General features: G+C 62.1%; 53 protein-coding genes and 2 pseudogenes (1 of these 55 running past the window's edge). 4 read left to right on the forward strand and 51 right to left on the reverse strand.

Features of this window, described 5'->3' with window-relative positions; all coding sequences use genetic code 11:
* Both B2A78_RS08925 and B2A78_RS08930 read left to right on the forward strand, forming a co-directional pair.
* A partial coding sequence (locus B2A78_RS08925) for a GTP-binding protein (RefSeq protein ID WP_077729651.1) occupies positions 1–847 on the forward strand: 847 nt, incomplete at its 5' end.
* A 127-nt stretch (positions 848–974) separates the two neighbouring features.
* The gene (locus B2A78_RS08930) at positions 975–1229 is read left to right on the forward strand and encodes a DUF2182 domain-containing protein (protein ID WP_077729652.1); all 255 of its coding nucleotides are present in this window, start codon (positions 975–977) and stop codon (positions 1227–1229) included.
* Positions 1230–1730: 501 nt separating this feature from the next.
* On the opposite strand, the pseudogene B2A78_RS08935 reads toward B2A78_RS08930, so the two are convergent.
* The 10 genes and pseudogenes from B2A78_RS08935 to B2A78_RS08975 form a co-directional block, all read right to left on the reverse strand.
* Positions 1731–2129, reverse strand: a pseudogene (locus tag B2A78_RS08935) (HAD-IC family P-type ATPase); the annotation flags it as partial.
* 69 nt (positions 2130–2198) lie between these two features.
* A complete protein-coding gene (locus B2A78_RS08940; protein WP_077729654.1) occupies positions 2199–2744 on the reverse strand; it encodes a thermonuclease family protein in 546 nt (181 codons plus the stop codon).
* Between the two features lie 173 nt (positions 2745–2917).
* Complete coding sequence (locus B2A78_RS08945; RefSeq protein WP_077729655.1) at positions 2918–3811, reverse strand: cation diffusion facilitator family transporter; 894 nt, start codon at positions 3809–3811, stop codon at positions 2918–2920.
* A gap of 65 nt (positions 3812–3876) precedes the next feature.
* Positions 3877–4227: a DUF3147 family protein gene (locus B2A78_RS08950; protein WP_077729656.1), complete on the reverse strand. Its 351-nt coding sequence runs from the start codon at positions 4225–4227 to the stop codon at positions 3877–3879.
* Between the two features lie 5 nt (positions 4228–4232).
* Positions 4233–6533: a heavy metal translocating P-type ATPase gene (locus tag B2A78_RS26570; protein ID WP_346425839.1), complete on the reverse strand. Its 2301-nt coding sequence runs from the start codon at positions 6531–6533 to the stop codon at positions 4233–4235.
* Positions 6510–9632: pseudogene (locus tag B2A78_RS26575) on the reverse strand (CusA/CzcA family heavy metal efflux RND transporter); the annotation flags it as partial. The pseudogene B2A78_RS26575 and the gene B2A78_RS26570, both read right to left, overlap by 24 nt.
* Positions 9633–9655: 23 nt before the next feature.
* Complete coding sequence (locus tag B2A78_RS08960) at positions 9656–9994, reverse strand: YnfA family protein (protein WP_077729658.1); 339 nt, start codon at positions 9992–9994, stop codon at positions 9656–9658.
* Between the two features lie 150 nt (positions 9995–10144).
* The gene (locus B2A78_RS08965; protein ID WP_156880950.1) at positions 10145–11650 is read right to left on the reverse strand and encodes an efflux RND transporter periplasmic adaptor subunit; all 1506 of its coding nucleotides are present in this window, start codon (positions 11648–11650) and stop codon (positions 10145–10147) included.
* The gene (locus tag B2A78_RS08970; protein ID WP_240502460.1) at positions 11647–13017 is read right to left on the reverse strand and encodes a TolC family protein; all 1371 of its coding nucleotides are present in this window, start codon (positions 13015–13017) and stop codon (positions 11647–11649) included. Before B2A78_RS08970 ends, B2A78_RS08965 begins: the two co-directional genes overlap by 4 nt.
* Positions 13018–13113: 96 nt before the next feature.
* On the reverse strand, positions 13114–13560 hold the full coding sequence (locus B2A78_RS08975) for a hypothetical protein (protein WP_077729659.1): 447 nt from the start codon (positions 13558–13560) through the stop codon (positions 13114–13116).
* Positions 13561–13738: 178 nt separating this feature from the next.
* On the opposite strand from B2A78_RS08975, the gene B2A78_RS08980 reads away from it, so the two are divergent.
* The gene (locus B2A78_RS08980; protein WP_077729660.1) at positions 13739–14086 is read left to right on the forward strand and encodes a DUF3147 family protein; all 348 of its coding nucleotides are present in this window, start codon (positions 13739–13741) and stop codon (positions 14084–14086) included.
* A 44-nt stretch (positions 14087–14130) separates the two neighbouring features.
* On the forward strand, positions 14131–14970 hold the full coding sequence (locus B2A78_RS08985) for a sterol desaturase family protein (protein WP_077729661.1): 840 nt from the start codon (positions 14131–14133) through the stop codon (positions 14968–14970).
* Between the two features lie 194 nt (positions 14971–15164).
* Here the strand turns inward: B2A78_RS08985 and B2A78_RS08990 are convergent, their stop codons facing one another.
* The 41 genes from B2A78_RS08990 to B2A78_RS09185 all read right to left on the reverse strand — a co-directional run.
* Positions 15165–16970, reverse strand: a complete 1806-nt coding sequence (locus tag B2A78_RS08990; RefSeq protein ID WP_240502461.1) for an ABC transporter transmembrane domain-containing protein — start codon at positions 16968–16970, stop codon at positions 15165–15167.
* Positions 16967–17143, reverse strand: coding sequence for a hypothetical protein (locus B2A78_RS26010; RefSeq protein WP_156880949.1), 177 nt, complete (start codon positions 17141–17143; stop codon positions 16967–16969). Before B2A78_RS26010 ends, B2A78_RS08990 begins: the two co-directional genes overlap by 4 nt.
* Before the next feature lie 164 nt (positions 17144–17307).
* Complete coding sequence (locus B2A78_RS08995) at positions 17308–18249, reverse strand: hypothetical protein (RefSeq protein ID WP_077729662.1); 942 nt, start codon at positions 18247–18249, stop codon at positions 17308–17310.
* A gap of 101 nt (positions 18250–18350) precedes the next feature.
* Positions 18351–19433: a glycosyltransferase gene (locus B2A78_RS09000; RefSeq protein ID WP_077729801.1), complete on the reverse strand. Its 1083-nt coding sequence runs from the start codon at positions 19431–19433 to the stop codon at positions 18351–18353.
* Positions 19434–19494: 61 nt separating this feature from the next.
* Positions 19495–19731, reverse strand: coding sequence for a DUF2934 domain-containing protein (locus B2A78_RS09005; protein WP_077729663.1), 237 nt, complete (start codon positions 19729–19731; stop codon positions 19495–19497).
* 337 nt (positions 19732–20068) lie between these two features.
* Complete coding sequence (locus B2A78_RS09010; protein WP_077729802.1) at positions 20069–21418, reverse strand: HD domain-containing phosphohydrolase; 1350 nt, start codon at positions 21416–21418, stop codon at positions 20069–20071.
* Positions 21419–21607: 189 nt separating this feature from the next.
* On the reverse strand, positions 21608–21808 hold the full coding sequence (locus B2A78_RS25610) for a hypothetical protein (RefSeq protein ID WP_143735115.1): 201 nt from the start codon (positions 21806–21808) through the stop codon (positions 21608–21610).
* Between the two features lie 203 nt (positions 21809–22011).
* Positions 22012–22287 (reverse strand): DUF5676 family membrane protein, encoded by a 276-nt coding sequence (locus B2A78_RS09020; RefSeq protein ID WP_077729665.1) that lies wholly within the window; start codon positions 22285–22287, stop codon positions 22012–22014.
* Entirely contained in the window at positions 22284–22544 is a 261-nt protein-coding gene (locus B2A78_RS09025) for a YHS domain-containing protein (RefSeq protein WP_077729666.1), read from the reverse strand. The genes B2A78_RS09020 and B2A78_RS09025 overlap by 4 nt, the downstream gene beginning before the upstream one ends.
* A gap of 44 nt (positions 22545–22588) precedes the next feature.
* On the reverse strand, positions 22589–23254 hold the full coding sequence (locus B2A78_RS09030) for a V-type ATP synthase subunit D (protein ID WP_077729667.1): 666 nt from the start codon (positions 23252–23254) through the stop codon (positions 22589–22591).
* Positions 23251–24651, reverse strand: a complete 1401-nt coding sequence (locus tag B2A78_RS09035; RefSeq protein ID WP_077729668.1) for a V-type ATP synthase subunit B — start codon at positions 24649–24651, stop codon at positions 23251–23253. The genes B2A78_RS09030 and B2A78_RS09035 overlap by 4 nt, the downstream gene beginning before the upstream one ends.
* Positions 24648–26474 carry a V-type ATP synthase subunit A gene (locus tag B2A78_RS09040; protein WP_077729669.1) on the reverse strand — a complete coding sequence of 609 codons (1827 nt, stop codon included), beginning with the start codon at positions 26472–26474 and terminating at the stop codon, positions 24648–24650. The genes B2A78_RS09035 and B2A78_RS09040 overlap by 4 nt, the downstream gene beginning before the upstream one ends.
* Positions 26467–27135 (reverse strand): V-type ATP synthase subunit E family protein, encoded by a 669-nt coding sequence (locus B2A78_RS09045; RefSeq protein ID WP_077729670.1) that lies wholly within the window; start codon positions 27133–27135, stop codon positions 26467–26469. Before B2A78_RS09045 ends, B2A78_RS09040 begins: the two co-directional genes overlap by 8 nt.
* Positions 27132–27494 (reverse strand): V-type ATP synthase subunit F, encoded by a 363-nt coding sequence (locus tag B2A78_RS09050; RefSeq protein ID WP_077729671.1) that lies wholly within the window; start codon positions 27492–27494, stop codon positions 27132–27134. The genes B2A78_RS09045 and B2A78_RS09050 overlap by 4 nt, the downstream gene beginning before the upstream one ends.
* 5 nt (positions 27495–27499) lie before the next feature.
* Entirely contained in the window at positions 27500–27946 is a 447-nt protein-coding gene (locus B2A78_RS09055; RefSeq protein WP_077729672.1) for an ATP synthase subunit C, read from the reverse strand.
* Positions 27947–27960: 14 nt separating this feature from the next.
* Positions 27961–29862 (reverse strand): V-type ATPase 116kDa subunit family protein, encoded by a 1902-nt coding sequence (locus tag B2A78_RS09060; protein ID WP_077729673.1) that lies wholly within the window; start codon positions 29860–29862, stop codon positions 27961–27963.
* The gene (locus tag B2A78_RS09065) at positions 29855–30886 is read right to left on the reverse strand and encodes a V-type ATPase subunit (protein ID WP_077729674.1); all 1032 of its coding nucleotides are present in this window, start codon (positions 30884–30886) and stop codon (positions 29855–29857) included. The genes B2A78_RS09060 and B2A78_RS09065 overlap by 8 nt, the downstream gene beginning before the upstream one ends.
* Positions 30887–30889: 3 nt before the next feature.
* Positions 30890–31210, reverse strand: a complete 321-nt coding sequence (locus B2A78_RS09070; RefSeq protein WP_077729675.1) for an ATPase — start codon at positions 31208–31210, stop codon at positions 30890–30892.
* Positions 31211–31288: 78 nt separating this feature from the next.
* Positions 31289–31543: a DUF2934 domain-containing protein gene (locus B2A78_RS09075; RefSeq protein WP_077729676.1), complete on the reverse strand. Its 255-nt coding sequence runs from the start codon at positions 31541–31543 to the stop codon at positions 31289–31291.
* Between the two features lie 111 nt (positions 31544–31654).
* On the reverse strand, positions 31655–32050 hold the full coding sequence (locus B2A78_RS09080; protein ID WP_205780716.1) for a MerR family transcriptional regulator: 396 nt from the start codon (positions 32048–32050) through the stop codon (positions 31655–31657).
* An 89-nt stretch (positions 32051–32139) separates the two neighbouring features.
* Positions 32140–33834 (reverse strand): alpha-glucan family phosphorylase, encoded by a 1695-nt coding sequence (gene glgP, locus B2A78_RS09085; protein WP_077729677.1) that lies wholly within the window; start codon positions 33832–33834, stop codon positions 32140–32142.
* 66 nt (positions 33835–33900) lie between these two features.
* Positions 33901–34170, reverse strand: coding sequence for a hypothetical protein (locus B2A78_RS09090; protein ID WP_077729678.1), 270 nt, complete (start codon positions 34168–34170; stop codon positions 33901–33903).
* A 247-nt stretch (positions 34171–34417) separates the two neighbouring features.
* Positions 34418–37627, reverse strand: a complete 3210-nt coding sequence (locus tag B2A78_RS09095; RefSeq protein WP_077729679.1) for an efflux RND transporter permease subunit — start codon at positions 37625–37627, stop codon at positions 34418–34420.
* 57 nt (positions 37628–37684) lie between these two features.
* Positions 37685–38995 (reverse strand): efflux RND transporter periplasmic adaptor subunit, encoded by a 1311-nt coding sequence (locus tag B2A78_RS09100; RefSeq protein ID WP_240502462.1) that lies wholly within the window; start codon positions 38993–38995, stop codon positions 37685–37687.
* Positions 38992–40224, reverse strand: coding sequence for a TolC family protein (locus B2A78_RS09105; RefSeq protein ID WP_077729680.1), 1233 nt, complete (start codon positions 40222–40224; stop codon positions 38992–38994). Before B2A78_RS09105 ends, B2A78_RS09100 begins: the two co-directional genes overlap by 4 nt.
* 2 nt (positions 40225–40226) lie before the next feature.
* Complete coding sequence (locus B2A78_RS09110) at positions 40227–40907, reverse strand: isoprenylcysteine carboxylmethyltransferase family protein (RefSeq protein WP_077729681.1); 681 nt, start codon at positions 40905–40907, stop codon at positions 40227–40229.
* Complete coding sequence (locus B2A78_RS09115; protein ID WP_346425840.1) at positions 40904–41071, reverse strand: DUF2933 domain-containing protein; 168 nt, start codon at positions 41069–41071, stop codon at positions 40904–40906. The genes B2A78_RS09110 and B2A78_RS09115 overlap by 4 nt, the downstream gene beginning before the upstream one ends.
* A 206-nt stretch (positions 41072–41277) precedes the next feature.
* A complete protein-coding gene (flgB, locus tag B2A78_RS09120) occupies positions 41278–41742 on the reverse strand; it encodes a flagellar basal body rod protein FlgB (RefSeq protein WP_240502463.1) in 465 nt (154 codons plus the stop codon).
* Positions 41743–41858: 116 nt separating this feature from the next.
* On the reverse strand, positions 41859–42167 hold the full coding sequence (locus tag B2A78_RS09125) for a hypothetical protein (RefSeq protein ID WP_077729683.1): 309 nt from the start codon (positions 42165–42167) through the stop codon (positions 41859–41861).
* 493 nt (positions 42168–42660) lie between these two features.
* Positions 42661–44073, reverse strand: coding sequence for a sigma-54 dependent transcriptional regulator (locus B2A78_RS09130; RefSeq protein WP_077729684.1), 1413 nt, complete (start codon positions 44071–44073; stop codon positions 42661–42663).
* Positions 44074–44077: 4 nt separating this feature from the next.
* On the reverse strand, positions 44078–45622 hold the full coding sequence (locus B2A78_RS09135) for an ATP-binding protein (protein ID WP_077729685.1): 1545 nt from the start codon (positions 45620–45622) through the stop codon (positions 44078–44080).
* A gap of 109 nt (positions 45623–45731) precedes the next feature.
* On the reverse strand, positions 45732–46091 hold the full coding sequence (locus tag B2A78_RS09140) for a hypothetical protein (RefSeq protein WP_077729686.1): 360 nt from the start codon (positions 46089–46091) through the stop codon (positions 45732–45734).
* A 113-nt stretch (positions 46092–46204) separates the two neighbouring features.
* Entirely contained in the window at positions 46205–49378 is a 3174-nt protein-coding gene (locus B2A78_RS09145; RefSeq protein WP_077729687.1) for an efflux RND transporter permease subunit, read from the reverse strand.
* A 1-nt stretch (position 49379) separates the two neighbouring features.
* Entirely contained in the window at positions 49380–50846 is a 1467-nt protein-coding gene (locus B2A78_RS09150; RefSeq protein WP_077729688.1) for an efflux RND transporter periplasmic adaptor subunit, read from the reverse strand.
* Positions 50839–52191: a TolC family protein gene (locus tag B2A78_RS09155; protein ID WP_077729689.1), complete on the reverse strand. Its 1353-nt coding sequence runs from the start codon at positions 52189–52191 to the stop codon at positions 50839–50841. The genes B2A78_RS09150 and B2A78_RS09155 overlap by 8 nt, the downstream gene beginning before the upstream one ends.
* A gap of 138 nt (positions 52192–52329) precedes the next feature.
* Complete coding sequence (locus B2A78_RS09160; RefSeq protein WP_077729690.1) at positions 52330–52749, reverse strand: hypothetical protein; 420 nt, start codon at positions 52747–52749, stop codon at positions 52330–52332.
* 54 nt (positions 52750–52803) lie between these two features.
* On the reverse strand, positions 52804–53178 hold the full coding sequence (locus B2A78_RS09165; RefSeq protein WP_143735116.1) for a hypothetical protein: 375 nt from the start codon (positions 53176–53178) through the stop codon (positions 52804–52806).
* 234 nt (positions 53179–53412) lie between these two features.
* Positions 53413–53829, reverse strand: a complete 417-nt coding sequence (locus tag B2A78_RS09170; RefSeq protein WP_143735117.1) for a hypothetical protein — start codon at positions 53827–53829, stop codon at positions 53413–53415.
* A 22-nt stretch (positions 53830–53851) separates the two neighbouring features.
* Positions 53852–54622 (reverse strand): YHS domain-containing protein, encoded by a 771-nt coding sequence (locus tag B2A78_RS09175; RefSeq protein ID WP_077729693.1) that lies wholly within the window; start codon positions 54620–54622, stop codon positions 53852–53854.
* Positions 54623–54672: 50 nt separating this feature from the next.
* A complete protein-coding gene (locus B2A78_RS09180) occupies positions 54673–56769 on the reverse strand; it encodes a copper-translocating P-type ATPase (protein ID WP_205780724.1) in 2097 nt (698 codons plus the stop codon).
* A 465-nt stretch (positions 56770–57234) separates the two neighbouring features.
* Positions 57235–57671, reverse strand: the 3' portion of a protein-coding gene (locus B2A78_RS09185) for a DUF411 domain-containing protein (RefSeq protein ID WP_077729694.1). 19 nt of this gene lie beyond the right edge of the window; 437 of the gene's 456 nt are visible here — the last part of the coding sequence; its start codon lies off the right edge, out of view — the gene reads right to left on this strand; the stop codon is at positions 57235–57237.

The following is a 57671-nucleotide window of genomic DNA, read 5'->3' on the forward strand; positions in this document are numbered from 1 at the left end:
GGATCAGCAGCTGATCGAGCGGCAGGATATCCCATTGATGACCCTGTCCGGCGGCTGCCTGTGCTGGCAGGTGCGGGAGGCTTTGGCGCCGGTACTGAAAAAACTGTGGATGGCGTGGAGCCGGGTCGGCTCGTTCGATCGGGTCATTATCGAGGCCAGCGGCGTCGCCAACCCGGAGCCCATACTGTATACCCTGCTGCGGGATCGCTGGCTGGCCTCCCGCTACCGGCTGCACGCCGTCGTGGCCACGCTGGCGATACCCCACGCCCTGGAGCAACTGGACCGGTTTCCCGAGGCTCGCGCCCAAGTGGCTTGGGCGGATACCGTGGTGCTCACCCATGCCGATATGGCCGGCGCGGAGGACAAATTACGCCTTGAGGCCCGGTTGCACGAACTCGCTCCGGCCACGCCCAGATTTTCTTCGTCATTACGAGGTGAGCTCGATGTCGAGGCCCTGTTGCGGACCCGTACCCGCGGCACCGACGGTCGGCCGCTGCCAAAGGGCACCGACCTGCCTGACCACGGTTTTCGCAGTCTTTCTTTATACCTGGACGATCCGCTGCCCTGGTTGCAGTTGCAAACCATGCTTGAAGGATTGCTCGCTCGCCATCGCGAACACCTGGTGAGAATCAAGGGTGTCGTCTATTTGCCCGATCGAATCGAGCCGGTCGCCGTACACGCCGCATCGGGGCAGCTTTTTCCGCTGGTGCCCTTACCGGTTCGTCCGACCGATGACCAGCGTGGCCGGTTGGTGTTCATCACCGCCGGCCCACTCGATCCCTTGGCCGAGGAACTGATGGCCGCCATCCACGGTAGCGCTATTCAGGGCTTGGTCCGCCTCCATTGATTGAGAGGCCTTGTTTCAGAACATGACCAACCATAGCCTCTCTTCGGATTCCCCTGCGGCAGTCTCTTCAAGCAAGCGCCGCCAGTATGCGTTCCAGATCTAGGTTCAATTCTCAGCCCCATTCGCTCTGCGATTAACTCGGCGACTGCCGACGCTTATCGGCGGGTTGCGTTTGAGGCTGCACCACGGCTTCTATTGCATCGGCTGTTGCAGGGCCGAGATGCTGGTGATGTTTGCCGTGGGCGTAATGAACCTGCTCTGGATGGGACTGATCACCCTGGCGATCGTGGCGGAGCGCTATGTGCCCGGACCGGAAGGCAGCGTTCGAAAGCTGGTGGGCATTGGGCTGATGGCTTGGGGCTGTAACCAATGGATAAGATGATCTCGAAGACTGACCTACGGTAATCGTCGGACGATTACCGTCTTGATGGAATCGAACCCATCGGGCCGCAAGTGACGCACGTCGTTCCAACTGGAGGTCCAAGTGGTCGAGCCGCGTATCATCCGTTCGGAACGTTGCCCGAAGTGTTGGCGACGGAGTTGGGTACCAGCGGCTTCGGATTGGTAATTTCGACGCGCTGAGCATGGATCATCGCCTTCAAGGCAGCCAGACCTAGCAACTGAATCTCCAGTCAAACAAATTGCCCACTGCAAAACCCAATGAGGCTGTAGGGATAGGAAGAAGAAGCGAGAAATCTCAACGAGCGCACGAAGTGCATAGGATGCCTCGACTGAATGTGTGAAATGGTACTCTCGGATCCGTGAATCTCCTCTTGGAGAGCCGGTTGCGAGCCGACTGACGGCAGAAACCATTTCTCCATGAAGCGCGATACCTTCAACAAAGCATTCCATTAATCCAAGCTTGCCCAAGCGCATGACTCTCTCATCTGAGTAATCGCAATCCATTGAAGATCACCAAGAGCGAGGCGCCCATGTCCGCGGCGATGGCGGACCAGAGGGAAGCGCTGCCGAGGAAGGTCAGAACAACAAAAACGCCTTTGACGGTCAGCGAGAATGCGATGTTTTGACGGATGACGGCCAGGGTGCGCCGGGAGTGGTGGATCAGCCAAGGCAGCCTCGACAGATCGTCGGACATCAGGGCGATGTCGGCGGTCTCGATGGCGGCATCGCTCCCCGCCGCGCCCATGGCAATCCCCAAGGTAGCCCGCGCCATCGCCGGGGCATCGTTCACGCCATCGCCCACCATGGCCACCTGGCCGTATTCGGCAACCAGGGTTTCCATGGCTGCCACCTTGTCCGCCGGCAGCAGCTCGGCACGAATCCGTCACGCCCATTTCCTGGGCGATGCGCTGATTTCAGGTGTTGCAATCGTCGGTCGTTAACTTATGGCCTAAAAATGATGATCGTCACCCTCATGGTCGTCGCGACATGTGGCGGTATGGGGATGATCGTTGCAGTCGTCCCATGGTGGCGGTGTGGGGCTGGGGGCATGGGTGCAATGGGAAAAGGGTTCGCCCCAAAACCCGGCACAGCGGCTTTGCGCGTTATTTTGAGCGCCGACCAAGTCGGGATCGGTCGCGTTAGGCTGCATCCATGCCCATCCTTGATCGAGTTGGTAAATCGCCGCATCGGCATAAAATCCTCCCCTCAATTGACAGGCCACCCGGCCGTCACTGAAACCAGGGCCGGGATTGTCGATGGAGACATGGACGCGGCGGTTTCGGCAGAGTTTGGCCAGCTTGGCGCGCGATTTTCCGAACCCACGTTGGTGCTTCTGCGGCGCCTCTATTCCCGTCAGATGAATTCTGACTTTTTGATGGCCGTGCCGAACGGTCAGACGATCACCGGATTGGATCGAGATCACCTTGCCGGTATCGGAAAGGGCAGCCACGGGCAGGGCAAGCGTCAGAGCAACGAAAAGTCGAATCGGTTTCATCGCTGTTCTTCATCGGTCAGGACAAGGTAAAAAGTATGGAGGTTCGTGTGAACCGTGGCAGCCTTTTCCAGGCCAACAATTACCGTCCTAAGTTATTGTGGCGGTGGTGAGGGGGTGGGCCACCTAACGCTAACCCAATGTTCTCCCTACAGAGCTTGCCTCTCCAAATCCCTTCACAGTGGCACCTCAGCGGTCTTTCGACTGGTCTGTTCCACCTGAATGGTCGAGTGGTCGAGCTTGAACTTCTCCCTGAGGGCCGTTGTCACCCGTTCTATCACCACCGCCGAGAATTCCGGAGGCGCGTGGTCCGCCAGTACTACATGGGCGCTGAGCGCGTCGATGCCCGAGGTGATCGTCCAGACGTGCAGATCGTGGACAGAGGCGACCCCCTCGATATCGAGCATCGTCTGCTCGACCTCTACCAGGTTGATATGCGCTGGCGTGGCTTCGAGCAGAATGTTCACGGCCTGCGTCATCAGTTTCCAGGTGCGCGGCAGAATGAACAGGCCGATCAAGACGCTAAAGATGGGGTCGGCATAGTACCAGCCGGTAGCCCACATGATCCCGCCGGCCACGAGAACGCCGACTGAACTGAGTAGGTCGCTGACGACCTCGAGGAAAGCGCCCCGCAGGTTCAAGCTCTCCTTCGCGCCCCGGCGCAAGAGCCAGATGCCGATCAGGTTCACGACCAAGCCGACTACCGCTACGGCCAGCATGGGCAAACTGGATACCTCGGGAGGCTCCTGAAAACGGCGGTAGGCTTCATACAAGATGTAGAAGGAGATTAGGAACAGGACTGCGGCGTTGGTTAGCGCCGCTAGAATTTCGACCCGGTAGTAGCCGTAGGTCTTGGTCGGCGATGCCGGCTTTGCAGACATCCAGGCGGCGAAAAGGGCCAGCCCCAGCCCGCCCACGTCGGTGAGCATATGAGTCGCGTCCGCGAGCAGCGCAAGGCTGTTCGTCCAGAGCCCGGCCACGACTTCCACGAAGAAGTAGGTAAAGGTCAGACCGAAGGTGGTCCACAGCAAACGGCGATTCCGGGCTGTGACCGATACCAATGTACTCATTGCTAGTAGCTCCTACACCACATGTCACTCCAGCTCCCCCCACGTCTAAGCATCGGGAAGAGTTGCTAAAGACGCATCCCCGCGTAGCCGAGCACCAGATAGTACAAGGCGTAAAAGCTCACGGTCGCTGCCCCCGCCAGGCTCAGCGCCGCGAGGAAAGGCAAGCCGATGCGCAGAAACCAAGCGAACAGTGGGAAGAAGGCCAGCGACGGGATCACTGCCCAAAAAATTCCCATTGCCAGCCCAGCGACCGATCGAACATCGCGGGTGTTCACCCAAAACCAGGTCAAGGCCAATAGCGAAGTGAGCGGCAATGCCGCGAGGATGGCGCCCAGCCATACCGAGCGCTTGGCCGTTTCCGAAACCGCCACGACCACCACGGCGGTCAAGAGCGTCTTGATGATCAGACGGAGCATCGCGGCTATCTCCTGAGCAGCCGCAACCCATTGAAGATCACCAAGAGCGAGGCGCCCATATCGGCGGCGATGGCGGACCAGAGAGAAGCCGATCCCAAGAAAGTCAGAACCACGAACGCCGCCTTGACCAGCAGCGAGAAGCCGATGTTCTGACGGATGACGGCGAGCGTGCGCCGGGAGTGGCGGATCAGCCAGGGCAGCTTCGACAGATCGTCGGACATCAGGGCGATGTCGGCGGTCTCGATGGCGGCGTCGCTCCCCGCCGCGCCCATGGCAATCCCCAAGGTAGCCCGCGCCATCGCCGGGGCGTCGTTGACACCATCGCCCACCATGGCTACATGGCCGTAGCAAGTGACCAGTCTTTCCATGGCGGCCACCTTGTCCGCCGGCAGCAGTTCGGCGCGAACCTCGTCCACGCCCGTTTGCCGCGCGATCCGTTGCGCTGTCGCTTGGTTATCGCCGGTGAGCATGACGAGGTGCTCGATGCCCGCTTTGCGCAGTCTCCGGACGGTTTCGGCGGATTCCGAACGCACGGCATCGGCCAGGGCGATGAGGCCGCATACGTGGGTTTCGTTGCCCACCACGACCACCGTCCGGCCGGCTTGCGACAGGTTCTCCAACTGCCGGTGGATTTCCTCGGTTTCCTGGCCGCGTTCCTCCAAGTAGCGGTGGGAGCCGATCCAATAAGTCTTTCCGTTGAATTGCCCGGTGGCTCCCTTGCCCTGGAGGATTTGCACCTCCTCGGCCGACCGAACTGGTACCATCCGTTCCTCCGCGTAAGCCACGATGGCCCGGGCCAGGGGGTGATCGCTGCGCGCTTCCAAGGCTGCGACCCGTTCCAACAGCTCCGTATCATCGTGACCGCTCAAGGGAACCACGTGCACGACTTTCATGCGGCCTTCGGTCAATGTGCCGGTCTTGTCGAAGGCGACCGCCTTCAGGCGCGCCGGCGCTTCGATATACAGTCCGCCCTTGACCAGTACGCCGTTTCGGGCCGAAGCGGCCAGCGCCGCCACGATGCTAACCGGCGTCGAGATCACCAGGGCGCAGGGACAGGCAATCACGAGCAGGACCAGGGCGCGGTAGAGCCATTCCGCCCAGGCGCCGGAAAACACCAGGGGCGGAATGGCCAGTACCAGAACAGCCAGTGTCATGACGGCCGGTGTGTAGATGCGGGCAAAGCGGTCCACCCACTGTTCGGAAGGTGAACGCCGGCTTTGCGCGGCGGCGACCAGGCGGATGATATGGGCCAGGGTGGTGTCGCCGGCGGGCTTGGTGCACTCGATTTCCAGCGCGCCGTTGCCGTTGACGGTGCCGGCGAACACCTCGCTTCCGGGTTCCTTCGGGACCGGCACGCTCTCCCCGGTGATGGGGGCCTGGTTGACCTCGCTCGTGCCCCGGGTCACGCGCCCGTCCAGGGGAATGCGCTCGCCCGGCTTGACCACGAACCAGGCGCCTACAGGCACCTGTTCCGGCGGCCGTTCCTCTTCCCGTCCATCCGCCCGTTTCACCCGGGCAGTCGGCGGCGTCAGATCCATCAGGGCGGCGATGGCCCGGCGGGCGCGCCCGAGACTCCAGGATTCCAAAAGCAGCGAAACGGCGAACAAGAAGGACACCGTCGCCGCCTCGAACCACTCCCCGATCCCCACCGCGCCGATGACCGCAATGGTCATCAATAGGTTCATATCGGGGCGCAGGCGCCGCAGGGCGAACCAGGCCTTGGGCAAAACGTAAAGGACTCCGGTCAGGATGCCGAGGCCATAAAGCAGCTTGGCCGCGAACGGCACCTCGTGGTGGATGCCGGCGCCTTCGGCACCGAAAGCGGCGCTCAAGCCGCCCGCCGCGAACACCTGCAACAGCAATCCCGCCAGCATGAACACTCCGCTGGCGGCGGTCAGCGCGGCTCTTCCGTGCCGCTGCCAGAGCCCCGCTTCGCCCGCGGTCCGCTGACCCGCCTGCCAAGGCTCGGCGCGCATGCCCGTCCGGGCGATAGCCTGAACGATGGCGGCATCGTCGACTTGAGCGCCGGAGACGGTCATCGAAGAGTCCATCAGGTTGAAGGCGAGGTTTTCCTCACCGCCCACCAAGGGACCGATTTCCCGTTTCAAAACAGCGATCTCTTCGGCGCAATCCATGCCGGTGATCCGGAAGCGCCGACCCGAGGTGAAATCCCCGGCTTCGGGTGGCCGTGGAGCTTCCGGCCGGGGCGGCGCCTCGGCACAACAGGCATCGTGCGGTTCCCCGCTTGCGGGCGGCCCCGCGGCATCCGGCGCGCCGCCATCTTCTTCCTTGCGCGTCTTGAACATCCGGTATAGCACCGGCAGGACCAACAGCGTCAGGACGGTCGAAGAGAGAATCCCGCCGATCACCACCGTGGCCAAGGGCCGCTGCACCTCGGCGCCGGTGCCGGTGGCGAGCGCCATGGGCACGAACCCCAAGGAGGCGACCAGGGCGGTCATCAACACGGGCCGCAGGCGGATCAGGGCGCCCTGCCGGACGGCTGCATCCAGGGACGTGCCCTCGCTGCGCAGCTTGTTGATGAAGGTGATCATCACGAGGCCATTCAGCACCGCCACGCCCGACAGGGCGATGAAGCCCACGGCGGCGGAAATGGAGAGCGGAATACCTCTGAGCCACAGGCTCAGCACCCCGCCGGTCAGGGCGAAAGGCACGCCGGTGAAGACCAGCAGGCCGTCCTTGACGTTGCCGAAGGTGGAATAGAGCAGCATGAAGATCAGGAGCAGCGCGACCGGGACGACGATCTCGAGGCGTTTGGCCGCCTCGATCAGCTGCTCGAACTGCCCGCCCCAGGTGGTCCAGTAGCCGGGTGGGATTTTCACCTGTTCCCCGATTTTCGCCTGAGCCTCCCGGACGAAGGAGCCGAGGTCGCGGCCGCGCACATTGGCCGTCACCACCACCCGGCGCTTGCCGTTTTCCCGGCTGATCTGGTTAGGACCCGGAGCGACTTCGAAATCGGCGACCGTCCCGAGCGGCACGAAATGGGAGCCGGCGGCTTGAGCGCCGGGCAGAGGGATAGGGACTCGTTTCAAAGCCTCCATGTCCTCCCGAAGGTTTTCCGGCAGGCGCACCAGAAGATCGAAGCGCCGGTCCCCCTCGAAAATCTGGCCGGATTCCTCGCCGCCCATCGCCGCCCGGATCACGCCCTGCACGTCGGCGGCGTTCAGTCCGAAGCGGGCCAGGGTCGCGCGGTCGAGACGTACGGTCAGAACCGGGAGCCCCGTGACCTGTTCCACCCGCACGTCCGAAGCGCCCGGTATCTTTTCCAGCACTGCGCCGATCTTTTCGCCGGTTTCGAGCAGCACGTCCATGTCATCGCCGAACACCTTGACCGCCACGTCGGCGCGCACCCCGGAGATCAGCTCGTTGAAGCGCATCTTGATGGGCTGGGTGAACTCGTAGTTGTTGCCGGGAATCGCCTTGACCGCCCGTTCGAGTGCTTCGACCAGATCGTTTTTGGAGCGGCCGGGATCGGGCCATTCGGCGCGGTCTTTCAGCATCACGAAGTTGTCGGCCACGCTGGGCGGCATGGGGTCGGTGGCGATCTCCGCGGTGCCGATCTTGGCAAACACCCGTTCCACCTCGGGGAATTCCTTGATTCTCTTTTCCAGCACATGCTGCATTTCGACGGCCTGGGACAGGCTGGTGCCGGGGATGCGGAGCGCATGCAGGGCGATATCGCCCTCGTCCAGGCTCGGCACGAATTCCGTGCCCATGCGCGTGGTCAGGAGCAGGCTCAGGGCGACCACGAGCCCTGCGGCGGTGGCCACCACGGCGCCATTGCCGAGGGCGGTCTCCAGGAGAGGCCGGTAAGCCCGGTGAGCCCAGCTCATGATGGGATTTTCCTTTTCGGAGACCCGGCCGCCGATGAACAAAGCCACGGCTGCCGGCACGAAGGTGATGGACAGCACCATGGCACCGAGGAGCGCTGCGACCACGGTAAAGGCCATGGGATGGAACATCTTTCCCTCGACCCCGGTGAGGGTGAAGATGGGCAGGTACACCACCATGATGATCATCTGCCCGAACAGCAAGGCCCGGCGCGTTTCCTGCGAGGCGTCGAAGACCACGCTAAGCCGTTCGGACAGGGTCAGTGCACGCTGCAGCCGGTGCTGCTCCAGCGCCAGGCGGCGAATGCAGTTTTCCACGATCACCACGGCGCCGTCGACGATGATGCCGAAATCCAGGGCTCCGAGGCTCATCAGGTTGGCGCTCACCTTCTGGCTCACCATGCCGGTGATGGTGAACAGCATGGACAGGGGAATCACCAGGGCGGTGATGAAGGCGGCGCGGAGATTGCCGAGGAACAGAAACAGGATGGCGATGACCAGGGCCGCGCCTTCCGTGAGGTTGTTCCGCACCGTGGCGATGGTCTTGTCCACCAGCACGGTGCGGTCATAGACCGGTATCGCCTGGACGCCTTCCGGAAGACTCCGGTTGATCTCAGCGAGCTTTTCGTCGGCCGCCCTGGACACGGTGCGGCTGTTTTCGCCCATGAGCATGAATACCGTGCCCAGCACCACCTCCCGACCGTTCTGGGTCGCCGCGCCGGTCCGCAGCTCCTTGCCGATCAGTACCTCGGCCACGTCCTTGACGTAGATGGGCACGCCCTTGAAATTCCCGACGATGATGTGGCGGATCTCGTCCAGGTTCGCCACCTGCCCCGGAGAGCGGATCAGGTATTGCTCGCCGCGATGCTCGATGTAGCCGGCGCCCACGTTGGCGTTGTTCTTGGCCAAGGCGTCGAGCACGTCCCGGAAGGACAGCCCGTAGGCCATGAGCTTGTTGGGGTCGGGGGTGACATGGTACTGCTTGACGTAGCCGCCGATGGTGTTGACTTCCGTGACGCCGGGGACGGTGCGCAGCTGCGGCCGTACCACCCAGTCCTCCAGGGTGCGGAGGTCCGTATCGGTGTACGGCGTCCCGTCGGGTTTGCGGGCGCCGGACTCGGCCTCCACCGTCCACATGAAGATTTCGCCAAGGCCGGTGGCGATGGGCCCCATGGTGGGTTCGAGGCCGGGCGGGAGCCGGCCCTTGGCCTCCTGGATGCGCTGGCTCACCAGCTGCCGGGCGAAATAAATGTCGGTGCCGTCCTTGAAGATCACGGTGACCTGGGAGAGCCCGTAGCGGGACAGCGAACGGGTCTGCTCCAGGCCGGGCAGTCCCGCCATGACGGTCTCGATGGGAAAGGTGACGCGCTGCTCCGCCTCGAGCGGCGAATAACCCGGTGCCTCGGTATTGATCTGCACCTGGACGTTGGTGATGTCAGGCACGGCGTCGATGGGCAGCCGCTGGAAGTTGTACACCCCGAGCAGGGCCATGGCGCCGGTGGCGATGAGGACCAACCAGCGCTGGTGGATGGAAAGTTGCAGGATGCGTTCGAACATATTCGATCTCTAAATGGAGTGCTTTAAGCGCTTCGGGGGGCGTACATGATGACGGCGACGCCGGCGATGCACAGGGCAGCACCGACGAGATCCCAGCGGTCCGGCGGCTTACCGTCGATCCACCAGCCCCACAGCACCGACATCCACACGAACACACCGCCATAGGCGGCGTACACGCGGCCGAAGTGGGCCGGCTGAAAAGTGGGAACGATCCCATAGCCGATCAGCAGCAAGGCGCCGATCGAGCCGACCCACCAGGGTCGGCCATCCCGAAACCAGAGCCAAACCAGATAACCCCCGCCGATCTCCAGGAGGCCGGCCAGGACGAAGTAGAGCACCGACAGGACCCACACGCTGTTCATATGGATAACCGTGTTAAAAAAGCCACATTACGCTCACTCTCCCTCCCTCATCCCTACCCGGCTTCGCCCCCCTCGCTTCGCTCTCCCCAAAGGGAGAAGGGAACTATTGAGCCCCTCTCCCTCTGGGAGAGGGGTTGGGGTGAGGGGATTTCAATGCTCATGCGTCGCCCCGGCCTTGCCCAGCTCCGCCTTGAGCACGAAGCTGTTCCCCGCCGCATACCGCTCGCCCGCCGAAAGCCCTTTGATCACTTCCACGAAGTCGCGGTCGCGGCGGCCCAGTTCCAGCGGGCGCACCTCGAACTGGTCGCCGTATCGGGCGAACACCACCTGGAAATCCCGCCAGGTTTGTAGCGCCACCGCCGCCACCGCCACCGGCACGGTCGTTTCCTCCTGCACCACTTCCACGGTCACGAACAGGCCGGCGCGCCAGCGTCCTTCGGGATTGGGAAGGTGCACGTGGGCCGGGGCGGCGCGGGTCTGCTCGCCCACCAAGGGCCCGAGGTAGGCGACCGGTGCCTCCGCCTCCAAGTCCAGCGCCGGGGCTTTCAACCGGACCTTCTGGCCCAGGCGGACCCGATTCAGGTCCTTGGCGGGCACGCTGAATTCCCCCCAGACGGTGGAGAGATCGGCGATGACGAAAACCGTCGTGTCCGCCTGGACGGCCTCACCCGTCACCGTGTGTTTCTCGATCACCTGGCCGTCCAGCGGCGCACGCAGCTCATAGCGTGCAAACGAGGCGCCGCCTCCGCTACCGATATGGTCGATTTCCGTCCGATCGATACCCAGGACGGCCAACTGCTGCCGTGCGGTGGTGAGGGCGATTTCGGCTTCCGCGAACTGGGTACGGGCGGCGAGATAATCCTGCTGCGCGGAGATCTTCTCGCGCCACAGGCGCTCTTCCCGCTCGAACAGGGATCGGGCCAGCGCCAGGCGCTTGACCGCCGTGGCATACTGGCTTTTCAGATCCGCCAGATCCCTGCTCTCCAGCACAGCGATCACTTCGCCCCGGCGCACGCCGTCGCCCAGTTCCTTGCGCACCTCCACCGCGACCGCGGCGACTCTCGGCACCACATGGGCGAGGCGGTTCTGGTCGAACAGGATTTCGCCGGGCAGCTCCAGAACCGTCTCGATGGTCGCGGGACCCGCGGTTTTTACCTCGATACCGGCGCTTTGGAGCGATTCCGGTGCGAGCGCCACCCGGCCCTCCACCTGGGAATAGGCGAAGTCATAAGTCTTGCCGGCGTATTCGGCGTTGGCCTTCACATCGAAGGAATGGGGCTCCTCGACGATCTCATCGCCGAGCAGATAGTCCGCTTCCTTGTGGAAGCGAATGCGATCAATGCGGTTGCCCAGCCGGTGAAGTTCGAACGTGAGCGCGACCGCTTCGGGTGGCAGGGGCTTGTCGTTCTCATAGACGTACACGCGGAATCGGGGCGGCACGCCCTTTTCGTAAATCGTGATCTCCAGGGCAAAACCGTCCCGGGAAAGCAGCCGGCCACCGTGGGGGCCGCGGACGATTTCGTTTTCGTGCGCTTCGCCCGCACCGTGTTCGTCCTCTTTAGGACCCTTGGGCGGCTCCGAGGTCAGGATCAGACCGGCCAGCACCAGTCCGATCAGCAGCAGGGCGGCGATGAGCGATGATTGCTTGATGTTCATTGGGGCTCCTTGGAAACGGGTACGAAGGCGAGCCGTTCGCCGATCAGCCGCTCCAACTCGGCGACGGCCTGGTGATAGGCAGTGAGCACGCGCAGGTATTGCGCCCTGGCGGCGAACAGCGTGCGCTGGGTGTCCAGGACATCCAGCAGGGCGAATTTGCCGAGGCGATAACCTTTTTGTACCGCGTCGAAGGCGCTCTCGGCGCCGGGCAGAATGGCGGTTTTGTACGCCTCCGCTTCCGCATAGGCGGCGGCGAGCGCCTGATAGGCGATGTTCAAGGCCGTGCCGACCCGCACCTCGGCGGCGCGGCGTTCCTCGATCGCCTTGGTGTGGCGATGCTCCGCCTCCAGAATGCCGCCCTGATTGCGGTTGAAAACGGGCAGCGGCAGGGAGACGCCGGCAACCAGGGCGTAGTCGTCGGGCATGAGGTATTTGCTCACCCCCAGGATCGCGGTCACGTCCGGAACGGCCCTGGCCTTTTCTAGATCGACCAGGGCCTGTCGCTGCGTAAGCTCCGTCGCCCAGCGGGCCAATTCCGGGTTCCGGTGAATCCTTTCCTGCAATTGCTCCAGGGTGGGGATGGGCGAGACGGTTTCGAGCTCCCCCAATACGCGGGTAAAACGCGGGGTGACGCTGCTCCAGAGAGCCGCCAAGCGCCTCCGGGCAGCCTCCATTTCCCGTCCCGCCCGCGTCAGGTCGGTGCGGACGGTAGCGAGAGCGACCTTCGCGCGGGTTTCCTCCACCGGCGATACCTTTCCGGCTTCGACCTGGTTCTCGACCGCCGTGGCCACGTGTTCCGCGATTTCCGCCGTCTGCCGAGCCAGGTCGAGGCGCGCTTGGGCGCCCAGCACTTCGCTGAAGGCCTGGGCGACCCGGGTCACTACTGCAATGCGTTGTGTCTCGTAATCCCAGCCGGCGAGATCCTGGGTCAGCTGGGCCGCCTCGATGCGGGCGGCGCGCTTGCCGCCCAGTTCGATCAACTGGCTGAGTTCCAGGGTCACCACGTCGCCGTCGAACCCTCGGATCGATCGGTTGCCGAAGTTCTGCGCCAAGGCATTGAGCGTGGGGTTGGGCCGAAGTCCAGCCTGCAGCACCGCCGCCTCGCGGGCGCGGATTTCCTGCGAGAAGGCGGCGAGTTCGGGGTTTTTGAGCAGCGCCGCGATGAGCGCCTGCATCAGGGTGATGTCCCCGGCGGGCTCTTCCGCCGAGGCTGTTTGGTCTGCGGCGGGTTCGTACGGTGCCTTGCTGGCCGCAGCGATTTTTTCGGCCGCTCTGGGCACCGCCGTTTCGGCGCCCTGGGTCGAACTGTCGAATAGCAAGAGGCCGGTCAGCGCGACGGCTACCGGTACGGTGAATTTTGTGAACACGGAAGATTCTCCCAAGCGGGTGGAGTACCCTGCCGTGCGGCACGCGCACGACAAGGTCCGGCGCCCTCAGACGGGGCGCCATACCGCTTGGGTGATCTAATTCAGAAGAACAACGGTGCGCCGGGCGAGGAGCCTGGAATCGGTGATCGGCGGATCGGGGAAACGAAGCCGCCGCGGCACCAGCCGGGCATAGGGAATGAGGAGGAAAGTGAGGAAGACCAGGGGCAGGAGCCCGAGATCGAGCGAGGGTTTTGATGCCTCGGCCAGGGGAACATGGGCGCCGTGGTCATCGTCCACCACGGGAATGTCCCTGCAGGGAGAATCCCCGTCCGCGAAGTAGGCGCCGGTCTCGGCCTTGGTCGGGGAGCGTTGATCCGCATCGGTTCCATGATCATGGCCGGCAGGCTCCACCGCCACGTGACCATCGGCCCCGAAACACAGCACGAAAGCCGACACATCGCGATGGCCAAAGCCAAAATGACCGAGCACCGCAAGCATCAGCACAACAGAGAGCCAGATTTTGGAGCGCCGTAGCGTATTCATTGCTCAGTTACTATATCCTATCGCCGCCAAGCGCGTAAATGGTAGCGCGGCTAAACGAATGAAAAAGCTGGTTCAAACTCGGGGACAGGCAGGGTAATTTATGGACTTTTTCAGAGTAATCGTCCCGGATAGGCCGTCAAACTTTGTCGGACCGAATCCCAATCGCCAAAGAGTTAAGATGGCCTATTACCTCCTCAAGGTTTGCCTGTCGGCGCTCCTGATCGTCATCGTGTCGGAAACCGCGAAGAGCAGTTCGATGCTCGGTGCCGTACTCGCCTCGCTGCCGGTGATATCCATCATCGCCTTCATCTGGTTGTATTTGGAGACGCATGACCTGAGCAAGATTGCCGCGCTGTCCGTGGATATCTTCTGGCTGGTGATTCCTTCCCTGACGTTGTTCTTGCTGTTGCCCCTGTTTATCCGTTGGGGCTTCGGGTTCTGGCTCAGCCTGGGCGCATCGATGGCGGGTGCCACCGTTTGTTACGGCGTGATGGTGCTTGGGCTGCGGTATTTCCAAACCGGATGATTATGGGTCGATCTATTCCTGTCGCTGTGGGGTGATCAAGCACCATGGAGCTTTCCCTTGAATTCGAATCCGTGATCCGACTGGGATTTTTCCTCGGCGTGTTCGGCCTCATGGCTTTGTGGGAGACCCTCTGGCCGCGCCGGCCGCGCTTCGTCCGCCGCTGGATCCGTTGGCCCAATAATCTCGCCATCGTCGGACTCAACAACCTGTTGCTGAGAGTGGCATTCCCGACAACCGCGGTCGGCTTGGCCATGGCAGGTACCGAGAAAGGTTGGGGATTGTTGAACAATTTCGACCTGCCCGACTGGGCCGCAGTCGTTCTCTCGGTGATAGTGCTTGATCTCGCGATCTATCTTCAGCATGTGATGCTTCATGCAGTTCCCGTATTCTGGCGCATACATCGCATGCACCACGCCGACCTCGATTTTGATGTGACCACCGGATCACGGTTTCATCCGATCGAGATTTTTCTGTCGATGGCGTTCAAATTCATGATTATTGTTACGCTCGGCGCATCCGCGCTGTCGGTCTTTATCTTCGAGATCCTGTTGAATGCGACATCGATGTTCAACCATAGCAACGTCTGCATCCATGCCCGCATCGATCGGATCTTGCGCCGGGTAATCGTTACGCCCGACATGCATCGGGTGCACCACTCGATCCTGCCGCGAGAAACCAACAGTAACTTCGGCTTCAATGTCCCCTGGTGGGACCGGCTGTTTGGCACATACCTCGATCAGCCTGCTGATGGGCACGAGCACATGACGATCGGGATCGAGCAGTTTCGGACCTCACGGGAGCTTTGGCTTGACCGGATGCTGATACAGCCGTTTCGAAGCAAGGTCGGCCATTACCCGATCGGTCGTCGGGGTACGGCGGGATAATTAAAAGGACCCTATCGCGTTTATTCCTCCTCGTGCTCCGATCCGGGGACCAATGGACGAATCACGAACGCCCTAGCCCATTCGGCAGCACATTGATGAGCATGCGTCTGGGGTTATAGCCCAGTCGGAGTGGGTCAGCTTCTCCGATGGCGCCTTTGATCTGATTGCTGCCACCGCCAAGGTGGACGCTCTCTTTACCCCCGTCCCGCTTGGACCGTCTTCCATTGCCATCCGCCGTCGCCCGCGAGTTCGAGAACGGCATCGTAGTAGTCAAGCGGTTCGTCGGCCTCCCCGATGTTGAGGTACGTGATCGAGTTTTCGGCGAGCATGTCCAGGATTTGATGGACTTGCCTCGGGCTGAGGGCGGTGCCGGCCCGGTCCAGGAAGACGAAGCGGGGAGCCGCGAGGAGAATATGGGCAAAGGCGAGCCGTTGCTGCTCGCCGAGCGACAGGATGTTGTTCCAGTCCTGCTCTACGTCCAGTCCGCCGGCCCGCGCCAACACCGGATCGAGCTCCAGGGCGCGCAGCGTGGCGAGCATCCGGTCCTCCGGGATCGAGGACTCCTGACCGGCGGGCAGGAGCACTTCGCGCAGCGTCCCCGGAGGCAGGTAGGGCCGTTCGGGGAGAAACAGAATCCGTCCGTGGCAGGGCCGGATGAGGCGTCCCTCCCCGGCCTCCCAGGTGCCGGCGGTCGCTCGGAACAGGGCAACCTTCGCTTCTTCGTTCGACCCCAGGATCAGGAGCCGCGTCCCGCACGGCACCGAGGCCGACAGCTCTTTCAGCAGGATATGGCCGTCCGTGGGCGACAGCAGCGTCAGCCGCTCGTACGTGAGGCCACATTCCTCCTCGCACTCGCAGACCTCGATCGCCGACGCCGGAACCGGCCGCGCCGCGCAGAGCGGACATTCGGCCGTGCGGCGATGATGCTCGCACACCTCGCTGGCCAGCACCGGCGCCGACTCGGCCTGTTCGATGGCCTCCGCAAGCGAACCGAGCCGCGCGACCACGGCGGTGTACGAGGAAATGGACTGGAACTGGGTGACGATCAGCGAAAAGGCGCCCACCAGCTGCGCGAAGGCCATGGCCGACTGTGTGATGACCCCGAACTCGATTTCGCCGCGGATGAAGAGCGGGGCCACGACCAAGGCGGGAATGATCTGGACCAGGTAGTTGTAACCCGTGGTGAAAAACCCCAGGTTGCGGTTCACCGCGATGATCCGCTGAAAATTGGTCGCCCACTCCGCGATCCGCCGCGAGAGCCTGGTTTCCAGCCGTCCCTCGCGGCGCGCCAGCGCCACCGATTCGGCGTTCTCCCGCACATGGATGAGGTCGGCCCGGAAGTCGGCCTCCCGGTCGAGTTGATTGATGTTCAGTCCGATGAGCGGACGCCCCAAGACGATCGTCAGGTAGGAGCCCGCCGCGGCGTACAGCACGGCGACGCCGAACAGCAGCGGACTGATCGACCACATCACGCCCGCAAAGGCCAGGATCGTGAAACTGCCGTTGAGGAACATGAGCACGAACGAGAGCGTGGTGGCCGTAAACGCCCGCACGTCGTCGGCGATGCGCTGGTCGGGGTTCGCGATCTCCCCGTTGGCGATCAGCCGGTCGCTCAAGCGGTAGTAGACGGGCGGTTCGAGATAGCGGCCGACGGCCCGTCGGGTCAGCCACTCCCGCCAGGTCAGGCCGAGGGTTTCCTCGCTAAACCGATAGAAGACCGCCACTACCGTCGAGGCGGCGAACACGCCGACGTAGAGGATAGCCTGCCCGACAAAGCCGGACAGGTTGCGGTTTTCGATAGCGGTCATGAAGTCGCGGCCGACGTAGCTGTTGACGACGTTCAAGCCGTTGATCGCGAACAACAGGGCGATGAGCAGCGTGAACCGCCACCGGGCTTTCCCGCCGGCCTCGGAAGCCGCAAAGTTCTTGACCATCCGGACGAATCGAGCCCAGGTCCGCCCGTCGAGCGAAATCGATTGAGTAGTCATGCTGATATTCATAAGGATTTGCCCATTTTCGCCGGCTGGCGAACTCTCCTGTTTATCGTTTGGCCCACCGGCATCAATAATGCCAGCAGAAAGAAATCGAGGCCGCCGGAGAATCCGGGGATATCGGGGTGAACAGCTTCACCGAGAATGAGCACCAACGCCATTACCAGCAATAGCATCATCATCGGGTATCGCCTCGCCAAGTCCTGGTGCGTCTGGCTTCAGGCTCCGCGATCGGCCCGGAGTCCGTTCCGAAAAGTCCTGCTCCCCACCTCGGGCGACATCGTTGGAGTGGGACTATGCCCTTATGGCCGCCTAATTGCGAACGGGGGTTACAAAGCCGCTCGATTTACATCGCCTGTCCGTCGTTAGCCGTGCTGTTGGGCTGGAGAGACTGGACCGGTGTGTGAGGATGCTGCCCCAGCACCGCCTGGCGCTGGTCCTCGGTGAGGAGGCTGGCGGCCTCTCCGACGGCTCGAACGAAGGCGATACGCTGCTCGGCCCGCAGGCGCTCGATCTCGCGAATCTTGTCCTCGATCCGGGCGATTTCCGGCTGCTCGGCCGAGGTCAGCGCCCAAAGCTCCTGTTCGGCGTCGGCGATCCTGCGTTGCCTTCCGACCTTCTCCAGCAGGGTCCTTTCCCTGAGACGGCTCAGTTTGGCGCGTTGATCCGGCCTCAAGGCGAGGCGCTCGGCGTGGTCGAGGAAGAAATCCGTCGCTCCGACGTGGTAAAGGTGGGAGGTGCCAGCCAGTCCAGCCAAAGCGGATTCTCCCAATAACCCGCCGCTGAGACCTATAGATCCCATGACCCCGCCGGCAACTTCTGGCGTCATCGTGGTCCCCGTCGCAGAGGGACCTCTTACGGGCAGAGTCGTTGAATCTCCGGTAGCGGGAAACATCTGACTCTGCGTCCAGCGATCATCGTGCCGCTCTCTGACCCGCTCCATCGCGAACCGGTATTCCCCCGTGTCGGACCGCCCCATGAAATAACGCCGCTCGATCGCTTGCTCGGCTGTTTCCGTCTCGGTCTCCATGGCACTGGAGCCTTCATTGGCGCTCTTCCTGGGTTCGCTTTCGTGCGTCTGGCCAAGGGCTGCCTCAAATCGGCCAATACGCGCTTGGAGTTCGGCGATCTGATCGCGAAGCTCCCGAACGATCGAGGCGGCGTCCTGGGAAGCCTCTTGGCGATCGGTACTTTCCGCTGCAGCCTCGATCACCGGAGTGAAAAAAAGGCCATCCAGGATGAAAACCAGGATCAGTAACCGGATCGAATCAGTCGATATTCGCCTCATTGTCTTCTCCCGCTTCATTTGTTCAGCATCCCCGCAAACGGCGAGCAGCGAGCACTGTCGCCCATGGCGTTCAGGCGAATGATGAGGATGCGTGGCATCGTTCAAAAGCCTCGCTCGGCCACCAGTCGGTTGTACAGTTCGACATAGGCCTTGACCACCGCTTCCCGGCTGAACTGACGCAGCAAAAGCTCATGACCAGATTCGCCCAGTGCGCGCCGGTCATTTGACGGTATTGCGAGGGCGTCCCGAATACGATCGGCCAAGGCGATGGCATCGCCGCAGGGGGCCGGCAGACCGGTCCGCTCATCCTCAATGAGCTCCAGCGCGCCGTGGGTCGCCGTGCTGACGACCGGCAGCCGGTAGCTCCAAGCCTCCAGAATGACGTTGCCTAGGGGCTCGTGACGGGAGGGGCAGACGAACAGGTCGGCGAGGGCATAAAAAGCGTCCGGCTGCTGCCAGCCAACCCAGCGCACGCGCCCTTCGAGACCGAGAGCACAGCTCAGCTTCCGGAGCGGATCGGCCAAAGGCCCGTCACCCGCGATCAACAAGATCAGCGGCCGCCCATCGTGGTCGGTGGGTAGCTTCGCGAGCGCGTTCAGCAGATCGTCGAAACCTTTCTTCTCGATGAGGCGGCCCAAGGCGAACAGGACGAAGGCATCCGAAGGAATCTGGTAAGTCGTGCGAAGCATAGGCAGCCGCTCTGCGGACAACGGGGACGGCTCGGGCACGAAGTTGCCGATCTGGAACACCCGTTCGGCTGGCAGGCCCGACTGGACCAGATAATCGCAAATGCCCCGGGTGTTGCCTATCCACGCATGGGCGTGGCGGTAATAGCCGTCAATCTTGTAGAAGCCGCCCAAGCGGGCGATATGAACGGCCCGCATCGTTGTGGGAAGGCGGGTCAAGCGCGTGGCCCTTCCCATGTAGGTTTGCACAATGCAGGGCTGATGTTGGGCGACGAGCCGGCGGATGCGTAGGGCCGACCAGGCATCCCATTGATTGGCGAGCGGCAGATGCACCTGCTCAATCCCTTCCGCCTCCAGGGCTTTGACCACCGGGCTGCCTCGCCGATTGACCGCGACTACCCGGTGCCCCGCTCCGGAGAGAGCTCTCAGCAAACGGACGTAGAACTGATCGGCCCCGCCGAACTGCCGACTGCCGAGGATGTGCAGCGAAGGAACCAACTCAATCACCTGGCCACAAAACACACGCCCTTGGTAAAGGCTCTCGGCCAGCAGTCATGGCTCAGCCGCCCGAAATGCTTTCGTCATCTTGCTTGGAACTGGTTCCCAAGATCTCTTGCTCGGCTTCCAGCCAGTCCTCCGTTTCGCCGCCCGGCGCAAAGCCTCGCTGCTCGGCCTTGAAATAAGCCGCTTCTGCGATCTTGTCACGAAGGATATCCGTATCTGCGGGCTGTTCCGCCGTGACTTCGGTCTTGACCGGGGTCAATTCTTCGGTTGTTTCTTGCTTTGCTTTAGCCATGGTGTTCCTCCTCGTTTGCCTAAATCTTCTGTTGTGAAATCAAAGCCCGATTCAGGAGCGCGGTCTCGAACCGCGCCATCCAGCTAGAAAGCAACCGTTATGCCACACCAAATCATGGCCAGAACCGGCAAGAATTCCGGGCAAACCCGGAATTCAAGTGTGATTGAATTGGTTACGGTTAGAGGGCAAAGTTACAGTCCGGAAGAGAGTTCCTGTCATGGCTTCATCGGAACTGCGCGTCGATTGACTCGATCACTGCCGACTCCGTTCCCGCCCATAACCGATCCACGCATTCACCGGCGCCGAGACGATCTTTGAAAAGACGCCAACGCCGTTCTCAAGAACCAGCCAAAAAGTAGCGTGCGATGAGCGGCTGCAGCTTGGCTTCCATCTGACGCTCATCCAGGCGAGAGATTTCTTCATGCAGTCGCGGGGCGATATTCGTGAACAGGGCCACCAGATGCGGATCGAAACGGCTGCCGCTGTCCCTTTCGAGCACGCCGATCACCTCATTCACGCGCCACGGATCTTTGTAGGGGCGTTTCGACGTCAGGGCATCGAACACATCGACGATGGCGAAGATGCGCGCGTTGAGCGGGATCTCCTTGCCCTTCAATCCCCGCAGGTAGCCGCTGCCGTCGTATCGTTCGTGGTGGAACTCGACGACGTCCTGTGCGCCCTGGAGCCAGCTCGATTTGCTCAGGACGTCCACGCCCAGCCGCACGTGGGTTTTCATGACCTCGAACTCTTCCGGCGTCAGTTGGCCGGGTTTGAGCAGGATCGGATCGCGGATGCCGATTTTGCCGACATCGTGCAGGAAGGCCCCGGCGATCAGGTCGCGCATTTCCTTCCTGGAAAGCCCGAGCGCCTCCCCGAGCCGAAGCGTATAGAACGTCACCCGATAGTTGTGAACGTTGGTGTCGGAATCGCGTTCGGCAATGGCGCAGCCCAGCACGTCCAGGAGTTCCAGGTTGCCCTTGAAGAGGTCGGCGGAGAGCCGGATGAGCCCGCGATGGAGGGTCAGGATGATCGGGTACATCAGGGCCGTCGTGAATGTGATGCTCACCGTCACGAACGCGAGCGTGCGGAACAGGTCCTGCTTGATTCCGGTGAGGGTCGCTTGATCGACCTGATAGATGCCCTCGAAATACCCCACCAGGTTCCCCGGCGCATCCTTCAGGGGAACGAGGGTCACCAGCACCAACTCTCCGCCGACGAAATGGAGTTCATGGGAGAATTCCCCCTTCCGCGGAAATTTGTGCCGGTACCGGTGGATCGCCTGTTCGGTCGACTCCTTTCCGCTGCGGACGGCTTCGAGTTTCAGCTGCTTGGTCCGGTCGTACAGCTCGACCACGAGAAAGTGCTGATCGACCAACTGTTGCGCAAGCCGCATCAAGTGCTCGTACGCTTCGGCGTCGATTCGGTCGAGCTTGTGGGCGGACTCTCCGCTGAAGGTCGCCGACTCCGTCAGCGCGAGACTATGCACGAACGTCCGGACGCGACTGAATTCGAGAAACAGGACGATGCCGGTGATGGTCGTGCTGAGCAACAGCCAGCCCAGAAACAACCGGAGCAGGATTCTTTTGTGGATAACGGCGCTAGCGGCCCGGGTTGCTCGGGAATGGTCGTCCTCGGCGCGCTGTGGCGAGGCTTCTTGGCTTGGAGCTGATTTATATCTGCGGTGCATCGGGGTTAATGCGAACGGACGGAATTTGCTTACCTGTCGTTGTTGCACTTCTCGCGCCATCCCGCCGGAAGTTTTCTTGTCCTCCTTCCCAAGTCGAGGTGCCGCAGAGGTAGCAAAAGTCAAGGCGCACCGGCAAGAGATCCGTCCTAACCGCAGCCGCCGCTTTGTCGCCGTTCGTGGGATTCCGCTTTACCTCAATCCAGCGGCGATTTGGCGATGTAGTCTTGCCAGTTCCTCATTCTCTTTGGCGATCGCCTCATAGGCTGACGCGAGCGACTTGCAATGGCTCACCAAACTGTCCTGTGCCTCCGGAATCGGACCGAAAGAATAAGGGTACGTATCGTAGGCTTCAGCCATTTCACGCATGTCTTTCGCCTTTTCTGCAAACACCCAGGCCTCTTGTTCATAGTGAGCAGCGATCGCCTCGTGGTCTGCTTGGGTACTGGCACTCGCTATCAGTCTCTCGGCTGTAACACGGTGGACCTGGTTCGTCGTACAACCGAGGGGTAACAGAGCGAGAGCCAGCACAAGCCAAGAAACGATCGTTGTCCACCCAGTCGCCGGTTTGTTCATACTTACGAAACCATCAACCGCTAGCGGCGGCGGTGACCTTGACCTCGACCGGCGAAAACATTGTAGAGCGGCGTCCAGATCAGAGCGAAATACCACCCATACCCGTAACTTTCGGCGAGTCCGAGCCAAAAACTCTTCCAGCTGAGCCATTCGAATCCGGGCAGCAGCTTCAGCCAGATCTGGTACATGGCATGCTGGGGAAACAGCAGGTCGAACGCCACACATATCGTAAACGTGAGCGCCAGAAACAGACTGCTGGCGTGGCCCATCGCCACCAGCGAAATCCCGTGCCTCATGGTTCGCCTCCCTTTTCCTCCTCGGTGAGAAAGCGTTTCGGATGGGCATCGAACTGGTCCAGACAGACGCGCGCGCAGAAGCGGTATTCGCGTCCCCGGTACATCTTGGCATAGCCCTGATCCGGATCGACCTCCATCCCGCAGACCGGGTCGATCCACGTCGTTTGCCCGCCGTGAACCAGGCGTGCCCCGAAGCCAAAGCGCATGATCAGGTAGAACACCGCTGCGGACAGCAAAAGCCAGAAAAGTCCTTCCATCACCATCTCCTGAAGTAGGCTCAATACGGCATAAGAAGAGCTGGCTACACCTTCCCTGGCGAGAGGACCGTGCTGGCGTCTTCCCCTGGGGCGCCGGCGGTCTTCTCGCTGAGCCGCTTGATTTGGAACAGGGTGTTGCGCTCTTCTTCCTCCAGCACCGATTCGATGTAGCGCAGCGTCTCGCGATAGCGGGGGATGACGTTGTACTTGAGGGCGTTGACCCGCTTCTGGGTCTTGCGTTGCGCTTCGAGCAACCGCCACAGGGCGGTTTCCGCCTCGCCCAGGCGCGCCAGCAGGACCGCGGCTTGCGCGAGGTGGGTCCGGGTTTCGTCGAAGCTGGGATCGGTCCACATCAACCCCACGGGTTGCAAGGGCAGCGGCTCGGCGGTGACGGCCGGATATTCCACCCCGAGGCTGCTGCGCGGCAGGATGTGGACCCGCAGCGCGGGCTTGAGCCCGAGCGCCGCCTGACGCAGCATGGGACTGCTCATGCGCATCTGGGTCACGGCGAGCCAGCGATAGGCCTGGGCCAGGGCGGAGCGGATCTCGCTGCGCAGCGTGCGGTACCGGCTCAGGCGTTCGGAAACCAGCCGCGTGAGGAGTTCCCGTTTGCGCTCCAGGAGATCGTAGCCCCGCTCCAGAAACGCGACCCTGGTTTTCAGCGAGAGCAGTGCGCTCTTGGTCGGGGGGACCTTGAGGAGTGGCTTCATGGCGCTTCGTCCACGGCAGACGGCCCACGGTGAAATCTGGCCAGGTCCGCCTCGGTCACCCGGGACAAGGCTTCCGGCGGCAACCGGGACAGCAACTCCCAGGCGAGACTCAGGGTCTCCAGAATAGCGCGGTCTTCCTCCTCTCCCTGATTCACGAACCGTCGCTCGAAGGCCTCGGCAAAGGCCAATGACCTCCGATCGTGTTCGGTCAGCTCCTCGGCCCCGATGATCGAGGCGAGGTTGCGCACATTGAGCGCTCGCGCATAGGAGGCGTAGAGCTGGCTCGCCACACGCGGGTGGTCCTCCCGCGTATAGTCCTTGCCGATGCCGTCCTTCATCAGGCGCGACAAGGACGGGGGGATGGTCACCGGCGGATAAATGCCCTGGTTGTGCAACTCCCGGCTCAGCACGATCTGTCCCTCCGTGATATAGCCGGTGAGGTCGGGTATCGGATGGGTGATGTCGTCGGAGGGCATGCTCACCACGGGTACCATGGTGATGGACCCGCGCCGCCCCTTGATGCGGCCGGCGCGCTCGTAGATCTCCGCGAGATCCGAATAGAGATAACCGGGATAACCCTTGCGCGCGGGGACATCGCCCTTGGCGGTCGCCACCTCGCGCAGGGCCTCGGCGTAATGGGTCATATCGGAGAGGATGACCAGGACGTGGTGATCGAGGTCGAAGGCCAGGTATTCGGCCACAGTCAGGGCGGTGCGCGGCAGGATCAGGCGCTCGATCGGCGGGTCGTCGGCCAGGTTGATGAACATCACCACATTCTGCAGCACACCGCTTGTCTCGAAGCTCTCCCGGAAGAAGCGGGCATCGTCGTGGGAGATTCCCAGGGCCGCGAACACCACCGCGAAGCGGCTCTGCTCTTCCGCGGGAAGCTTGGCCTGGCGCACGATCTGGGCGATGAGCCGGTTATGCGGGAGCCCGGAACCCGAGAAGATGGGCAGTTTCTGCCCGCGCACCAGGGAATTGAGGCCGTCGATGGTGGAAATCCCGGTTTGAATGAATTCCCGCGGATAGGCGCGAACGGCCGGGTTGACCGGCGCCCCGCTGACGTTGCGTTGGAGCGCCGCGATCACCGGCGGGCGGCCGTCGCGCGGTTGGCCGATGCCGTTGAATATCCTGCCCAGGAGGGCGGGCGAGAGCATCACCTCGAAGGGCCGGTCCAGGAACCGCACCCAGGTCCGCTCCGGATCGAGGCCTTCCGTGCCTTCGAAGACCTGGATGAGGACCACCTCATGGGAGGTCCGGATCACCTGCCCGTCGCGCCGGCGGTTGCGCTGATCGCGCACCTGCACCCGGTCGCCCAAAGCCACCCCCGGGACCCCCCGCATGAACAGCAGCCCGCCCCGGGCGGCGGAGACCGAGCGGTACTCCTTTTCCCTCATTCCCTTTTCCCCCGCCTGAATGAGCCCCCCGGTGCGGCGCGTGGGGTCGGTTCGCCCTCACCCCTCCCGTAGTCCCGATAGAAAGGCTCGAAGGCTGCGCGGATCTCCTGGACGAAATCCCGCAACGAGGGAACCTGGTCGCTGCCGTAGGTCCCCTTCAGGCGTTGCGCCCTGCCGAGGAGGGGCAGGCCGAGCAATTGCTGCACCGGCACCCCGAGCGCGATCAGCTTTCTCCCCTGATCGTGGATTTCGAGGATCAGGTCGAGCAGGACGAACTGCTTCTCCGGGGAGGAGAAGCTGTCGACGGGGTCCAGCGCGCTTTGTTGCAACACGCCCTCCCGGATCAGGCTCGCACTCTCGAGCACCCAGCGTTGCTCGGGCGAGAGCGCTTCGGGACCCACCAGATTGACGATATGAGCCAGCTCGTCGGCTTCGGTCAGCAGACCCAGCGCCGCGGCGCGCCGCTCCGCCCAGGCCGGGTCGACGTGTTCGGCCCACCAGGAGGCCGCCGCGCCGACGTAGGCGGAGAAACTATCGGCCCAGCCCACCGCCGGGTAGTGGCGCGCGTCCGCCAATTCCTTGGACAGGGCCCAGAACGTCTGAATGATATCTTTGGTATGGCTGGTCACCGGCTCGGAAAAATCGCCACCGGGCGGCGAAACGGCCCCGATCAGGGTGATCGATCCCGTCGTCCCCGCCAGGGTCTCGACCCGGCCGGCGCGCTCATAGAAGGCCGCAAGCCGCGAAGCAAGATAGGCGGGATAGCCCTCTTCCACGGGCATCTGTCCCAGACGGCCGGCGACTTCGCGCAAAGCCTCGGCCCACCGGCTCGTGGAGTCGGCCACGACCACGACATCATAGCCTTGGTCGCGGAAATACTCGGCCAAGGTGACCCCGACATAGATGGAGGCCTCGCGCGCCACGACCGGCATGTTGGAGGTGTTGGCCACGAGCAGCGTGCGCTCCATCAGGGAGCGGCCACTGTAGGGGTCGGTCAGCTTGGGGAAACTTTCCAGGATATCCACGAGTTCGTTGCCACGTTCGCCGCAACCCACATAGATGACGACATGGACGTTGGACCAGCGGGCGATCTGCTGCTGCACCACGGTCTTGCCGACGCCGAAGGGACCGGGTACCGCGGCTTTGCCGCCCTTCAGCAAGGGAAAAAAGGTATCGAGGACGCGCTGTCCGGTCAGCAAAGGCTCACCGGCCGGGTCGCGCCGGCGATAGGGGCGGGGCATGCGCACCGGCCAGCGGTGGTACAGCTTGAGCTCGCGCGGCGTCCCCGCGCGGTCCCGAACCCGTGCAATCACCTGCTCCAGGGTATAGTCGCCGGCGCCCGCCAGGTCGATCAGTTCTCCCTCCACATCCGGAGGTACCAGGATGCGGTGGCTGAAGGTCGGATTCTCCTGCACCGTACCCAGTACGGTACCCGCGGCCAAGTTCATACCGGGGTTGAGGTCGGGGGACGGGACGAAGCTCCAAGCCTGGTCGCGGTCGAGCGGCGGGAGGCTCAGGCCGCGGGCGATGTAATCGCCCCCCTGTTCCACGAGGCCCCGCAACGGCCGTTGCACGCCGTCGAAGATCTGGCCGAGCAGGCCGGGGCCGAGTTCCACGGCCAAGGGATGCCCGAGGGCTTCGACCTTCTCTCCGGGGCGCAGCGATTCCGTGGATTCGTAGACCTGGACTACGGCCCGGTCCCCCTCGCGGCCTATGACCTCTCCGACCAGACCCAGCGCGCCGATCCTGATCTGCTCGCCGTTCATCACGCCGGACAGGCGCACGGTGACGATCGGGCCATTGATATCGAGCGTCTCACCCATGGGGCAGCGCTCCTGGCGGGATCACGGTGGCGAAGAGATGCTCCATGATCACCCGGTAGAGTTCCTCCTGCAGACGCTCCAGGCGCCCTTCGAAGGTGTTGTCGACCCGGATGCGTTCATCGGCGCTTCGCACCAGGGCGCCGCCCAGGCACTCGCGAGGGGTTGAGGACAGTATCAGGCGTTTTCCGGGAACCCACTCCTGCCGCCATTCCTCCCAGTGCGGGCGCAGCCGCTCCTGATCCCGCGCATTCACCTCGATCACCAGTTCCTCGCGCTCGATGGCCTCGACCGCTCGGCGCAGGAGCCGTCGGAGTACGGGTAGATAGCTGGGTTCATCCTCGGCGAGCTGCCTGAGCCGCTCCTTCACCTGCTCCACGGCCGACTGGACCAGAGCCCACTGGAACCGGGCGAGCTCCTCCTGGAGCTTGATTTCGCCAGCCTGTACCCGCTGCCGGAAGAGACGCTCGGCCAGTGCCTTGGCATTCTGCGTCTCCCGCTCCTCGCGCAGACGGAGCTGCTCGTGCGCCTCTTCGATCATGTGCTCCCGGGTGCGCCGACCTTCGGCCACATACGCCTTCGCCAGCGTTTTCGCCCGGTCCAGGAGGGTGGCCTCCAGCGCATCGACTCGACTGCGGTCGTTGATTTGACTGCGATCGTTCATGGCCCTTCCTCGAGCACCGAGGGCCCCAGGACCCGCCGCACCAAGTCGTCCACCGCAGCCTGATGGTCCTCCGGCGCCTGTAACGAGGGGATCTCCACCACCACGATGCGTCCCCCCTCGGCGCGCACCTGCGTGAGCAGGGCGGTGCCGCTCCGGGCGAGCGCCTGTTCCAGTACGATCAAGGCTTTTTCCTGCGTCCTCACGAGGTCCTTCAGCACCGCTTCCAAGATGTCCGGGGTGGCATCGGCATGGGTTTCGAAGCCGATCAGCGCAAAGCCTTCGAGCAGAGCTGTGCTGCCCAGGGCGATCAGCCGGGTCTCTTCGAGACCACCGTCTTCACGGGTTTTTTCCGTCGCCATGAGGATCAGCCGATCTTCCCGAGCATCAGGATGGTGACCACCAGGCCATAGATGGCGATGCCCTCGGCCAACCCAAGATAGATGAGACTGCGCCCGAAGGCCTCCGGTTTGTCGGCGATGACCGCCAAGGCCGCCGCCCCGACCGGACCGACGGCGATGCCGGCGCCGATGGTCGCCACGGCGGTGGGGATCCCGGCACCGATCATGGCAAGCCCCATGCCCACCGAGATCTCACGGACCCCCGCCTCGGGAGGTGCGGCCATCACCCCTTGGACGGCCAGAAACACGAGCCCGACCTCGGCGAGGGCAAAGGTGAGGAGATTGATCCCCAGCACCCCTTTCAGCCGGTGCGGCGATAAGCGCACGGGCGGTTTCGGGCCGAGTTCCAGGAGGACACCGAGTCCGATGATGCCGAAGAGGCTCAAGGTCATCAATCCAACCAGCCAATACATAGTCTTCTCCTCACTCAGTCAATGTGTCGTGATGCCCCGGCACCGACGTTCTCGAACAGGATCAGGGGGCGGAATTCCCGGCCGTCGCCTCGAAAGAACCGCGAAAAACCCTCATAGTACTCGAGCCGCAACGCCTGGATGATGACGATCGAACCCTCCAGCACCAGACTGAAGATATTACCGAGCACGATCGTGATCCAATGCCCGGCGTGGCCCATCATTTGAGCCAGGGTCAGGACGGCGATGGCCAGGGCCACATGGTTCAGGCTGAAGGCGGCTACGCGCAGGAAGGACAGGGTCCCCGAGAGATAGGCCATGACTGTCTCGAATCCCTCGATGAAGACCACCAGGAGCCGCTCGCCGAGGGGGACCCGGTTTTCGTGCCACTGATAGGCGAGGACGATCGCGAAGGGCAGCGCGATCGCCAGGATTTCCGTGGCACCCAAATGCGCTCCGGTCAGTCCTCGATAGCCCCCGTAGAGCAGTCCCCCATAGAACAGCAGGCCGGCCAATCCCCGGCCATCGCACAAGGCTTCGATGACACGCCCCTCGCTGAGGCGGTTGTACGCGGCGAGCACCGTAGCGAGCAGAATGAAGGCGACGCCCCAGTAGCCGGCGACCTCCAACATCAATCCGGGGTTGGACAGGGGGGCGATCCACAGCGAGGGAATGACGTCTTCGAAACCGAAGAGGCTGCCGTATAGGAAGCCGAATCCGCACGAGGAGAGGCCCACGGCGGTCACGAAGGGGCCATAGCCCCTGAGCCTCTCGCGCAGGAGCAGGCCCGCTGCCGCAATGATGCCGCCATGCCCAACATCGCCATACATCATCCCGAACATGGCGATGTAGGTGAAGGCGAATAGCACGGTCGGGTCGAATTCTCCGTAGCGCGGCACGCCGTAATTTTTCACTAGGGCGGCGAAGGGATGCAGCAGGCGGTGATGACGCAGGCAGGAGGGGACGGACTCCCCGCGCTGGGGATCGCGCACGGTCACCACCAGTGGATCCTCGATCCTCGCTCGCAAGGCTTGCTCGAGCCTCGGCAGCTCGCGCTTGGGGACCCAGCCGCTCATCACGGCGAGACCGCCGCGGCTGCGCAGGGCCTCCCCCAGTTGCGCATAGGGCCACGCCAGGGCGAGCGTCTGAGCCGCCGCCACGAGCGGGCGTTGGTTTTCCCGTTCGCACGCCCGGATCGTTTCCCGCACGGCCTGCATGGCCTGGGTGATTTCCTGCCGTCGCTTCAGGAATTCCCGGCGCACCTTGTCCGGGTAATCCTTGAATTCCTCGGGGATCTGCTGCGGGCGCCAGCCGGCCTCCCGCAGCAGGTCGGCAATCGACGCCTCGCCACCCGCGGGCCCTGCGATCACCACATGGGCGCTGCCATCGCTCTCGAGAAAACGGCGGAGCACATAGTTTGCGAGCCCGAGCGCCTCCTGGAGGCGCCGAACGTTCGCCAGCGGTACCGTTCCCAGACGAATATCCAGAAGGCCTTCCGGCCTCTGCAAACGCCCGAGATCGATGTCCAGAGCGAGAAAATTGACCAGCGTCATCATGAGCTGATCGAGATGTTTTCGTTCCTCCGTGAGCCGCCGCAGCTCCTCGAACGATCCGGAATACCGGGCCCAGAGTTCACCCAGCCAGCGATCGAGCTGCGCGAGTTCCGTCTCGGGGACCACACGGGGCGGAGCCGCGGGGATCGTGAGGGGCGTCTCGCAATGGCTGAGGATTTTGTTGAGACGGACCTGGGCCCGCTTGACAAGATCCCGGTAGGTTTCGGCAGGAAGCTCCGGCAACATCCCCTCTGCGATGCGTTCGGGTTCGAACACGCCGAATTCGGCCAGCACCAGTGTGGCAGCGGGCATCGCCTCGAGGACCGTATGCAGCGTGAGGCGTTGCATGGGCAAAGGTTTAAACATATCTTGCTTCGACCCCGCTCACATGACGAATCAGACTGGGCTCAATGCCCAACCGCTTACCTTTCAGCACGGCGCGGATCCGACGCAATTCCCGGTCACGCAACAGCAGGTAGGCAAAGCCCCGGGCCAGGTCGAAGGCCCCGTGTTTGAGCATCGTCTCGGCCAGCTGCCAAGTCCAATGCCGCAGGATATCGGTCACTTCGGGGATCGTCGAGACGTTTGCCAATAACCGGGTGAACGGGGCCGGGAGCCTTGCGATGATCTCCTCGACGCTCGTAAGTTCTGCCAATTCCAGCAGCCGTCGGCTGCTCAAGCGGTAGCTCGCTGGGATCAGCAGGTAATACGCCTCGGCGGGGGGCAAGTGATAAGCGAAACGGTACCGCAGTAGCCAGACCAGGTTGATGCGGTCGATCAGGCTGCCCACCAGAATCTGCAAGTTGCGGCCATCCGTGCTCTTGATGGCCTGTGCCCGCTGGCTAAGCCCGGCGTAATAGCGCCGATCCAGCGCCGCATCCAGGGCAAAGAGATCCCGACGTTCCTCGAATATCCGGCGTGCCTGACGGGCCATATCGGCGTAGTACGGCGTTCTCTCGAGACGGCGCAACAGTTCGGGAATATCCTCGGCATTGAGCAGTTCATCGAGGGGGAGGGTGGCATACGGACCGATATCAGTCAGCTGTTCCCGCAGGGCGGAGACCGGCTCTCCCGCGAGCTTGCCGCGGATGATGGCCTTGAGGTTGCTCACTTCGAAGCGGTGGGCCCAATAGATAAAGAAATCGCGGGCAGGACCTGTGAGCGCGCGCACGAGCGCCACCAGATCGGCCAGGAACAGGGTGATCAAAGCACTTTCCAATCCAACGGGGTCGCGGGCCGCCTCGGCGTCCAATCCCGCCCTCCCGAGCACCTCGCGTTCCTGCTCTTCCAGAGCGTCGATAAGCGCGGCGAGGCGCTCGCGGGGCAGGAGGCGCCCGGCCAGGAGGGCAACCCGCGCGTTAAAAAAGGCATAGCGTGCAACGGCCCTCACGACTCATTCCCGCGATGGATCGAGCACTAGGGCCACGGCGGCAGCCACCGTTTCCTGCAGGCGCTGCTCCGCCAGAGTCCGGATCTGCGCGTGTTGCTCTTCATAACGCCGTTCGAGCTCCGCCAAGGCTTGCGCCGCCTGCGCTTCGGCTTTCTCGAGAAAGGATGCTCGAAGCGCGGGCAGGCTCGCGGCATACCGCTCTTCCATGGTACGGGCCTCCGCCCGGGCCTCCTGCACCAGGCGGTCCCGGTCGGCCTCCGCCTCCTTGATCAGGACCTCCGCCCGGCTTTCGGCTTCCAAAAGACGCTTCAGCACATCTTCCATCGGTACGTCCTCAAAAGGTCCATGGTTCGCCCCTTGACCTACGCTCTAAGAGAACTCGCGAATCTCCTCTCTAGCCTTCTAGCCTTCCTCCTTGGAAGGGTGGGCCTGTTCGTACTCCCGTTCCGTCTCCAGCCAGTCGCTCTCCTCATAGCCAGGTTCGAATCCGCGGGCACGGGCCTTGTGGTAAGCGGCCTCGGCAATCCATTGGTGACGGGCAGCGGATGCATCGCTCTCCTTCTCTTTTTCCGGAACCTCGCCGGGTTTCGCCTGGCCCTTTTCTACCGGGGGCTGCCCCGTTTGTTCAGTGATCGGTTTTTCATCTTTCTTCGCCATGTCTTGCTCCTCGATTAGTTTGTTTGAACGCCGTGAGTTTATTGCCTTGCCAATCAGGATCTTGCCCCGGCTTTTTTCTCCGTTGATAACAAATCCGGGTTTTCAATCGATTCAATCAGGCGGCAGACGGTATCGCCATCGGGAACACCGTCCGGCATCGTCGCCCACCGGGGCCAATGCCTGTTCCATGCGGCTCTGCAGTTCCAACACCTCTTCCAGCCGCTTTCTGTTTTCGGCGATATGCCGCTGAATAAGATCACGAACCAAAGGACATGGCGACTTTCCTCTCCCGGCTTCCTCGAAAATTTGGGCAATTTCCTGAAGCGCATAGCCTAAGTACCTGGCTCGGCGAATAAAATCCACCCTTTTGACGTCCTTTTCGCCGTACAGCTTGTATCCAGTGGTCGGGTGACGAGCCGGTCGAAGCAGACCGATCTGCGTGTAATACCGGATGGTATCGGCGCTGACACGGCACCGCTGGGCTAGACGCTTAACCTGAAGGAGCATCGCTATGCCAAGCCCAAACTAGCACCTGTGTGTAACACATAGGTCAAGCCTCTTTCCATTTAACCATCTTGAACCCTAGTCATCCTTCTTCATCGGATGTACGCCTCCGCCGCATAACGGCGCATCATCCGATGGCTGTTGAAAAAAGAGGCGTTCTTACTGATCGCGCCCTTCATCACGGCGATCCAGCCCGAGCGACTCTGGTGATAGAGAGGCAGCACGACCTGTTCCAGCTTGTCATAGAGCGCCTGTGCATCGCCGCCATTGGCCGCTTCGGCTTTATCGCCAATCGCCCAGCCGGTGATCCCCTCGATGCAGCCTTCGATCCACCAGCCGTCCAGCACGCTGAGGCTGGGTACCCCATTGAAGGCGGCCTTCATGCCGCTGGTCCCGGAAGCTTCCTGCGGCCGCAACGGCGTATTCACCCAGACATCAACGCCCGACACCATCTGGAGCGCCACATCCATGTCATAGTTGGGCACAAAGGCTAAAGGGATCGCGGCGGACAATTCCCAGACATGCCTGTGCAGCAATTCGATCAGCTGCTTGCCGGCCGCGTCGCGGGGGTGGGACTTGCCGGCGAGAACGATCTGAAGGGGCCATTGCCGGGCGATCGCTTTCAGGCGCACCAGGTCGGAAAACAGCAGATCGGGCCGTTTGTACGCGGTCATGCGCCGGGCGAAGCCGAGGATCGGCAGGTCGCCTTTCAGTTCGATTCCGCAGCGGGTTCTGACGGTTTCGATCAGCGCCGCCTTGGCCTGCTCATGGGCTTCCCAGATGGCGGCGTCGGCGATGCAGCACTCGGCGCGCACCAAGAGCTCGGGCTCGTGGCACCAGCCTGGTAGGTGTCGGTTATAGAGGGTGACGAAGCTCTTGGCCGTCCAGGTGTAAGGATGCACGCCATTGGTCACCGCATGCACTCGATAGCCGGGGAACATCTGCCGCGAGATCTCGGCATGGCGCTTGGCGACGCCGTTGACATACTCGCTCAAGTTGAGCGCCAGCCGGGTCATGTTGAGCTGCGCCTCGCCCGCCAGGCGTTTGAGTGTCGTCAGATCTACGAAATCCCCCAAGATCCGCTGCACCAGGTCATAGCCGAATTTGTCATGGCCGGCCTCGACCGGAGTGTGTGTGGTGAAAACGCAAAGATCCCGGACCCGCGGAATATCATAGAGGGATTCGCCCGGGCGGATGTCCTCTTCGGTATAGGCATAGCGGCGCAAGAGCTCCAGCGCCAGCAGGGCGGAATGCCCCTCGTTCATGTGGTACTCGCGGATTTCGAAGCCCAAGGCCTGGAGTATGCGGATGCCGCCGATACCCAGCACGATTTCCTGTTTCAGCCGGTAGGCGTCGTCGCCGCCGTACAGGTGATGGGTGATCTGCCGATCGCCGGGATCGTTCTCGTCCAGGTCGGTGTCCAGCAGCAGGATCGGCTGCCGGCCATTCATGTGGCCTTTGAGGACATAGAGCCAGCAGCCGATCCAGACCGTGCGGCCTTCGATGGTCACCGCCACCTTGGCGCCCAAGGAAGTGGCCCACTCTTGGGGCTGCCAGGAATCGGGGTGCTCGACCTGGCGGCCTCGCGCATCGATTTCCTGGCGGAAGTACCCTTCGCGGCTGACCAGGGTGACGGCGACCAGCGGGATTTCGAGATCCGCCGCGGAGCGCAAGGTGTCGCCGGCAAGAATCCCGAGCCCTCCGCTGTAGGTGCGGATATCGCTGTGCAGTGCGATTTCCATCGAAAAATAAGCGATGCGCGGTCCGTGAAGGAATTCGTCAAGCATGGGTCTTATTCCTCTTTCCTTTGAGCGCCAAGATATGCGAGTGCACCCGCATTCCAGGCGTTAACGTCAGAGACCTTGAAAAGCCAGCAGAAAAAGCATTCCTGCATCGCCTAGCCAATTGCTTTCGGCTTGCAGAGACTGCCATCGCGTCCGGCCACATTCACTGAAGAGAAAGGATGCTCGAAGCGCGGGCAGGCTCGCGGCAAACCGCTCTTCCATGGTACGGGCCTCCGCCCGAGCCTCCTGCACCAGGCGATCCCGCTCGGCGTCCGCCTCCTTGATCAGGACCTCCGCCCGGCTTTCGGCTTCTAACAGGCGCTTCAGCACATCTTCCATCGGTAAATCGTCCTATTGCTCTTACAACTCTGACCCTAATATTCGGGGCCCTGCCATCCCGGGGGTCCCTGTCCGATGCATCGATAGGATTTACATGGAAACCGGGGTCGTCCTTGGAAATGACTTGTGGCGCAAGCGCTCAAAGCCAAACTGCCAATCAGCAGTAAAGATATCGTGGTCGCGGGCTTTACAACTCGAGTGAATTTGAAGCCGGCAAAGGTAAATACTTGACGCATGAATAAGGGTGTCATCGCGCCTCACGAGATTCCCTGTCCTCTTCTCGCGGAGAGGCGGCCAGCGGGATTTCGGTTTCCGGGAGGGCCGGCTCCGGAGCGACCGTTTCCCGGGCTTTGAGCCCTCGTCCTTTCCAGATCTCGTAGATCGCCGGAATCACGAGGAGCGTCAGGATGGCCGAGGTGAGCATGCCGCCGATCATGGGGGCGGCGATGCGTTTCATCACGTCAGCACCCGTCCCATGGCTCCACATGATCGGGAAGAGCCCCGCCATGATGGCCACCACGGTCATCATCTTGGGCCGGACCCGTTGCACGCTTCCCTCGATAATCGCCTCCTCCAAGTCTCCTCGGGTCTGCATCCGGCCTTGAGCCACGCGCCTGTGATAGGCCTCATCGAGATAGACGATCATGACGACACCGGTCTCGGCCGCAACGCCCCCCAGGGCGATGATGCCGACCCACACTGCGACGCTGAGGTTGTAACCGAGGAGGTATAGGTACCAGAACCCGCCGATCAGGGCGAAGGGGACCGACAGCATGACGATCAAGGACTCCGTCACCGAGTGAAAGTTGAAATAGAGCAGCAGGAAGATCAGGAAGACCGTCAGCGGCAGCACCACCCGCAGCCGTTCCGCGGCGCGCTGCATGTACTCGTACTGCCCGGACCAGGTCATGATGTAGCCCGGAGGCAGCTTCACCTGCTTGGTGACGGCGGCCTTGGCCTCCTCGACGAACCCACCGAGATCGCGGTCGCCGACGTCGACGTAGATATAGCCGGTCAGCATGCCGGCCTCGCTGCGGATGGTGGCGGGGCCGCGGGTCCGCACGATCTCGGCGAGTTGTGACATGGGGATTAGGCTACCTTCCGGGGTCCGTATCAGGACCCGGTTCAGCCTACTCTCATCATCTCTCAACTCGGTCGCATAGCGCATGTTGATGGTGTAGCGTTCCCGGCCTTCGATGGTGGTGGTGATCACCTTGCCGCCGATGGCGGATTCGATGACGTCCTGTACATCTTCGATAGTGAGGCCATAGCGGGCGATCTCCGGGCGCTTGATGCGGAAGTCGAGAAAATATCCCCCGCTTACCCGCTCGGCGTAAACGTTGCGCGCCCCTGGCACCATCTTCACCACGCCTTCGACCTCTTTCCCTACCTGTTCGATCACCCCCAGATCGGGGCCGGAGATCTTGATCCCCACGGGCGTCCGGATACCGGTGGTCAGCATGTCTGTCCGGGCCTTGATGGGCATGGTCCAGGCATTGGTGACCCCGGGCAATTGCAGCCGCTCGTTCATCTCGTCGATCAGCTTTTCCCAGGTCAGGCCAGGCCGCCACTGGTCCTCTGGCTTGAGTGTCACCACCGTCTCGAACATCTCGAGCCCGGCCGGATCGGTGGCCGTTTCCGCCTTGCCCGCCTTGCCGAAGACGTGCTCCACCTCCGGGAACTGCTTCAGCATCCGGTCTTGTATCTGCAACAAGCGGGTCGACTCCGTGACGGACTGGCCCGGAAACCCCAAAGGCATATAGAGGATCGTGCCCTCGTTGAGGGGCGGCATGAATTCCGAGCCGAGCTTTTCGTAGACCGGCACCGATAGCGCCAGCGCTACTACGGCGATGAGGACCGTGACCCACCGGAAGCGCAGCACCCACTTCACGATAGGTTCGTAGCCCGCGACCAGGAGCCGGTTCAGCGGATTTTTTTCGGCCGGCGTGATCCGCCCCTTGATGAGCAGGATCATCAAGAGGGGCACCAGCGTGATCGAGAGGAAGGCGGCGAAGAACATCGAGAAGGTCTTGGTGTAGGCGAGCGGCTTGAAGAGCCGCCCTTCCTGCGCCTCCAGCGTAAACACCGGGAGGAACGAGACCGTGATGATGAGGAGCGAAAAGAAGAGGGGCCGGCCGACTTCCTTGGCCGCCTCGATGAGCACCCGCGCCCGCGTTTCGGGGTTGTGATCCGGGGCTTCTTCGAGTCGTTTATGGGCGTTCTCGATCATGACGATGGCCGCGTCCACCATCGCCCCCACGGCGATGGCGATGCCGCCGAGCGACATGATGTTCGAGCTGAGCCCCAGGTAATACATGGACAAAAACGAGAGCAGAATGGCGATCGGCAGGGTCAGAATCGCCACCAGGGCAGAACGGAAGTGAAAGAGGAAGGCGACACAGACCACGCTCACCACGATCGTCACTTCGATCAGTTTTTCTTTCAAGGTGGCGATCGAGCGGAGAATCAGCTCCGAGCGGTCGTAGACGGGGACGATCTCAACCCCTTCCGGGAGTGACGTTCTGATCTCGGCGATCTTGGCCTCGATCCGCTCAATCACTTTCAGGGCATTTTCACCGAAGCGCATCACGACGATGCCGCTGACCACGTCCCCCTCGCCATCCAGGTCCGAGATGCCGCGCCGCATCTCGGGCCCGAGGGCCACATGGGCGATGTCCCTCATCAGGATGGGGGTGCCCTGCTCGTTGGTGCCGACGGCGATCTGTTCGATGTCGCCGATCGAGCGGACATAACCGCGGCCCCGCACCAGGAATTCCGCGCCGGCGAACTCGACCACCCGACCCCCCACCTCGTTGTTGCTCTGCCGGATCCGCTCCATGATGTCGCGGATCGACAGCTTGTAGGCCAGAAGCTTCGTGGGATCGAGGTGCACCTGGTACTGCTTTTGGAAACCGCCGAGGCCGGCCACGTCGGACACCCCGGGGACCGCCTTGAGCCAATAGCGCACGTACCAATCCTGCAATGTTCTGAGCTCGTCCAGGCTGCGCTTGCCGGTGCGATCCACCAGGGCATATTCGTACACCCATCCGACCCCGGTCGCATCCGGACCCAGTTCGGGCACCACGCCCGCGGGCAGGCGCTTGACTGCACCTGCCAGGTATTCCAGAACCCGCGACCGCGCCCAGTAGATGTCGGTGCCTTCTTGAAACAGAATGTAAACGAAGGAATAGCCGAAAAACGAGTAACCTCTCACCACCGTAACCCGGGGCGCCGAGAGCATCTGCGTCACGAGGGGGTAGGTCACCTGGTCCTCGATCAGTGTCGGGTTGCGTCCCTCCCATTCGGTATACACGATCACCTGGACGTCGGAGAGGTCCGGGATGGCGTCGAGGGGCGTACGCAGGAGAGCCCACAGCCCCCAGGCGCCGAAAAAAACGACCCCGAGGAACACGATAAAGCGGTTCTTCGCACTGTATTCGATGATCTTCTCGATCATAGGACCGATGCCTCGCTTCGCCTTGGGGCCTTGCGGTAATCCATCCTGCGCCGCTTCCTACATACCCGGCATATTCATGCCCGGTTTGCCTTGCTCAGGTTTTTGCTCGGGAGCCGAAGGCGTAGGCGCAGGACTTTTCTTATCCATCTCCATGCCGGGCATCCCCATCATCCCCAGCGCGGATCGGAGCTGGCTCTCCGAATCGATCAGAAAGGCGGCCGACGCGACCACCCGCTCCCCGGGCGCCAGGCCCTTCTGTATCTCATAGTAACCCTCGGCGGTGACTCCGATCTGAACATCACGGGGCTCCAGGCGCCCCTGGCCTCGGTCGACAAACAGAATATTCCGCGTCCCGGTGGCGAGGACTGCGCCTTGCGGGACCACGAGACGGTTCCCTAACGGGATTCGCACCTCGACATTGGCGTACATCTCGGGCTTGAGCTTTTCGCCGGGGTTGTCCAGTTCGAACCGCACCTTCGCGGTACGGGTCTTGGGATCCAGGGTGGGATAGATGAACGTCACCCGCGCCGTGAGCACGGTCGCCGGATCATAGGAAAGTGTGACCTTGGCCTCCTGCCCGAGGCGGATGGACGGGAGTTCATATTCGTAGATGTCCCCCAGGATCCAGATGTGCGACAGATCGGCGATGATATAGAGCTCCGTGCCGGGCTCTACATACGCACCTGCCAGCGCCTCCCGCTTGATGACCGTGCCGGTGATGGGGGAATGGATCGGCAGCGTCCGGAGCACCTGTCCGGTCCGCTCCAGGTCGCGGATATGATCTTCGGTAATGTCCCACAGCTGAAAACGACGCTTGACATCCTCGAGAAGCTCCACGGCGCCTTGCGCGACCTCGGGATAGGAGCTGCCGCCGAGTTCCTTTTTCGCCTGCAGGGCGAGCAGGTATTCCCGTTGCGTGGCCACGAGGTCCGGACTGTAAATGGTAAAGAGGATCTGACCTTTTTTGACGTGATCCCCTGTGGCGCTGACCAGAAGTTGATCGATCCAGCCGCTGAACTTGATGTTGACCCGCGCCTGCCTGCGTTCGTCGATCACGACCAGGCCCACGGTCCGGATCACCTTGTCTAACGGGCGACGCGTCGCTTCTTCGAATTTCACGCCGATCTCCTGCAATCGCTGTGGGCTGATGGTCACCATGTCAGTGCCACTAGGGACCGCCATGGGCGGCGCGGTCTCTTTTTGTTCTGGAGCCGCCTCGTGGCCGCCATGGTCTGCCGGCGGCTGGGTGGCGGGTGCGGGTGCCTCGGGCGGGGATGGCTGTTCGTTCCCGCATCCAACGAACAGCAAGGAAGTGATCAGCCCCACCGCCCACAACCTTCTGAATCGCCAATCTTGCCGTTTTGTCATGGCCTTTCCCCGATGATCTCCTCGAGCCGGGCCAGCGCCTTTTCGTGTTCGGTCATCTCGCCGTGCAGTTCGATCTCGTTGTCCTGCAAGGTGAGCAGGCTGTTCAGCAGGGTCAGAAAATCCACCTTGCCGACCGCGTAGCTCGCCTGTGCCGAAGCCAACGTCAAGCGCGCCTGCGGAATGAGGGCCTCCGTGAGCAGTCTGACCAGTTCCTCTGCTCGCGTGAGCCGAGCCAGATTGTCCTGCACGCGGAAGAAGAGTTCCTGCTTGGTGGCCCAGAGGTCCTGAAATGCGGCCTCCCGCCCCGCCACGGCTTCCTTCACGCCGTAGCGCTGCTTGGTGGCGTAATAGAGCGGCACTTTGACGCTGAGCCCCACCTGATAGCCGTCCAGCCTGAGCGACTCGTTGCGCACGCCGGCGGCGCTCAGCTCGAAGTCGGGATAATATTCGCGCTTGGCCAAGGCGATGGCCTTGTCACCCCGTTCCACACCTTTGACCTGCGCCCGCAGCAGCGGTGCCGCCTGCTCGACCAGCGCCTGGATTTCCGTCGGGCCGTGTTCAAGCGGCGTGACCTTTATCTCTTCCGGGATGCCCAAGGGATCGGCGGGTGGCCGCCGGAGGATCCGGTTGATCTCCGCCCGCAACGATCGGCCTTGCTGCTCGAAAACGGCGATACGCTGCAACAGCCGCGAAATTTCGGCCTGCGCACGGAACACGTCCTGTTGGGCGCCTTGACCGACCGTATAGCGGGCCCTGGCGGTTTTCTCGAAGTTGACCAGCAGCACCCGGTTTTTTTCGATGACTTCTAGGGACTCGTGCACCAGGTGCAGGTCGAAGTAAGCCTCCTTCAGACGCGCAATCACAGTCAGTCGAACCGCCTGGTATTCCTGTTCCGCGCGCTCGGCCTCCTTGGAGGCGACCTCGCCCCGGAGTCCAAGTTTTCCCGGAAAAGGAATCTCCTGACTCAAGCCATACATCCCTTCGCGATCGATGACTTCCCGATAGCTCAGGTTCACTCTGGGATCCGGCAAGGTCTGGACCTGCGGGATCACCGCCGTGGCCGCTTCGAAGCGTTGTTGCGCGGCCTGAATGTCCGGGTTGTTGGTCAGGGCTTCGCCGACGAGCCGGTTCAGATTCAAGCGTTGTCCCTCGCTCTGCGGCTCCTGGGCGACGGCAACGGCCATCAACGCGAATTCCAGGATGACGATCCAAACGCTTCGCCGCGGCATGGCTAGCTCTGCTTGCGGCGGCGGCGGATCAAGGCTTCATCCCGCTTCGAAGCCGGACCGAATCGCGGAATGAAAGCGGGCGTTTTTTCACGATACCGTTCATAAACCTCACCGAACTCCTCCGAGATCTCCCGCTCTTCACGCTTGGCCAGGCGCGCGTACATATAGACCAGGATCGGGAACATGATGAGCGTCGGCAGCGTCGGCCACTGCAGCAAGAATCCGGTCATGATCAGGATGAAGGCCGAATACTGGGGATGGCGCAGGCGGGCATAGGGTCCCGTGACGGCGAGTGTGTGACTGCGCTGCGCCTCGTACAGCACTCGCCAGGCGGAGGACAGCAGCCAGAATCCGCCGACGATGAAGACCATGCTCAGAATGTGCAAGGGATCGAAGTGCGGATCTCCCTTGAAACCGAGCAGGGTGTGCCAAAGGTGTCCGGTTTCGTGGGAAAACAAATCGAGGCCCGGATAGCGCTGCGTCAGCCAGCCGGATAAAAGATAAATAGTGAGCGGAAAGCCGTACATCTCCGTGAACAGGGCGACAACGAACGCGGCGAAGGCACCGAACGAGCGCCAGTCGCGGGACGTATGGGGCTTGAAAAAACTGAAGGCGAACAGGATGAACACCAGGGAATTGATGATGACCAGTCCCCACAGACCGTAGGCGGATTCGTGACTCACGGATGATTCTCCTTCTCGTCGGGAGTGCCTGCACCGTGACCGGACCGATGTCCACCGTGCATGAAGAGGTGCATCAGCGGGCAGGCCAGCAGCAGAAGATAGGGAAGAGCCCCCAAGAAATGGGCCCGATGTTCTGTCCAGAGAAAGAACAGCACGATGCCCAGGAAAGCCCAGAATACGAGGTTGTAACGCCACCTCGAAGGGGCTTTCGCAAACCGGTCCGATTCATGCGCCATGATTTTATTGCTCCTTTTCCTTTAAGCGCTTGCTGGAAATTACCGAGCGAGCCGATGTGACAAGATTTGAGCTACAACCAGGTAGACGAAAATCTCAACTAGGCGGCGAGTCGCTCATACTCACGGATGGATCATTATTCATGCCTCGATAGGTATTCACTTTTTGTAAGCCTTTCCGAGGGAGCCACGACTACTTGAGCTCCGAAAACAGCTTCTGTATGTCTTTGTAGTGGTCGAAAGCCATTTGCAGAGTAAATTGGTAATGGACAGCGTTTTCTGCGAACTGAATCTTTTCGACATCCGACTCTACCGTATTCCCATCGAGACTGGGCTGCTGCGGAAATCGATACTGAGTTCGGGCGGTTTGCAATGGGTTCCTGTCTGGCGCCCCGGGGCAAATGCTGGAGAGAGGTCGTATTGAGCGCGAGAGTGCCATTCTGCGTCCCCGCTAACGCTTTATCCAGCGTATTCTTGAAGTCGAAGTCGACCGCCTTATAGTTGGGAGTATCGGCATTCGCGATATTCGACGCCAGTAATTCCTGGCGATAGGCACGAAGACTTAATGCTACTTCATTGAAGTCAAGCTTGTCCTTCATCATGGAACTCCACGCAGGCCCTGTATTCCGAGGCGGTTAAGGACGGCGGTATCGGCGCCGTTTGCGCTGTGTTGGCAAATCTCCTACAGAGGCATACCAACACGCGCGTTCTTACAACCTCAGTCATGGCGAAAATGGGTATAGCGTCCCGGCGTGCCATGGGTGCCGCCATGATTCGAGGCATGACCACCAGAGTGGCTATAATCATGGTGCGGTCCGCTGGCCACGGCAAAGGATGCCGCGGTAAGCCCGTGATGGCCGGGTGCCGAATGGCCGTGGGGCCAATAAATCGCTGATAGCCGCGGGTAGTAATAAGTATGACCGAAACCGGCCCTGAAATCGGCGTGGGGGTCTGCATGAGTGACGCGCATCAGCAGCAACGATGACAGCGCAATCCCGCAGATCTTCAAACAGCGTGACGCTTTCATTGCCTTTTCCTTACCATCGTTTAGTCGGAGCTACCGGGCGGTACGGCCCGGTAGCGGGATAGCTTCATCAGTGACTATGGGAATGCCCATCGTCACGGGATCTTTCTTGTCCTTCTACACTGGAGCCGGTGCTTGCACAGCCTGCCAAGGAAAAAATCAAGAAAAACAGAAGAAGAAGCTGTTGTGCATTTTTCATTTATCTGGTCTCCGGTTTCGGTCCGTTATTTTCTGATTGAAACTCCTGCCTGATTTGCGGTCTGTTCAGACGGTTTGAGCGGATACGGGAGATTGCGGTTACCTCCTATCTCCAGCCGTCATCAGCCCTTACCGTCGTTACCGTCATGACCCGGCATCCATGTCGGTCAATTCTTAACATGGAATGTCTGTGCCAACCCGGTAACCCTTGGTTATTTCTGAATATTCGGTCGTTTACCACGCGAATCGGAACTTGGTTTGTGATCAACAGAGTCACACCTTGCATTCCAGGTTACAGTCACTTCTGCGGGGCGGAGTCTTTTTCCTTGAACATCTCCGAGCGCATCCCGTAGCGCTTCAGCAGCCGGTGCAGGCTTTCGCGCTCGATGCCGGCACGTTCCGCCGCCTTGGTGACGTTGCCTTTGAACTCGCGCATCAGCGCGCCCAGGTAGTCGCGCGAGGTCCGGTCGACCGCGAGTTGCACCGCCTCGTGATAGGTTAAGGATCCGGCGGCGGAGCTGATTCTCGGGGTTCCCCCGGCCTCGGGCATTTCTTCCGGCAGTGCCCCCATGCCGATGCGCGGGCCGTCGCTGACGGCCAGCGCGCGCTCGATGGCGTTCTGCAGTTCGCGCACGTTGCCCGGCCAGTCGTAGCGCATCAGGGCCGACAGCGCTTCGGGGGTGAACCCCGTCACCGGGCTTTTCTGCTGCCGTCCGTGGCGTTCCAGAAACAGTGCGGCCAGGAGCGGGATGTCCTCCCGCCTCTCCCTAAGGGGCGGCAGGCGTATCGGAAAGATGTTGAGGCGATAGAACAGGTCTTCGCGGAATTTGCCTTCCTTCACCGCTTCCTTGAGATCGACGTTGGTCGCCGCGAGAATCCGGACGTCAACCGGTCGCTCCTCGGCTTCCCCGATCCGGCGCACGGCGCGCTCCTGCAAGACTCGCGTCAGTTTCACCTGCAGGGGGAGCGGGAGTTCGCCCACTTCGTCCAGAAACAGCGTACCGCCCTCCGCCTCTTCGAACAGGCCGCGCTTGTCGGCGATCGCGCCGGTGAACGAGCCTTTCTTGTGGCCGAACAGTTCGGATTCGATGAGATTCTCCGGGATCGCGCCGCAGTTGACGGCGACGAACCGACGATCTTTGCGGAGTCCCTCGCAATGGATCGCCCGGGCGACCAGTTCCTTGCCGGTACCGCTTTCCCCCATGATCAACACCGTCGCCTCGGCGTTGGCGGCGCGGCGCATCAACTCGAACACTTTCCGCATGGTCGGGCTCTTGCCCACCAGGTTCCTGAAGCCGTAGGTTTCCTGCAAGAGGCTTTGCAGGTTTTCGGCCTGCTCCCGGAGCCGCTTGCGCTCGGCGGCGCGCTGCACCACCAACAGGGCCTCCTCGGGATCGAAGGGTTTGGTCAGATAGTCGTACGCGCCCTCCTTCATGGCTTCGACCGCATTGGGAATCGAGGCGAACGCCGTCATCAGGATGACCTCGACCTCCGGACGAGCATGCTTGATCTCGCGCAGCAAGGTCAAACCGTCGAGCCCGGGCATGCGGATGTCGCTGACGACGACATCGAAGTTCCCGTTCAAGGCCATCGCCAAGGCCTTCTGGCCATCGGCGGCGGTCGTGATGTCGAACCCGTGGGCGAAGGCATCCTGAAACAGCTTGAGGATGCTTTCCTTATCGTCCGCGACCAGAAGGCGTATGTTATTCATCCCGTCATTCTCCCGAGTCGACTGAACGGCGATTCGATTTTCGGCCGGAGGAGGCAGTCCGGGTCACCGAACGCGCGACCGGCGGCTTCGCCGGCAAACGCACGGCAACGCGGGTTCCTTTTCCCGCTTCGGAACGGAGGTCGATGGTGCCGCCATGGGCATCGACGATGGCCTGGGAGATCACCAAGCCGAGCCCCGTCCCTTTGGGTTTGGTCGAAAAGAAGGGATCGAAGACGTGGGGCAGCACCTCTGGCGGAATCCCCGACCCCGTATCGGCGACGTGCAGCACCGCCTCGTCGTTCATCTGCGCCACCTGAATCGTCAAAGCGCCCCCGCTGGGCATCGCTTCGACGGCGTTCAAAACGATGTTGAACACCACTTGCCGCAGCTTGGCTTCGTCGCCGTAGACCGTGACCTGCACCTCCGATGCCGGTTGCTCGATCCTGAGATCCCGCAGCTTGCCGGATTCGCCGAGTCGCTCGATCGCCTCGCGCGCCAGTTCGGCCAGATCGATGCGAGTCGGCTCCAGCCGCGGCGGCCTCGCCAAATCCAGCAAGTCCTGGACGATCCGCTGGCATTGGCGGACTTCGTCTTCGACGGTCGTGAGATAACTGGTCTTGACCTGGGTGGGCTCCTTGAGCATCAGCTTGATGTAGCCGAGAATCACCCCGAGGGGATTGTTGATCTCGTGCGCCACCCCGGCGGCCATCTGCCCGATGGAGGCCAGTTTCTGGGAGCGTACGAGGTGCTCCTGGTGGCGCGCGAGGTCGGCCGCCATCTGATTGAAGCTGGAAGCCAGTTCTCCGAATTCGTCCCGTCCGTCCAGAGCGATCCGGGTGGAGAGATCGCCGCCCGCGAGGCGGAGGACGCCTTCGCGGAGCGCGGACAGCGGCCGCAGGATCGATCGGGTCATCGTCAGGCCCATAATGAAGGAGACCGCGAGGGCGAGGCCGAAGCAGCCCAGGATCCCGACCCGCACCTGTTCCCGTATGAATTCCGCGTGTTCGAGCAAATCCCGGCTGCGCCGCTCTAGCATCTCGTTGAGCTTTTCATTCAAGCGGACGACTTGATTGACATAGGCCTCAAGCTTTTCGTTCAGCGCCTGCTTCTGCGACGGCTGGTTCCGTTGAATGGCCGGGATCACCGCGCTCCGGAACAACTCGTCGTTGAGCGTCGCGGTATGGGTCACCTCGTCGACACAGGCTCTTTCCTCCGGGGTCAGCGCGAGTTTTCGGAGTTCCGCGGTTTGCTCGTGGGTGGCATTGACGGCTTGGTCGTAGTGATCGAGGTGCGAAAGATTCCAACTGATGATCGTGTGGGCCTGATGGATATACTGCTCGCGCACGTAGGCGGCCGCCAAGTGGCCCGCATGTTTCGCCTTGTCGATCTCGGTAATCTCGGATTCCATCGTCACGATCTGCTGCAGCGTAAACAGCGTGACCAACAAGGAGGCCGCAAAAAAGATCAATATGACCGAAAACACGCCGATGAGACGGAGTGCCGTTCTGGAAATACGCCGTCGAGAGGCCGAGCGCCGGATATCAGGCATAAAGATCAGTACTTCGTCGCGATCACGGATAAAGGCGGACCAGGAGGTTTATGGAGTTATCCAGCGAATAGGTCGTGAATTCGTCCTGATCCGCCTGCTGTTCTTCGCGTTATCGAATGCCTTCCGCGATTTCGCGATGCAGCTTCGCCATGGCCAGGTTTTCATCCGCCGCCTTACTGTAAAGGTCGATTAAATACTCACAATGCGTTTTAAATCCGATGGCGTGCTTTCCGTGCAAATAAGGCGCTCTTAGATATTCCGCTAGGAGTTTCTTGTGCTCTTCCACTTTCTGCCTCGCCTCATCGGCCGCCTGTTCGTAATGCGCCGCCAATGCCTCATGGTCCGCCTTGGTTTTCGCGCTTTGGATCGCCGCCTCCATGGGCATCGGATGGGGATTCATCGGCGCACATCCAGAAAGCAACGCCAGGGCTACGCCCATCGCGAGGGAGAATTTGATGATCGTATTCATAACAGACCTCTCAAAAGTTAAAGGTGGATTTAGATTGCTATTCGTACCGGCAAGAATTTCGGTTATCTACGCGCTATTAATTACCCTCTATTTCTTTTATCAGCCTCGTTACGCTAGAGTTGCGCAACCTGGTTACCGCTCCGCGCGGCTATTCTTTCCAAAATGGGTTTATCCCCCCATCGGATGGGATATTCCTTGACCAGGGCATAAATCGCCGGGATCACGATCAAGGTCAGAATCGTCGAGGACACCATACCGCCCACCATGGGCGCGGCGATGCGGCGCATCACCTCCGAGCCGGTGCCGCTGCTCCACAGAATGGGCAAAAGGCCCGCCATGATGGCGACCACCGTCATCATCTTCGGACGCACCCGCTCCACCGCACCCGCCATGACGGCCGCGTAGAGGTCGGCCACCGTCACCCGTTCGCCGGCCGCTTCCCGCCGGCGCCGGATGTCCTCGAAGGCGTCGTCCAGGTAGATCAGCATCACCACGCCGGTTTCCGCCGCGACGCCAGCCAGCGCGATGAAGCCCACGGCGACCGCCACGCTGAGGTTGTACTCCAGCAGCCACATCAGCCAGACGCCGCCGACCAGGGCGAACGGCACCGACAGCATCACGATCAGCGTTTCGGTCAGGCGTTTGAAATTGAGATAGAGCAGCACGAAGATGATCAGCAGTGTCACCGGGACGACCAACTTCAGCTTGGCCTTGGCGCGCTCCATGTACTCGAACTGGCCGCTCCAGGTGATGTAATAGCCCGGCGGGAATTGGACGCGCTCGCGCACGGCCTTTTGCGCCTCCTCCACATAGCCGCCGATATCCCGGCCCCGAAGATCGACGAAGATGTAGGCGGACAGCAGGGCGTTCTCAGTGCGGATGCCAGGCGGTCCCTTGCTGAGGCCGATGCGGGCGAGCTGGCCCAAAGGGATCATGGCGCCGCCTTCGATGGGCACCAGCACCTGGGTGGCGATGGCCTGGGGATCGCTGCGCAGCTCGCGGGGATAACGGACGATGACGTTGAAGCGCTCTCGGCCTTCCACCGTGGTGGTGACGGGCTCGCCCCCCAGCGCAGCGGCGATCACCCTCTGTACGTCGCCCACCGTCAGGCCGTAGCGGGCCAAGGCCTCGTAGTCGGGTTCGATGTTCAGGTAATACCCGCCGGTGATGCGCTCGGCGTAGGCACTGGTCGTTCCGGGTACGGTCTTGATCACCGCCTCGATCTGCTGGGCCAGCTTTTCCATCTCGGCGAGGTCCTTGCCGAACACCTTGACGCCCACCGGGGTGCGGATGCCGGTGGACAGCATGTCGATGCGGTTCTTGATGGGCATGGTCCAGGCATTGGTGACGCCCGGAATCTGCAGCGCCCGGTCCATCTCGGCAATGAGCTGGTCGGGGGTCAGGCCGGGCCGCCACTCCGTTTCCGGCTTCAGGTTCACCACCGTCTCGAACATCTCCAAGGGCGCCGGATCGGTGGCGGTCTGGGCGCGCCCCGCCTTGCCGAACACCGATTCCACCTCGGGAAAGCTCTTGATGATCCGGTTCTGGGTCTGCATCAGCTCCTGCGCCTTGGTGACCGAAAGTCCCGGCAAGGTGATGGGCATGAACAGCAGCGAGCCTTCGTTCAGGGTCGGCATGAATTCGCTGCCGAGCTTGGTCGCCGGAACCACGGACACCCCCAAAACGATCAGGGCCACAAGGAGGGTCAGCGTTTTCCGGCGCAGCACCCAGCCGATCACCGGCCGGTAAGCCCAGATCAGAAACCGGTTGATCGGATTCTTGCCTTCCGGGAGGATCCGGCCCCGGATGAACAGCAGCATGAGCGCCGGCACCAGGGTGATGGACAACAGCGCCGCGCCGGCCATGGCGAAGGTCTTGGTATAAGCCAGAGGGTGAAACAGCCGGCCTTCCTGGGCTTCCAGGGCGAACACCGGCAGAAACGATACGGTGATGATCAACAGGCTGAAGAACAGCGCCGGGCCGACTTCCCGGCACGCTTCCAGCATTATGGCCAGCCGCGGCTTGTCCGCGGGACTCCGCTCCAGATGCTTGTGGGCGTTCTCGATCATGACGATGGCGGCGTCCACCATGGCGCCGATGGCGATGGCGATGCCGCCCAGGCTCATGATGTTCGAGTTCAATCCCATCTGGCGCATGACGAGGAAAGCGATCAGCACCCCCACCGGCAGCATCAGGATGGCCACCAAGGCGCTACGGACGTGCAGCAGGAACAGAGCGCACACCAGGGCGACCACCAGACTTTCTTCCAGCAGCGTATGGCGCAGGTTGTCGATGGCCCGCAGAATCAGGCCGGAGCGGTCGTACACCGCTTCGATGGACACGCCGCTGGGCAGACCCGAGGCGATTTCCCGGAATTTGGCCTTCAGGTTGTCGATCACCTCCAGGGCGTTCTGGCCGTAGCGGGCCATGGCGATGCCGCCCACCACTTCGCCTTCGCCGTTGAGTTCGGTGATGCCCCGGCGTTCGTCCGGCGCCAGCTCGACCCGCGCGATGTCCCGCATCAGCACGGGCGTGCCGTGCTCCGCCTTGACCACCAATCGCTCCAGATCGGCGATACCCCGCAGGTACCCTTTGCCGCGCACCATGTACTCGGTTTCGGACAGCTCGATCACCCGGCCGCCGACATCGGTGTTGCTGTCTTCGATCACCTCGATGACCTTTTTCAGCGGAATACGAAAGGCCTGCAGCTTGCGCGGGTCCACCACCACCTGGTATTGCTGCACGAAGCCGCCGATGCTGGCCACCTCGGCGACGCCCGGCGTCTTGGTGAGCTGGTAGCGCACGAACCAGTCCTGCAGGGTACGCAGTTCTGCCAGAGTATGTTGGTTTCCGGTGAGGGCGTATTGATAGACCCAGCCGACGCCGGTGGCGTCCGGGCCGATGCGCGGCGACACCCCGCGGGGCAGACGGCTGGTCGCGAAATTCAGGTATTCGAGCACCCGGGAGCGGGCCCAGTAGATATCGGTGCCGTCCTCGAAAATCACGTAGACGAACGAGGCGCCGAAGAACGAGAAGCCGCGCACCACCTTGGAGCGGGGCACGCTCAGCATGGCGGTGGTCAGAGGGTAAGTCACCTGATCTTCCACCACTTGGGGCGCCTGCCCATGGTACTCGGTGTAGACGATCACCTGGGTATCGGACAAATCCGGCAGGGCGTCGAGGGGGGTGTGAATCAGCGCGTAAACCCCGGCGCCGACGATGAACAGGGTCCCCAGCAGGACGAGAAAGATATTGCGCAAGGACCATTCAATGACACGACTCAGCATCTCAGTGGCCTCCGTGCCCGTGTTCGTATCCTGAATGGTCAGCGGTAGCGGAGGCATTCTCCGTTGGTTGCTGAGTGTGGCCTCCTCCGGTGTCGCTTCCCAGACTTCCGAGCGCCGCCTTCAAGTTGCTTTCCGCGTCGATCAAGAAGTTGGCGCGGCTGACCACGGTTTCTCCGGCCGTGAGGCCCTCCAGGACTTCGACATAGCCGTCGGCGCGCCAGCCCGGTTTCACGACGCGCGGCTCGAACAGCCCCTCGCCGCGCTGCACCAGCACCACTTGCCGCGTGCCGCTGTCCAGCACGGCCGAATCGGGCACCGCGAGCACCTGCCCGTGGTGATGAGACGTCGAAAGCGCGACGCTGCCGTAGAGCGCGGGTTTCAAGAAGCCCCCGGGGTTGGGCAGCTCGATGCGGACTTTGGCCGTGCGGGTTTCCGGCGTCACCGTCGGATAGATGAACGTCACCCGGCCGTTGAAGACCTTGTCCGGGTAAGCGTTCACCCGGAGACTGGCGTTCTGGCCCTCGTGGATCAGCGCCAAATCCTGTTCGTACACGTCGGCGATCAACCAGACCGTGGACAGATCGGCGATGCGGAAGAGGATATCGCCGGGCATGAAGCGCATGCCCTGCAGGGCGGGCTTCTCCAGAACGACGCCGGTGACCGGGGAGTTCAGCGGCACGAACTGGCTGGGTGCGCCTTGCTGCTGCAGATGGCGCAGGTGCTCGTCGGAAACATCCCAGTTGCGCAGCCTTTGCCAGGCACTGCTCACGAGCTGCTCGGCGGCCGTCCGGGTTTGGGCACTGCTGTTTTGCAGGGCTTTCTGTCCCCGGTAAGCGATGAGGTATTCCTGCTGTGCCGAGAGAAGATCCGGACTGTATACCTCCATCAACACCTGGCCTCGGCGTACGGTCTGGCCGGTGGCGTTGACGTGGAGGGTTTGGATCCAGCCCTCGAATTTTGGGGCAACGGTATAAAGGCGCCGCTCGTCCACCTGAACGGTACCCACGGCCCGGACGGTGTGGTTCAGCGGGCGCAAGGCGACGGTCTCGGTCTTGACGCCCAGCTTCTGGATTTTCTCCACATTGATTTTGACTTGGCCGGGCGGAGGCGCCTCGTCCTCGTAGACCGGCACATAATCCATGCCCATGGAATCCTCTTTCGGCACCGGCGAGGTATCGGGCAGTCCCATGGGATTGCGGTAATAGAGGACTTTCTTTCCAGCGGGAGGCTTTTGAGATGTTTCCTCCTCCGGATAGACCGGCACATAGTCCATCCCCATCTCGTCCTTGGCAGGCACAGGGGAGGTCACCGCCGGATTCATCGGATGGCGGTAGAACAGCGGTTTTCTCTCCGTGGGGGTAGCCTCAGCGGCGTCGCCCGTGATCGGCGGATGGGAGGTCAGCCATCCGCCGCTGATGGCGCCCAATGCGAATGCGATCAGCACGGCCAGAGCGGTTTGCTTAGTCATCGATCTTCTCCTCGCCGGTAGCGGCGATCAGCTGCGCCAGGGCCTGCTGGGTTCGGGTCAGTGCCTGCCAGTACTGGATCTGGTAATCGAACAGGGTGATTTCGGCACGGATCAGATTGAGGAAGTCCACCTTGTTCACCTGGTAGCCGGCCAGCATGGATTCCACCGTCTGCTGGGCCTGCGGGATGATGTCATTGTCGAACAGCGCCAGCCGCTCCCGGGCGTGCATGTAGTCCGCCCAGCCCTGGGTGATATCCGCCTGGACCCGGCGGATGTCATCCTGGAGGGTGTAGGTTTCCTGCAATAATTCGCTTTGCCGCTGGTCGACCGCCTTGGCCTGCTTGCTGCCGGCATAGATCGGTACGCTCAGGCTCAGGCGGAAGTTGGCGAAATCGCTGCGCTCCTGGCCGCTCGGGGTGTCCTGGCGGAAGGCGTAGCCCGCGCCGAGGCTGAAATCCGGATAGAAGTCCTTGTGCGCCAAATCCACCCGGGTTTGCGCGGCGTCGATGGCTTTTCGCCGCTGAGCGAACAGGGGGCGGGTTTGCTCCGCCCGCTCCTGCAGACGGTCGGCCGAGGCCACATCCGGCTGCTCGACCTCGGCTTCCTCGGGCAGTGCCAGCAGCGTTTCGCTGGGGCGGTTCAGCAAGGCGTTGAGGCGGCCCGCTTCGCTATGGCGCATCCGCATCAGCTCCACCTTCTGGTCCGACAGCTTCGAGAGCTCCAGCCGGGCGAGCAGCACGTCCTGCTGCAGCCCCTGGCCGACCTGGTATTTGGTTTGGGTGATCTCGACCAACTTCCGGAACAGCTCCTGCGTATCGGCCAGGATGCCCAACGCGCGATCGAAGTAGAACAGCTGCCACCAGCCGCTCTTCACGTCCCGCGCGAGGCGCAGGCGGGCTTCCTCCACCGAATGGACGGCGGCTTCCGCCTCGAAGGTGGCGGCTTTCTCCCGCAACCCGAGCTTGCCCGGAAAGGGAATCGCCTGGCTGAACCCCACCTCCAGCATGGTCATGTCGTCCTGCCGGAGGTTGAAGTTCTTGCTGGGGATATTCAACGCATCAAAGTTGAGCGACGGGTCGGGAAGCGTTCCGGCCTGGGACGGAATGGCCGCCATCGCCTCGGCGCGCGCCTTGATCTCCGCAAGGCCGGGATTTCCGGCCAAAGCGAGGGCGACCGCGTCCTGCACCGTCAAGACGGGCGACGCCTCCAATCGCAAACGGTCACTTGAGCGCGGCCCTTCCAGCGCCGCCTGCGCCGGGAGCAGTAAAAACAGGCCGCCGGCCAAGGCGACCCAGCATACGAAGCCTTGGGATGGCCGGGCTGGCCGGCGAGTCAGGCAGATCATGCACCTTCTTCTCCAGAATACGGCGGGTGCGCCGGTTTCGACGTTTTTTGCTCACCTGCCGACGTTCGGTCGAGCGCGGCAGACGGGCGCACCACACCCGTGAAAACGGTAACGTTTACGGGGAGAGCAGGCGGATCGCTAATTCAACAGGCTGCAGAACCGGTAGAAGAGAGGGGTAGTTCTGCGGGGAGGCGGTAAGTTTGGGGGACGTAAGCCGAAAAGGAGAGGCAGGATCGGAAAAACGAACGACAGTACCCAGGACACCCAGATCACCACGGTGGAGCCCACGACCCGCTCGGGCACGAGCGCGTGATCTTCTCCGGCGGGCAGAGTGAGACAGTACGGCTTTGGGCAATCGTCGGGGAGGCGATGGGTGGGATGACCGGATTCAGAGGTCGAGGCGTCGGCCTCGGTGCAATCCGCAGCGGCCGGATGGCCCAGGCTTTGGAACAGCGGGGGGCATACCCCGTGCAGTGCGGCCGCGAGCAGGGCGGCCGTCAGCAGAAGAACCACGCCGTGAAACACCCGGCTATTCCAGTGTAGCGCCGATTTCAGCATGGTTCTTTAGCCATCGGTCATCAAGCGGGATAGGACCTGCGGATTTCCATCCGCCTATTCCGCCAGCTGGCGATGCTCGCGCGCGAGCGACCGGTATTCTTCGGCGGTCTGCCTGAACAGGCGCGCCAAGTCCTGGCAGTGCGCGCTGGCTTTGGCCATGTCATGGCCCTTTTGATGGATCGGAAACTTGTACATCTCGTATGCGTTGCCCATGCGTTCGTGCTGGGCGGCTTTCTTTTCATACTCAGCCGCCTCCTGCTCATAGTAAGCGGCAATCCGTTCGTGATCCGCCTTGGTCTTGGCCGTCTGAATGGCTTTTTCCAGATCGAAGGCCGCGGTCTCCGTCTTGGTCGTGCTCCCGGAGGGTGCGCATGCGAACAAAGCCGCACCGAACAGGACCATTAGAGCTAGATATAAAGGCTTCATCATTTCTCCTTGTTTCTTGATTTTTTTAGGATTTGATCGGCCCAGGATCTTAGGATCCGATTCGCAAGATCGAGATCGTTGGTTGTTCGGACGCCTTAGCCGGCTTAGACATCACTTTGCATGAAATATCCGTGCCAGATGCGCTAGTGCGCTTTTTTACGTGATCACGTCATCTCAAAACTACGGAGAATGTGATTCTGATGGTTACACATTGACATCAAAATCACAGATCTTCGATCAAATCCCGGATTCGTTGGCCCTTTCCTCTGCGAGCTCTTGGTGCTCTTGTGCAAGAAATAGATAGTGCTCTGCAATTCGATTGTTCAGGCGACCAAGATTGGTGCAATGTCCCGCTGCCTTCATCAAATCAGCACTACCTGCGCGGGTAGCGGTCGGGTGGTCGTAGGCCGCCCAGTACCACTCCGCCAGATTTTGATGCAAGCTTGCCTTGGATAGGTAAGTAGCAGTCTCCTTTCGGTAATAATCCGCGATCGCTTCATGATCGGCCTTGCTTCGGGCGTTACGAATGGCTTTCACGATATCGAAAGAATCCAAAGCTCCCTGGTCCTGAAAGTCCAGGGTTTTATCTCTTGATGCACACTGGGTTAGAAACGCAACGAGGAAAATGGGCGTCAAAAATCGCATGGTCTTCACAAGTTGCCTCTCAAGACATCATTCAGGACTCTGGCGCTGCCAGGCTACTTTCGGCGGGATGCTGCCTCCCCCGTTCCATACAGAAGCAAGAGGGACAGCGGTAGTGCTGTTGGGTATAAACCTCGATCATCCGCGCGATCAGCTCGTATGGATCGGGGGAGTAGACCAAACGGGCGCCGGTGTCCTTGTCGATGTTCTTGACCAAATCGGGAATCCGTTCGGTGATGCCGCCGCTGCCTTGCAGTACGCCGATGAGTTTGCCCTCGTCATAGGCGATGGCGAATTCGCCCAAGGTGCCCGAACGGCCGCCGATGATGACGACCATGTCGCTGGAGCGGATATTGGTCACTTCGCGTCCCATCAAGCCGCTGCCGGTATAGACGATGACCTCGTAGGCGTCGGCCGGGGAGCGGTATTGGAGCAGGTGCTCATCCAGACTCAGGGCTGGCGAGATGCCGACGGAGATACCCCCGTATTGCTGGGCTCCCCGTGCGCACTCATAGGGGAGACCCGGGCAGGCGCCGGTGATCAAGATGAACCCTCGTTCCGCGATGGCTTGTCCGAGGCTGAATGCTTTCTTGCCGACCTCCAAGAGCATCGCCTCGCTTGCCGAACCCATGACGCCCACGGTCAGCCGCAGGGCCGGAACCTTGTCCACGAACAGTCGGGGCTGGGCCACGAATCGATCCCGACAGCTCGGCGAACAGAAATAGTACAGCTTGCCGCCGTATTCCACGGTGGCTCCCGCTTCGCGCGGGGAAAACTTCATCATGCAAACGGGGTCCTGAACCATCTCGATCTCCTATTCAATAAGGCATGCGGGCGATGCGGTTTGCCGGCTGATCAAAGGCGCAGCCGGTTCAGACGCAAAGCGTTGGCGACCACCGAAAGCGAGCTGAAGCTCATGGCCGCGGCGGCGATGATCGGCGAGAGCAGCAGGCCGAAAAAGGGATACAGCACCCCGGCCGCAATGGGCACGCCCAGGGCGTTGTAGATGAAGGCGAAGAACAGGTTCTGGCGGATGTTGCGCAAGGTGGCCCGGCTGAGGCGCCGCACCCGCGCGATCCCACGCAGATCGCCTTTCACCAGCGTAACGCCGGCGCTTTCCATGGCCACATCCGTGCCGGTGCCCATGGCGATCCCCACTTGGGACTGAGCCAAGGCCGGGGCATCATTGATGCCGTCCCCCGCCATGGCCACGATGCGCCCCTCGGCCTGAAGCTGCCTCACCACGTCCACCTTTTGTTCGGGCAGCACCTCGGCCCGCACGCGCTCGATGCCGAGCCTCTTGGCGACCGCCTCGGCGGTGGTGCGGTTGTCCCCGGTCAACATGACGACCTCGACGCCCTCCCGTTGCAGCGCATTCAGCGCCTCGGGAGTCGAAGCCTTGACGGGATCGGCCACGCCGATCAGACCCGCCGGTTTTCCATCGACGGCGACGAACATCACGGTCTGTCCCTCCGCCTGCAAGCGCTCGGTACGTTGAGCCAAAGCGCCCGGCTCGATGCCCAGTTCCGCCATCCACCTGACATTGCCCAAGGCGACCCGATGCCCTTCCACCTGGCCGGTGACGCCACGGCCGGTGTGCGACTGGAATTCCTCGACCGAGGCCGGCTGGATGCCCTTGGCCTTGGCGCCGGCCACGATGGCGGCGGCCAGGGGATGCTCGCTCGCCGCCTCCAGGCTGGCCCCCCAGCGCAGCACCTCTTCCTCGGTGAAGCCCGGGGCCGCCATCACCGACATCAGCTGCGGCTTGCCCTCGGTCAGGGTACCGGTCTTGTCCACCACCAGCGTGTCCACGTTCTCCAGGATTTCGAGCGCCTCGGCGTTCTTGATCAGCACCCCGGCCAGGGCGCCGCGTCCCGTGCCGACCATGATCGAGATCGGCGTGGCCAGCCCCAGGGCGCAGGGACAGGCGATGATGAGCACGGCGACGGCGTTGACGGTGGCATGGGCGAGGCGCGGCTCCGGACCCCACAGCCACCAGACGATGAAGGCCAGCAGGGCGATGGCCACCACGGCGGGAACGAAGTATCCCGAGACGGTATCGGCCAGCTTCTGGATCGGGGCGCGGCTGCGCTGCGCCTCGCTGACCATGCGCACGATCTGGGCCAGCAGGGTGTCCGCGCCGACCCGTTCGGCGCGCATCAAGAGGCTCCCCGTGCCGTTGAGGGTGGCGCCGATCAAGCGGTCTTCCCGGCCTTTTTCCACCGGGATCGGCTCGCCGGTGACCATCGATTCGTCCACCGAACTGCTTCCTTCCAACACGCGGCCGTCCACCGGGATCTTTTCCCCCGGCCGCACGCGCAGTTGGTCGCCGGATTTGACCTGATCGATGGGGATATCGGTTTCGCTGCCGTCTTCCCACACGAGACGGGCGTTCTTCGGGGCCAGTCCCAGCAGCATTTTGATAGCGGCACTGGTGCGGCTGCGCGCGCGCAGTTCCAGCACCTGCCCGAGCAGCACCAGGGCCGTGATCACCGCGGCGGCCTCGAAATACACGGGGACCGTGCCTTCCGGGCCGCGCATCGCCGGCGGGAAGATTCCGGGCGCCAGGGTTCCCACCACGCTGTAGCCCCAGGCGACGCCCACGCCCAGTGCAATCAGGGTGAACATATTCAGACGGCGATTGACGAGGGAGCGCCCGCCGCGCTGAAAAAAGGGCCAGCCGCCCCACAATACCACCGGGGTCGCCAGGACCAGCTCGATCCACTGCAGAGGATGGCCGGAAAGGGCCGGCGGGATGAGCCGAGGCGCGAGGTCGTGTCCCATCGCCAGCGCAAACACGGGCACGGACAGCGCCGCACTCACCCAGAACCGGCGGCTCATGTCGATGAGCTCCGGATTTTCCTCTTCAAGCGGAGCGACCGTGCGCGGCTCCAACGCCATGCCGCAGATGGGACACGAGCCCGGCTCGCGGCGGACCACCTCGGGATGCATCGGGCAGACATACTCGGTGGCGGCCGCGGGCGCCGAAGTCCTGACCGGCTCCAGCGCCATGCCGCAGCGGGGGCAGGAGCCGGGTTCCGTTTGTTCGACTTCCGGATGCATGGGACAGCGAAAAAGAACCGGGGGCTGCGGCTTGGGGGACGGTCTTGGCGGGCTTTCCTCCCTGTGCCGGCGAGCGAAGTAGTTGTAAAGCGGCACCCAGATCAGCGCCAAATACCAGCCGTAACCGTAGCTCTCGATCAACCCGAGCAGAAAGCTCGGCCAGCTGAGCCATTCGAAGCCGGGCAGCCATCCCTGCCAGACAGGGTGCATGGCGTATTCCGGAAACAACAGGTCAAAAGCTACGCACAAAACGAATGTCATAGCCAGCAACAGGCTAGTCGCCTGGCCGACGACGGTGAGCGAGATCTTGGGTGGTTTCATGACCGGATTTTCTTCCGCGAAATACTCCAGCGCTCAGCGGCTGTCATAAAGGCTCGTGTTGCCTTGAGCATCGAAGCTCAGGATCTTATAGGGCTGCTTGACGCGCCCCTCCATCCCCGGCGAACCGATCGGCATGCCAGGCACCGCGATGCCGACGACCTGGGGCCGCTCCCCCAGCAGGCGCTTGATGACGTCGGCCGGCACATGGCCTTCCACCACATAACCCTCCACGACCGCGGTATGGCAGGAAGCGAGCTTCGACGGCACGCCGCGTTCCGCCTTGAGCTTTTTCAGCGGTTCATTGGGCATATCGGTGACCGTCACTTGAAAGCCGTTCTCCCGGAGATGCTCGACCCATTTACCACAACATCCGCAGGTGGGGCTTTTGTAAACGGTCGCCTCGGCAGCGGACGCCGGCTGGGCTGCGGCCACCATGGACAGCCAGACGCCGAGAAGTAACGTGTTCCAAG

The sequence above is a fragment of the Methylocaldum sp. 14B genome (assembly GCF_002005105.1).
In the GTDB taxonomy this organism is placed as follows: domain Bacteria; phylum Pseudomonadota; class Gammaproteobacteria; order Methylococcales; family Methylococcaceae; genus Methylocaldum.

Bases quoted from the DNA above. Each gene is read 5' to 3' on its own strand.
- B2A78_RS09135 (WP_077729685.1), bottom strand. From the start codon at position 45,622: ATGCCTGATATCCGGCGCTCGGCCTCTCGACGGCGTATTTCCAGAACG.
- B2A78_RS09090 (WP_077729678.1), bottom strand. From the start codon at position 34,170: ATGGAAGATGTGCTGAAGCGCCTGTTAGAAGCCGAAAGCCGGGCGGAG.
- B2A78_RS09140 (WP_077729686.1), bottom strand. From the start codon at position 46,091: ATGAATACGATCATCAAATTCTCCCTCGCGATGGGCGTAGCCCTGGCG.
- B2A78_RS09130 (WP_077729684.1), bottom strand. From the start codon at position 44,073: ATGAATAACATACGCCTTCTGGTCGCGGACGATAAGGAAAGCATCCTC.
- B2A78_RS08995 (WP_077729662.1), bottom strand. From the start codon at position 18,249: ATGAGGCGAATATCGACTGATTCGATCCGGTTACTGATCCTGGTTTTC.
- B2A78_RS26010 (WP_156880949.1), bottom strand. From the start codon at position 17,143: ATGATGATGCTATTGCTGGTAATGGCGTTGGTGCTCATTCTCGGTGAA.
- B2A78_RS09075 (WP_077729676.1), bottom strand. From the start codon at position 31,543: ATGGCGAAGAAAGATGAAAAACCGATCACTGAACAAACGGGGCAGCCC.
- B2A78_RS09050 (WP_077729671.1), bottom strand. From the start codon at position 27,494: ATGGCGACGGAAAAAACCCGTGAAGACGGTGGTCTCGAAGAGACCCGG.
- B2A78_RS09025 (WP_077729666.1), bottom strand. From the start codon at position 22,544: ATGGAAGGACTTTTCTGGCTTTTGCTGTCCGCAGCGGTGTTCTACCTG.
- B2A78_RS08975 (WP_077729659.1), bottom strand. From the start codon at position 13,560: ATGAATACGCTACGGCGCTCCAAAATCTGGCTCTCTGTTGTGCTGATG.
- B2A78_RS08940 (WP_077729654.1), bottom strand. From the start codon at position 2,744: ATGAAACCGATTCGACTTTTCGTTGCTCTGACGCTTGCCCTGCCCGTG.
- B2A78_RS09095 (WP_077729679.1), bottom strand. From the start codon at position 37,627: ATGATCGAGAAGATCATCGAATACAGTGCGAAGAACCGCTTTATCGTG.
- B2A78_RS09165 (WP_143735116.1), bottom strand. From the start codon at position 53,178: ATGATGAAGCCTTTATATCTAGCTCTAATGGTCCTGTTCGGTGCGGCT.
- B2A78_RS08960 (WP_077729658.1), bottom strand. From the start codon at position 9,994: ATGAACAGCGTGTGGGTCCTGTCGGTGCTCTACTTCGTCCTGGCCGGC.
- glgP (WP_077729677.1), bottom strand. From the start codon at position 33,834: ATGCTTGACGAATTCCTTCACGGACCGCGCATCGCTTATTTTTCGATG.
- B2A78_RS08950 (WP_077729656.1), bottom strand. From the start codon at position 4,227: ATGCTCCGTCTGATCATCAAGACGCTCTTGACCGCCGTGGTGGTCGTG.
- B2A78_RS09005 (WP_077729663.1), bottom strand. From the start codon at position 19,731: ATGGCTAAAGCAAAGCAAGAAACAACCGAAGAATTGACCCCGGTCAAG.
- B2A78_RS09030 (WP_077729667.1), bottom strand. From the start codon at position 23,254: ATGAAGCCACTCCTCAAGGTCCCCCCGACCAAGAGCGCACTGCTCTCG.
- B2A78_RS09010 (WP_077729802.1), bottom strand. From the start codon at position 21,418: ATGCACCGCAGATATAAATCAGCTCCAAGCCAAGAAGCCTCGCCACAG.
- B2A78_RS09020 (WP_077729665.1), bottom strand. From the start codon at position 22,287: ATGAGGCACGGGATTTCGCTGGTGGCGATGGGCCACGCCAGCAGTCTG.
- B2A78_RS09150 (WP_077729688.1), bottom strand. From the start codon at position 50,846: ATGACTAAGCAAACCGCTCTGGCCGTGCTGATCGCATTCGCATTGGGC.
- B2A78_RS08965 (WP_156880950.1), bottom strand. From the start codon at position 11,650: ATGAACATCAAGCAATCATCGCTCATCGCCGCCCTGCTGCTGATCGGA.
- B2A78_RS09080 (WP_205780716.1), bottom strand. From the start codon at position 32,050: ATGCTCCTTCAGGTTAAGCGTCTAGCCCAGCGGTGCCGTGTCAGCGCC.
- B2A78_RS09180 (WP_205780724.1), bottom strand. From the start codon at position 56,769: ATGCATCCCGAGGTGGTCCGCCGCGAGCCGGGCTCGTGTCCCATCTGC.
- B2A78_RS09070 (WP_077729675.1), bottom strand. From the start codon at position 31,210: ATGGAAGATGTGCTGAAGCGTCTTTTGGAAGCCGAAAGCCGGGCGGAG.
- B2A78_RS09060 (WP_077729673.1), bottom strand. From the start codon at position 29,862: ATGTTTAAACCTTTGCCCATGCAACGCCTCACGCTGCATACGGTCCTC.
- B2A78_RS09160 (WP_077729690.1), bottom strand. From the start codon at position 52,749: ATGCTGAAATCGGCGCTACACTGGAATAGCCGGGTGTTTCACGGCGTG.
- B2A78_RS09035 (WP_077729668.1), bottom strand. From the start codon at position 24,651: ATGAGGGAAAAGGAGTACCGCTCGGTCTCCGCCGCCCGGGGCGGGCTG.
- B2A78_RS08990 (WP_240502461.1), bottom strand. From the start codon at position 16,970: ATGAATATCAGCATGACTACTCAATCGATTTCGCTCGACGGGCGGACC.
- B2A78_RS09125 (WP_077729683.1), bottom strand. From the start codon at position 42,167: ATGAAAGCGTCACGCTGTTTGAAGATCTGCGGGATTGCGCTGTCATCG.
- B2A78_RS09055 (WP_077729672.1), bottom strand. From the start codon at position 27,946: ATGTATTGGCTGGTTGGATTGATGACCTTGAGCCTCTTCGGCATCATC.
- B2A78_RS08985 (WP_077729661.1), top strand. From the start codon at position 14,131: ATGGAGCTTTCCCTTGAATTCGAATCCGTGATCCGACTGGGATTTTTC.
- B2A78_RS08945 (WP_077729655.1), bottom strand. From the start codon at position 3,811: ATGAGTACATTGGTATCGGTCACAGCCCGGAATCGCCGTTTGCTGTGG.
- B2A78_RS09105 (WP_077729680.1), bottom strand. From the start codon at position 40,224: ATGCCGCGGCGAAGCGTTTGGATCGTCATCCTGGAATTCGCGTTGATG.
- B2A78_RS09040 (WP_077729669.1), bottom strand. From the start codon at position 26,474: ATGGGTGAGACGCTCGATATCAATGGCCCGATCGTCACCGTGCGCCTG.
- B2A78_RS09100 (WP_240502462.1), bottom strand. From the start codon at position 38,995: ATGACAAAACGGCAAGATTGGCGATTCAGAAGGTTGTGGGCGGTGGGG.
- B2A78_RS09045 (WP_077729670.1), bottom strand. From the start codon at position 27,135: ATGAACGATCGCAGTCAAATCAACGACCGCAGTCGAGTCGATGCGCTG.
- B2A78_RS08980 (WP_077729660.1), top strand. From the start codon at position 13,739: ATGGCCTATTACCTCCTCAAGGTTTGCCTGTCGGCGCTCCTGATCGTC.
- B2A78_RS09145 (WP_077729687.1), bottom strand. From the start codon at position 49,378: ATGCTGAGTCGTGTCATTGAATGGTCCTTGCGCAATATCTTTCTCGTC.
- flgB (WP_240502463.1), bottom strand. From the start codon at position 41,742: ATGATGAAGGACAAGCTTGACTTCAATGAAGTAGCATTAAGTCTTCGT.
- B2A78_RS26570 (WP_346425839.1), bottom strand. From the start codon at position 6,533: ATGTTCAAGACGCGCAAGGAAGAAGATGGCGGCGCGCCGGATGCCGCG.
- B2A78_RS09155 (WP_077729689.1), bottom strand. From the start codon at position 52,191: ATGATCTGCCTGACTCGCCGGCCAGCCCGGCCATCCCAAGGCTTCGTA.
- B2A78_RS09175 (WP_077729693.1), bottom strand. From the start codon at position 54,622: ATGGTTCAGGACCCCGTTTGCATGATGAAGTTTTCCCCGCGCGAAGCG.